Here is a 54019-nt window from a genome sequence, read left to right as displayed (position 1 = left end):
ATCCCGCTTGGGTTCATCAGGGAAGACCGTGTCCTGAACTATTTTTCGATGGTCACCACGGTCGGCACCCCCCAGACCGTCGCCGCCCAGGAGCTTCGCATCGAGTGCCTGTTCCCGGCCGATGAGGCGACCGAGATCCATCATGCCATGATGATGGATGCGGCTCGTGCTCGTGCTTCGCAACGGCCAGGCGAGCACGTCGATTGACGGGCGGGCTCTGAGCGAAGCCCGCATCTGCGGGCCCCATTCGAGATCATACGGCAGGCGACGGGGCGGGGACGGCGACGGCCGTTTCCTTGCGCACGATCGACGCCACCCTGGTGCCGTAGAGTTCAATCGCCTTCATGACCTTGGCATGCGGCATGATGCCGATCGCCATCTGCAGCAGGAAACGGTCGTTGCCGAAGATCTTGTGCTGGGCGACGATCTTTTCGGCCACCTGCTCGGGATTGCCGACGAACAAGGCGCCGCCCGGGCCGCGTGACTGGTCGAAATGCGCCCGCGAGGTCGGACCCCAGCCGCGCTCGCGGCCGATGCGGTTCATCACCTCGGCCTGCGGGCCATAGAAATCGTCGGCCGCCTTCTCGGTCGTGTCGGCGATGAAGCCGTGGACGTTGATGCTGGTGGCAAGACCCTTCGGATCGGCGCCCGCGCGCATGGCGGCCTCGCGGTATAGGTCGAACAGCGGCGCGAACCGCGCTGGCTCGCCGCCGATGATGGCGAGCGCCAGCGGCAGGCCGAGCGCGCCCGCGCGGGCGGCGGACTGCGGCGTGCCGCCGATGGCGATCCAGATCGGCAGTTTTTCCTGCAAGGGGCGTGGGTAGACGCCGCGATCGTTGATCGGCGCGCGCAGATTGCCCGACCAGGTGATCTTCACCTGATCGCGGATGGCGAGCAGCAGGTCGAGCTTTTCGGCGAACAGCTCGTCATAATCCTCAAGATTGTAGCCGAACAGCGGAAAGGACTCGATGAACGAGCCGCGTCCGGCCATGATCTCGGCCCGGCCGCCGGAAAGAAGGTCGAGCGTGGCGAATTGCTGGAAGACGCGGACCGGATCGTCCGAGGACAGGACAGTGACAGCGCTGGTCAGTTTTATGCGCTTGGTGTGCTCGGCCGCCGCGGCCAGCGCCACGACAGGTGCGGACGCGGCATAGTCCGGCCGGTGGTGCTCGCCGAGGCCGAAAACGTCGAGGCCGACCTGATCGGCCAGTTCGATCTCCTCGATCAGGTTGCGCAGCCGCTCGTGCGGGCCGATTGCGCCGGGGCCCGGCTGCGGGCTGACGTCGGCGAAAGTGTAGAGACCGAGTTCCATGTGGTGTCATCCTGGCGTTTGATTTCGCGCTAGAGTTAGCGATCGGCCCGTATCGCCACCAGAGGGTCCGACTGCGAACAGTGCGTGTCCGTTTCGGCCGCGAAGGCGTCTCCCGGCTGCAACAGCACGGAATTTCATGGCTGGCATACCGTTTTGGCGCTTGAACTCCCGGTTTTCGCGCGTATGTAAGCGTCGCGAATTGACTTCAGGGAAGTGGACTTGGCTATCTACAGGGAAAAAGACATTTTCGAGCGGCGCAACGCCGCGAACGAGGCAAAGAAGGCGCTTCTGGAGCGCTTCAAGGCAAAGCCGGCGGCGGACGATCCCGCTGTGCTGGCGCGACAGGCCGAACGCAAGGCTATCCTTGCGGCGCGTGAGATACGCGAGGCCGAGAAGGCGAGGCTGAAGCAGGAAAGGCTGGCACGCGAGGCAATCGAGAAGGCCGAGCGCGAGGCCGCAGCCGAAGCCGCACGGATCGCGGCCGAAGAGGCGGCGCAGGCGGAAGCCAGGATTCGTGAAGCCGAAGAGGCCGAGCGTATCGCGCGTCTTTTGGCCGACGAGGCCGAGCGCAAGGCCAAGCGCGATGCGCGCTATGCGGCGCGCAAGGCGCGCACCGGCAGGACACCGCCAGGCTTTACCGGCCGCTAGCCTCACCGCCGGAGCAATCTGCTTCGAGGATCAGGGTCGCTGCGAAGCGGCCCTGCATGCGTTTGTCCGCGCGCCAATTCATGCGATTGTGGACGCCGGTCGCGATGCGACTTTCGCGGAATTGCTCTGTTTGCTTCGACGCAATTCCGGACGGAAAATCGCTTCGCACTTTCCCAGGATTGCCCTGTTTGCTTCGGCGCAATTCCGGGCGGAAAACCGCTTCGCACTTTTCGTGGAATTGCTTTACGCCGCGAATTTCAGCCCCATAATGCCGCAGACGATGAGCGCGATGCAGGCGAGCCTGATCACGGTCGCCGGCTCGCCGAGCAGCCAGATACCGAGCAGCGCCGTGCCGACCGTGCCGATGCCGGTCCACACCGCATAGGCGGTGCCGACGGGCAGCGCTTTCAGCGCCAGTCCAAGCAGCGTGAGACTCACGATCATCGAGGCGACCGTGAGCACGGTCGGGACGAGCCGGGTGAATCCGTCGGTGTATTTGAGGCCGATTGCCCAGCCGATCTCGAACAGGCCGGCGAAAAACAGAAAAATCCATGACATGGGGAACGCTCCATCCAAGCATCGCAACGACGTCCGTTTCGGGACGATGCAAAGCGCGATCGACCGAGCACCGCGGAAGCCGTCCGGCTGCCGATGCCCTATCAAACAGTGGGCGGGTCGTCCCGACCGGATTTCAGGAGATGTGGGGTCGTCCCCGCACCAGATATAGGGTGTCCTAACGCCCGATCAACAAAGTGCCGGCGGTGTTTCGAACGCCGCCGGCGAACTCCATCCGAGGCACGCGACTATTTTTCCTTGAGCCTCGTTGCCTTGACCGGCGGCGCCTTGAGCGTGGGAGCAGCGGCCGGCTTCTTGGCGTCCTTCTTTGGCTTGCGGGCCTCTTTGCCTGCCTTCATCGCACCTTTTGCCATGATTCGTTCCTCCAGTTGCGGGAAGCGAAGTGAAACAAGAGAAATGCCTCTAGGCAAGGGGCTGTTCGCGGCCCTGGCCCCGAAAACCCGGCAACCTGTTTCGACGGCCTTTATGAATTCCAACCGGCGCACAGCGACTTGAACGGATGGGGTGTTGATGAGTGGTGGATCGCCGCGGAATTTCGGCAGGCCCGCAGCATGATCTCGAGGAAATCGGCTCCCACTTTTCCTGCAATTGCTCTAGACTTCGCGTGTCGGACAGGACGACAGGGAAGCAATGGCGGGGCATGGCGGCTCTCGAACGGTCATCTACGCGGCGCTCGCCGGCAATCTCGCGATCGCGCTGACCAAATTCGCCGCGGCCTTCTTCACCGGCAGTTCGGCGATGCTTTCGGAGGGCGTGCATTCGCTGGTCGATACCGGCAATGGCGGTCTGCTGCTTTATGGCATGCATCGCGCCGCACGCCCGGCCACCCGCGCGCATCCGCTCGGCCATGGCCGCGAGCTCTACTTCTGGAGCTTCATCGTGGCGCTTCTCGTCTTCGCGCTCGGCGCCGGCGTATCCTTCTACGAAGGCGTGACGCACATCATTGCGCCCGAACCGGCCGCCAATGTCAGGGTCAACTACATCGTGCTCGGCCTGTCGTTTCTGTTCGAGGGCAGTTCATGGCTGGTGGCGCTGAGGGAATTCCGCCGGCAGAAGGGCCAGCAGGGCTGGCTGCAGGCCGTGCAATCGAGCAAAGATCCAAGCGTCTACACAGTGCTGTTCGAGGACAGTGCCGCGCTTCTCGGCCTGATCGTCGCCTTTGCCGGCATATCGGCGGCGGAGATTTTCGAGATGCCGGAACTGGACGGCGCCGCCTCGATCGGCATTGCTCTGATCCTGGGTGCGACCGCGGCCTTCCTGGCGCGCGAGAGCAAGGGGCTGCTCATCGGCGAGCCTGCTTCGCCCGCGGTACAGAAAGAAGTGCTGGCGATCGCCCAGCAGGATCCGGCGGTGCAGCGGGCAAACGGCGTGCTCACGGTCCACCTGGGGCCGGAAGAGATCGTTGCCGGCCTGAGCATCGAATTCGAGGACCATCTGTCGGCGCCGGAAATCGAAGCCTGCGTGGAGCGCCTCGAAGCGCGGCTGAGGAAGGAAATGCCCGAGATCACCCGGCTGTTCGTCAAGCCGCAGACGTCAGGCACCTGGGAACAGCGACGCAAGCTGATCGAATCAGCATCCGAGTAGACTTTGAGCATAGGCTCGAAACCCGCGTCCCACGCCTCGGGATCATGCCTCTGGATCAGCGTCGCGTCGTTGCCTTGCGCCGCTGCGCCGCTGCGCCGCTGCCCCGCCAGAGCAGTTCACCGTTTCACGGAGACGGCGAACCGCTCTATGTCTTTGTTTTTGCGCATTCCATAGGAAAGCGCTACGCGCTTTCCTGGGAAAACCGTACACACTTTTCCTGGAATTGCTCTAGGATCAGCCGATCGAATTTTGGAGGACGATTATGAAGATCGACGGCGGCTGCCATTGTGGCGCCATCACCTATGAGGCGGAGGTCGAGCCGGAAAAGACGTCGATCTGCCATTGTACCGATTGCCAACAGCTGACCGGTACGGCCTTTCGTGTCACCGTTCCGGCGCCTGAAGATCACTACCGGATCACAAAGGGTACACCGAAAGTCTACATCAAGACCGTGGCAAGCGGCGCCAGGCGCGTCCAGGCCTTTTGCGCCGACTGCGGCTCGCACCTTTACGCCACGTCGGTCGGAGATGGCCCAAAGGTCTACGGCATTCGCGTGGGAACCGCGCGGCAACGCCAGGATTTGATTCCGACACTGCAAAAATGGCACCGCTCGGCGCTTCATTGGCTACCCGAATTTCACGGCATGACCACAGTGGAGGAGCAGTAGCGCCGGTCCGGTGCGGCGCCTCAGTCGTCGCCTTCGACCACCCTCAGCCTGAGCTGGCCGGTCTTTGAATCGGCAACGCGCGGGGAATCGACAACGCGAGGGCCGGGTTCCGGCTTCGCAGGGGCTGGTGACGCGATGTCCGGGCCGACATCGCCACCGGGCTGCGCGCCGAATTCCAGCGCTTCGATCTTCTGGCCGCGCTTGGTCACCTTCGACGTCGAGACGAGGATGTCGTCTATATCCTTGGCCGACTGGGCAAAATGGCCCTGCAATTTACGCACCCGCTCGTCGACACGCGAAACGTCCTCCATCAGCCGGATCACCTCGCCCTGGATCAGGTGTGCCTGCTCGCGCATGCGGGCATCCTTCAGGATCGCCTGGATGACCTGGATCGACAGCATCAGGAGCGACGGCGAGACGATGACGACGCGGGCGCGGTGCGCCTTCTGCACCACCGCCTCGAAATTTTCGTGGATCTCGGCAAACACCGATTCCGACGGCACGAACATGAAGGCGGTATCCTGCGTCTCGCCCTGGATCAGGTATTTTTCCGCGATATCGCGGATATGCACCTCGATGTCGCGGCGGAAGGCCTGCGCCGCGACCTTCTGCTGTTCGGCGCCTTCGGCGGCGCGGATGGCGTTCCAGGCTTCCAGCGGAAACTTGGCGTCGACGGCAAGCGCCGGCGCGCCGTTGGGCATGCGCACCAGGCAATCGGGCCGGCTGCCGTTGGACAAGGTCGCCTGGAATTCGTAGGCGCCGTGCGGCAGGCCGTCGGCGACGATCGCTTCCATGCGCGACTGGCCGAAGGCGCCGCGCGTCTGCTTGTTGGAGAGGATCGCCTGCAATTGCACGACCTGGCCGGCGAGCGACTGGATATTGCCTTGCGCGGTGTCGATGACGGCCAGCCGTTCCTGCAACTTGGCCAGGCTCTCATGCGTGGATCTGGTCTGCTCGGTCATGGTCTGGCCGAGGCGGCCAGTCATGGCGTCGAGGCGCTGGCCGATCGACTGCGTCAGTTCCGCCTGCCGCGCGCCGAAGACTTCCGCGATGGCGCCCATGCGGCCCTGCATCTCAGCTTGGCTTTGCAATATGCCGGCCATCCGCGCCTCGGCGTCGCGGGCATGGTCGGCGGCTTCGGCAGCGGCAGCGGCGCGCGCCTTGGCCGAGCGCCACAGCGCGACGACAAGCGCCACGAACAGGCCAAGAAACAAAATGGTGCCGAAAGCCAGCGCATGGCCGAGCGTGATCGTGGTCGCGCCAAGCCGGGCGACAGGCTCTGAAAGGATGGACGTCAGGTCGTTCATGCGCACAGCATAGACGATTCGGTCGGCCAGCACAGATCAAAACGTGAACAATCCCCCCGCGCACCGGTTGACGCCCTTTATTCAAGGTCTTAGGTGAGACGCCATGCCGATCAAGCCGCTCATCATCCTTCCCGACCCCATCCTGCGCCAGGTTTCCAAGCCGGTGGAGCGCGTCGATGCGCCCTTGCGCAAACTGGCCGACGACATGCTGGCGACCATGTATGACGCGCCGGGGATCGGGCTGGCGGCGATCCAGATCGGCGAGCCGCTGCGCATGCTGGTGATCGACCTCGCCAAGGAGGACGAGACGCCGGCGCCGCATGTCTTCATCAACCCAGAAATCCTGGAAAGCGCCGACCAGCGCTCCGTCTACGAGGAAGGCTGTCTGTCCATCCCCGACTATTATGCCGAGGTCGAACGCCCGGCTTCCGTGCGGGTCAAGTATCTCGACCGCGACGGCAAGCTGCAGGAGATGGAGGCCGAGGGGCTGATGGCAACCTGCCTGCAGCATGAGATCGACCATCTCAACGGCGTGCTGTTCATCGACCACATTTCGAAGCTGAAGCGCGACATGGTGGTGAAGAAGTTCAAGAAGCTGGCCAAGGACAAGGCTCCGGGCAAGCTGGTGGGATAGGGGACAATGCCCCTTCGCGTCATCTTCATGGGCACGCCGGAGTTTTCGGTGCCGACGTTGCGCGCGGTTGCCAAGGCCGGACATGAGATTGCGGCCGTCTACACGCAGCCGCCGCGGGCCGCCGGACGGCGCGGCCTGGAGCTGACGCCGTCGCCGATACAGCGCGAGGCGGAACGGCTAGGCATCGAGACGCGCACGCCGACGTCGCTCAAGGGCGAGGCCGAACAGGCAGCTTTTCGCGCGCTGCAAGCCGATATTGGGGTGGTCGTGGCTTACGGCCTGCTTTTGCCCAGGGCGGTTCTCGAGGCGGCGCGACTGGGCTGCATCAACGGCCATGCGTCACTGTTGCCGCGGTGGCGCGGTGCGGCGCCCATCCAACGGGCGATCATGGCGGGCGACAGCGAAACCGGCATGATGGTCATGCGCATGGAAGAAGGCCTCGACACCGGCCCAGTGGGGCTGGTTGAAAAATGCGTCATCGAACCCGATATGACCGCCGGCGATCTGCATGATCGATTGATGAGCGTCAGCGCCGCACTGATAGTGGAAGCGCTGGCCCGGCTGGAAAGGAATAGCCTGGCATTCACCGCCCAACCGGTTGAGGGGGTGACCTACGCCAAAAAGATCGATAAATCCGATACGCACGTGGATTGGACGCGGCCCGCGGCCGAAGTCCACAATAACATTCGCGGCCTGTCGCCCTTCCCCGGCGCCTGGTGCGAGGTTGAAATTGGTGGCCGGGCGGAACGGCTGAAACTGCTTCGCTCGACGCTTGCGCAAGGCGTGGGCGAACCGGGAGGAATTCTCGACGACCGCCTGACGGTCGCCTGCGGAGCGGGCGCGATCCGGCTGGTCGAAGTTCAACGGGCGGGCGGAAGGCCCGCCGCCGCGCAAGAATTCCTGCGCGGGACCAAGATCGAAAAAGGAATGAAATTGTCATGAGCATGATGTCGATACGCGCGGCGACGCCGCGGGATCGCGAGGCCATCCGCCTCGTCGAGGAACACGCTTTCGGCCAGCAGGCGGAAGCCGGGCTGGTTGACGCGCTGGTTTCCGGCGGCGACGCCGTTGTCGAACTGGTGGCGGAAGAAGACGGGCAAGCGGTTGGCCACATCCTGTTTTCGCGTCTTTTCGTCCGCGCCGGCGGCAAGGATTTCCCGGCGGTGGCACTGGCGCCGCTGGCGGTGGAGCCGTCGTTTCACGGCACCGGCATTGGCGGCGCGCTGATCCGCGAGGCTCACATCCGCCTGCGCGACGCCGGCGAGACGCTGGCCGTGGTGCTGGGCGACCCCACCTACTACAGCCGTTTCGGCTACAGCCATGCGCGCGCCGAAGGCTTCGAGAGCGACTACCAGGGCGAGGCGCTGCAGGCGCTGGCCTGGGGCGACGCTCCTGAAGCCGGTCGGCTGGTCTACGCCTCGGCCTTCACCGAACTCGCCGCCTAGGCGTATAGCCGCCCGGCATGCCGCGTTTTCGCCTCGACATCGAATATGACGGCAGCCTGTTTGCCGGCTGGCAGCACCAGGCGGACCAGCCTTCGGTGCAGCAGGCGATCGAGCAGGCGATCGAAAAATTCTGCGGCCAACAGGTCCGCTTGCGCGCTGCCGGCCGTACCGATGCGGGCGTGCATGCGACGGCCCAGGTGGCGCATGTCGATCTCGCCAAGGCCTGGCCGGACGACAAAGTGCGCGATGCCGTCAACGCGCATCTGCAGGCCGCCGGCAATCGCATCGCGATCTTGAAAGCCACGACCGTCGTCGACGGCTTCGATGCCCGCTTCTCGGCCATCGGCCGCCACTATCTCTACCGCATCCTCAACCGGCGCGCGCCCTCGGCCCTGGAAAAGGGCAAGGTCTGGTGGGTGCCGAAGCAGCTCGACGCCGCTGCCATGCACGAAGCCGCCAAAGTGCTGCTCGGACGGCACGATTTCACCACCTTCCGTTCCACGCAATGCCAGGCCGAGAGCCCGGTGCGCACGCTCGACCGTCTTGACGTCAGCCGTTCGGGCGACATGATCGAAGTCAGAGCCTCGGCGCGTTCCTTCCTGCACAACCAGGTGCGCTCGATGGTCGGCTCGCTCAAGCGCGTCGGCGAAGGCGCATGGACGGCCGGCGACCTCAAGGCGGCGCTCGAGGCGCACGACCGCGCCGCCTGCGGCCAGGTGGCTCCGCCCGACGGACTTTTTCTGGTCGGCGTCGATTATCCCGGATAGAGTCCCGAAAGGTTCTGAGCTCCGGTGTCCGGAACCGTGATTCCAAGCAGCGCCTGCAGCCCGAACAGCACGATCAGCGAAGCGATGAACATGCCGACGAAGACAGCGGTCCCGATTGCGGCACCTCTGCCGATGGTCGCGTTGGTCATGCGCCAGGTCAGCACCATCGAGAGCGCGAACAACAGCAGCGACACAAGGCTGGAGATCTGGCTCGCCGAGGTCAGGAAAAGCCTGATCAGCGCGGACGGCAGCATCAGCCAGGCGGTGATGGCCGAAGCCCAGTTCGAGGCCACCACATAATGCACGAAGCGCCCGCCGATGCCGGCGCGCGGCGCGACCAGAGCGAGTGCGACCAGTGGCAGCACCCAGGAACCGATATCGACTGTCGCCAGCCGCAACAGCATGCTGAAGCGGCCCGCGAAGGCATCGGGATCGCCGATCTCGTTGGCGATGCCGACCCAGCCGACGATCAATGCCGGCGCCGCGACGACGATGGCGAAAAAGGAATTCCAGAAACCATCGGCAGACAGGTCGAGCAGACGCAGGCCATCGGCCCTGCCGAGCATCAGTCGCCAGGCGCCGGTCAGCGAAACTTGGGTCTCGTCCGCCGAAAGCATGCTGCTCAGTCCTGTCCGAACCAGTCTTCGATGAAGCGCTGATAGATTTGCGTCAGCGTCTCGAGATCGGCAAGGGCGACGCGCTCGTCGACCATGTGCATGGTCTTGCCGACCAGGCCAAATTCGACCACCGGGCAATAGTCCTTGATGAAGCGCGCATCCGACGTGCCGCCGGAGGTGGACAGCGCCGGCGCTCTGCCGACTACCGTCTTGACCGAGCCGCTCAATGTCTCGATCAGCCTGTCGTCGCGGGTCAGGAAGACATGGCTCGGCCTGTCGCGCCAGACGAGTTCGTAGTCGACCGGCATCTCCTTGCCGGGCCGGTATTTCTTGCGGCCCGCCGCCTGGTCGAGACGGTTGTGGATTTCGGCCTGTATGGTCTCGGCGGTCCAGCTGTCATTGAAGCGGATGTTGAAGGTGGCGGTTGCCTTGGCTGGAATGACGTTTGTGGCCGGGTTGCCTACGTCGATGGATGTCACCTCCAGATTGGTCGGCTGGAAATCCTTCGTGCCCTCATCGAAGACGGGATGCAGCAAAGCGTCGACCAAGCTCATCAGCCCGCGTACCGGATTGTCGGCAAGCAAGGGATAGGCGACATGGCCCTGGCGGCCATTGACGGTGACGCCGCCCGACAGCGAGCCGCGCCGGCCGATTTTTATCATGTCGCCGAGCGCAGACGGGTTGGTCGGCTCGCCGACGATCGATGCGTCCCATTTCTCGCCCCTGGAAGCCGCCCATTCGAGCAGCTTCGTGGTGCCGTTGATGGCCGGGCCTTCCTCGTCGCCGGTGATCAGCAGCGAGACCGAGCCCTTCGGACCGCCATTCGTCTCGACATGGCGCGCTATCGCGGCGATGAAACAGGCGATGCCGCCCTTCATGTCGACCGCACCCCGGCCATACATCTCGCCATTGGCGATCTCGGCGCCGAAGGGCGGATGCGTCCAGGCGGCTTCGTCACCGACCGGCACCACGTCGGTGTGTCCGGCGAACATCAGATGAGGGCCATTGCCGGAGCGCCTGGCATAAAGGTTCTCGATATCGGGCGTGCCGTCTTCCGAAAACACCGGGCGATCGACGAGGAAGCCGAGCGGTTCCAGCATCGTCTGCAACGCGGTCAGCGCACCGCCTTCGGCTGGCGTCACGGAGGCGCAACGGATGAGGGCGGCGAGGTTTGCGGCGGGATCGGTCGGCAGCGTCATGGCAAAAGCGATAGTCGAAAGCTGAAGGCCTGTCACGGCCAGACGTAAGGGCCAGTCCTATGACCGGCGATACCGCCGACATTATGGTTTTCATGTCGTATAGTCGCGGGCCCGGTGCGGAGCGACAGGATGGCAAACGGGGACAAGAGAATCGTCATTGCCGGTGCCGGCAACATCGGCTGCTATGCCGGCGGCTGCCTGGCGCTCGCCGGGCGCAAGGTGATTCTGCTGGCCCGGCCGCGCATCGAGGCGGCGCTGCGGCAAGGCGGATTGCGGGTCAGCAACCTTGAGGGCCGCGACCGGGGCCTCGAGCCGCAAGCGCTTGCCGTCACCACCGATCCAGCCGCCGCCTTGCCGCAGGCGGACGTGATCCTGGTCACCGTCAAGAGCGGCGCGACGCGGGACATGGCTGCGCTCGTCGCCGCACATGCCCCGCCTGACGTCGTGGTGGTGAGCCTGCAGAACGGCATCGACAATGCCGACCGGCTGCGCGCCGGTGTCGGCGGGCGACCAGTGCTGGCCGGCATGGTGCCGTTCAATGTCGTGCAATCGGTCGACGGCGAATTGCCGCTGCGTGTCCACCGCGCCAGCAACGGCAAGGTCATGATCGAGGACAGTGATGCCGGTCTGATCAGCCTTCTCGGCGTCGAAGGGTTCCGGGTTGAAGCCCATGCCGACATGAAAGCCGTGCTGTGGGGCAAGCTTTTGATGAATTTGAACAATGCGCTGGTGGCGCTTTCGGGCCTGCCGCTGGCGAGCGAGCTTGCCGACCGGCGCTGGCGGCTGATCCTGGCTGGACAGATCGACGAGGCGCTCCAGGCCATGAAGGCGTCGGGCATCGAGCCGGCGCGGATCGCCGGCTTGCGGCCGGCGCTGTTGCCGATAGTGCTCCGCCTCCCCGATTGGCTGTTCAGGCTGCTGGCGAGGCGGATGCTGGCCATCGACCCGGAGGCGCGTTCCTCCATGTGGGACGATCTGCAGCGCGGCCGGCCGACGGAGATCGGCGATTTGCAAGGCGCCGTTCTTCGCCTGGCGCAAGAAGCGGGCACGCCGGCGCCGACGGTCCGACGGATCATCGCCCTGATGCGTGAGGCGGAAGCGGCCGGCAGCGGATCGCCCGGTTTCAGCGCGGATCAGGTCGCCGCGCCTGAAGCGCGTCGCGTCTGAACGATTCAGGCGACGCGCTTCAGGCCCTCATTTTCATGCATGCCGGCAGTAGCGCATGGCGACGATGGGCGCTCAGGGCTCGGCCGGTGCATTGGTGCGCTTGCCATAGCGGTTGGGTCCGGGCTGGCCCGGAAACAGGCAAAGCACGACGAAGGCGACGATCGAGACGACCGGCACGAACAGGATCAACGCCGCGATGCCGGGCTTGTCGAGGTCGTGCAGCCGCTTAACCGCCAGTGCGATGTTCGACCACAGCGAGGCGATGAAGGCGATGAAGAAGACGAACGACCACATGTTGCTCTCGGGCGAGCCTTCCGGCACCAGCGTGAAACGATAGAGCGGGAAGGCCTGGATGATGGCCACGAGCAGCCCGCCAAGAAAATAGGCCGCGCGGCTGACGCGGCCCGATGTCTTGAAGAAAAGCCAAGTGAGGTTGGATCTGTCAGGCAAGCGGGTCCCGTCCATATTGATTGACACCCCGGGTGCCGTCGAAACTCGTCAGCAGATATTTCCAGTCCATGTCACCCCTCCATGTTGAACCGGCGCGACCGATCGTCGCGCCGGCGGAAGGTGCGCCCGCTTTCCAAAAAGATCAATCGCGCAGCAATTCGTTGATCGACGTCTTGGACCGGGTCCTGGCATCGACCCGCTTGACGATGACCGCGCAATAGAGACTTGGACCCGGCTCATTGTTCGGAAACGGCTTGCCAGGCAGCGAACCGGCTACGACGACGGAATTCGGCGGCACTTCGCCGTAGAAAATCTCGCCGGTGGCGCGGTCGACGATCTTGGTCGACTGGCCAATGAAGACACCCATGCCGAGCACCGAGCCCTCGCGCACGATGCAGCCTTCGACCACTTCCGAGCGCGCGCCGATGAAGCAATTGTCCTCGATGATGGTGGGACCGGCCTGCATCGGCTCCAGCACGCCGCCGATGCCGACGCCACCCGACAGGTGCACATTCTTGCCGATCTGGGCGCAGGAGCCCACCGAAGCCCAGGTATCGACCATGGTGCCCGAATCGACATAAGCGCCGACATTGACGAAGGACGGCATCAGCACGGCGCCCGGCGCGACGTAGGCCGAGCGGCGCACGACCGACGACGGCACGGCGCGGAAACCGGCCTTCTCGAAATCGACGGCGCTCCAGCCGTCGAACTTCGACGGCACCTTGTCCCACCACACGGCCTGGCCGGGGCCTCCCTTGATGATCTCCATCGGGTTCAGCCGGAAGGACAAAAGGACGGCTTTCTTCAGCCATTGGTTGACATGCCACTGGCCATCGGCCTGGCGCTCGGCAACGCGGGCGGTACCGCGATCGAGCAGATCGAGCGCCGACTGGATGGCATCGCGTGTCTCGCCTCTGGTCGCCGTCGAAATCGCGTCACGCTCCTCGAAGGCCTTGTCGATGGTCTTTTCGAGGCTCGCCAGATCCGGCTTCGACATGAATTCGCTCCATTACCAGGCTGTTAAGGGGCTGAGCCTTAACCTGTTTTGAAAATCGCGCGGACCCTATGTGAAGGCAGAGTAGGGGTCAATCGCGACTGCGCCATGGGACGGCGCAAGTGAATGAAATGGACGGACCTGACATCATGACACCCATGGAAAAGGCGGGCTGGACGCCGCTGCCGCATTCGGACGAGGATCTGGAGCGGGCCAGGAGCGTGCCGGACACGCCGCAGACGCGCGCCGAGACCTACCGCCTGGCGTGGAACGATCCCGACTTCATGACGCGGCGCGAACTGCGCGCGGTCAGGCTGCAGCTCGAACTCCTGAAACCGGAGATGATCCTGGCCGAGCGTGGTATCCGCTCGACCGTGGTCCTGTTCGGGGGCGCGCGGCTGCCTGAACCCGGCGGCGAGGCCTGGGCTGCCAAAAACGAGACGCAGAAGAAGAACCTCGAGGAAAACAGCAAATATTACGAGGAAGCGCGCAAATTCGCCCGCCTCTGCTCGCAGCAATCGGCCAGTTCATATTACCGCGAATATGTCGTGGTGACCGGCGGCGGGCCCGGCGTGATGGAAGCGGGCAATCGCGGCGCCGACGATGTCGGCGCGCCCTCCATCGGGCTTAACATCGTTCTGCCGCACGAGCAGGCGCCCAATGCCTATGTGACGCCGGAACTCTGTTTCAACTTCCACTATTTCGCCATCCGCAAGATGCATTTCGTCATGCGCGCCAAGGCCGTCGCGGTGTTTCCCGGCGGCTTCGGCACTATGGACGAATTCTTCGAGACGCTGACGCTGATCCAGACCGGGCGCATGGAGCGCGTGCCGGTGATCCTGTTCGGCAAATCCTTCTGGAAGCGGGCGATCGATCTCGACTTCCTCGCCGAGCAAGGCACGATCAGTCCCGGCGACCAGGACATCATCGATTTCGTCGACACCGCCGACGAGGCCTGGGGCATCGTCAGCCGGTTCTATAAGTTAGGGGAGTAAGGGAATAGGGAAGTAAGGCAGTAGGGAAGTAGATCTCGAATCAGGGGCTGAGAGCGCCTCATTCTCCTACTGCCCTACTGCCCCACTGCCCCACTGCCCTACTGCCCTACTCCCTTATTCCCACGACTATCTCCGTCAGGAATCCGGCGAGGTCGTCGGTGACGAAGTCGACATCATCTTCCTGCGCCGGATCGCGCTCCCAGATTTCGGAGAATGTCGGCTCGAAATTGCGCGGCACCACCAGGACCGTCGTCATGCCCAGCGACTTCGGCACGGCCAGGTTGCGCGCGAGATCCTCGAACATAACCGCATTGTGGCCGGTGACGGCGTGGAGTTCGGCGAATTTCTCGTAGGTCTGGCGCGCCGGCTTGGGGTTGAGCCCGGCAGCGACGATATCGAAGATGTCGTCGAAATGATCAAGGATGCCAAGCTGGCGCGCAGTGCGCTCGGCATGCCTGCGGTCGCCGTTGGTGAAGATGAACTTGCGGCCGGGAAGCTGGCGAATGGCGGTGCCGAGGACGGGGTCAGGCACCAGCCAGGAATAGTCGATGTCGTGGACCTTCTCGAGGAAATCGTCGGGGTCTATGCCATGGCGCGTCATCAGCCCGTTCAGCGTCGTGCCATATTCCCGATAAAGTTCCTTCTGCAGCTTGCGCGCGTCCTCGCGTGGCAGCGACAGCAGTTCCCCGACATAGGCGGTCATCTTGACGTCGATCTGCGAGAACAGATTCGAATGGTGCGGATAGAGCGTGTTGTCCAGGTCGAACACCCAGTCGGTGACATGGGCGAAGCGAGCGGGGTCGGGGTGTGTAGCCATGCGACCCTTATGGCACGAAACGGACGATCTTGAAGGGGCTTTATCCACAACTTCTACGCGCCGAAAGTGGCAGAAACAGTCTCACCATTCAAATTTTAGGCATCCTGGAAAGGTGGCCTTCAGGGCTTGCTGGCACAGAGGCGGTCCAGTGGGAGCCAGCGATGAGCAGTATAATTCTGAAGTCCGCCACCATTGCTTTCGTCTCTGTCGCGGTTTCGCTCCTTCTGACCCTGATCATCGTCCCCGCCATGGGATTCCCGGTCAACCGCATGATCTGGCTGACCTCGACATTGTGTCCGCTGGTCCTTGCATGGGCGGCCTGCGCAAGCACGTTCTGGCACAGCGACAGGCTGAAGTCGGCGCATCGCGACCTTGCCCGCACCCATGCCCAGCTTGCCGCGGCGCATCGCCGGCTGGCGGAAAAGGCCAGCCGCGACGACATGACGGGCATGCTCAACCGGGAAAGCTTCTTTGCCGTGCTCAACGGCTCCCGGCACAAGTCCGATAGCGGCGCCTTGCTGATCATCGATGCCGACCATTTCAAGATGATCAATGACAGCTTCGGCCATCTGACCGGCGACGACGCGCTGCTCCTGATCGCCAACGCCATCAAGCGCGGGGTGCGCGACGGCGACGTCCTCGGCCGCATCGGCGGCGAGGAGTTCGGCGCATTGCTGGTTGGAGCCACGGAACGGGAAGCCAAGCGCGTCGCCGAGCACATCCGCCGCGAGGTCGAGCTGATCCGCTTCCGGCCCGTGGACGAACGGACCATTCCGCTGACCGTCAGCATCGGCGGAACCCTCTGCGACGAGAGCGCCAGCGTGTCGGAGCTGATGCGGGCCGCCGACCGGCGCCTCTACCAGGCCAAACATCGGGGACGCAACCTGGTGATCCTCGACACCGACATCTCCGAGGCGGCCTGAACGGGCTGATCCAGCAAACCGGCTTGTTAAGGAGTCTCTAACCCTGTTTGCACTCGGCTGCGCATTGTTCCGGCTTGCAACCAGTTTTGGCACGCTTCTGGCTTCGATGACGAAGCATGTGCCGTTCAGGAACATGCCTGGATGTTCGGGGAACATGCCTGGATAGAGACCCCGTCGAGAGACCCGTCATGAGTTTCCTTATCAAGAAGATATCGCGCCGAATGATCATGCAGACGCTGATCGCGGTGCCTGCCCTGTCGCTGTTCCGCAAATTGCCTGATGCGGGTTCTTCCGAAGCCGCCCCCGATGAGATGGTCGAGGTCAATGGCTGGATCCTGAAGCGGAGCGACCTGGCATGATCTTCGACAGCTATGAGGCGTTTCGCGCCGCAAATTTCACGCCCAGGGTCTGCGTTCTCGGCTCCGGCCCGGCCGGCACCACGATCGCCAGAAAGCTCGGCGCCGCCGGCATACCGGTCGTGGTGCTGGAGGCCGGCGGCAGGGAGTTCAGCGACACCTCGCAGGATTTCTATCGCGGCACCACGGTCGGCGATTTCTATTTCGATCTCGATATCACCCGGCTTCGGTTCATGGGCGGCAGTTCGAACCACTGGGCCGGCTGGTGCCGCGTGCTCGACAAACAGGATTTCGAGCCGAAGGCGTGGGTGCCGGACACGGGCTGGCCGATCCGGCGCAGTGACATCGAACCCTATCTGGGCGAAGTGCGCGACATCCTGGAGCTGCCGGATTTCCGGCCGGACGCGCCGATCTCGGACGACATCCGCTGGGTGCAGCTGATCAAGAGCGGCGCGGTGCGCTTCGCTGAAAAATACGCCGCCGAGCTCGACAAGAGCAGGAACATCGCTGTCGTGCTCAACACCTGCGCCACCGAGCTTACCGGCGACGGCAGACGCGTGACCGGCGCTAGGCTGTGGTCACAGGGGCAGGATGCCGGCTTCTTCAGCGCCGACTATTTCATCGTGTGTGCCGGCGGACTGGAGAATTCGCGGCTGCTTTTATGGTCGAACCAGCGCTCCAATGGCGGCGTCGTGCCGAACGCGACGGCACTTGGCCGCTACTGGATGGAACACCCGACCTTCCAGGGCGGCAACGCCATCCTGGCCGACTATGGCGCATTCGAGGTCGATGCGGTGAACGAGGCCTTCTTCTCGCCGATGCCGGCCGCGATGGAGCGGCTGCGGATCATGAATTTTGGCATCAGGCTGATCGAGACGCCCTATCCCGGCGTCAAGGACCTGATCGCGGATCTCGCCTGTACGGCGCCCAACATGGCGGAGTGGCTGTCGGGCAGGCTCAACCAGAACCTGCGCTGCGCGGCCCAGCTGTATGTCGCCTGGGAGCAGGCGCCGCTGGCCTCGAACCAGGTCGAGCTGTCGAAGACCGTGGTCGACCACGCCGGCGTGCCGCGCATCGAGCTGCACTGGAAGAAATCGGACCTGGAACGCCGCACGCTGCTCGAAGGGCTGAGGCTTTTCGGGACGACGCTAGCCCAGAAGAACCTGGGCCGGGTGCGTATAGCCGACTGGATTTCGAATGGCGGCGACTACCCGACGGACCAGGAGACGGCCGGCCACCACCACATGGGCGGCACGCGCATGGGCACCGATGTCGCCACAAGCGTCGTGGACGCCAATTGCAAGGTGCACGGCATGGACAATCTCTATGTCGGCGGCTCGTCGGTGTTCTGCACCTCGGGCCAATGCAACCCGACGACGACGATCACGGCGTTGGCCTGCCGGCTCGGCGAGCATCTCGGGAAGGTGGTCGCCGCCTGACGGTTCCGCAACCCCGCGAAATCATCTCATCTCGGCAATGCCGCGCCATATGATGGCGCCGGAGCGGCTCAAAGGCCGTGGAGAGGCGCACCAGCACGGCGGCGACGCAGCTTTCCGGAATTGCCCTACGCCCGCCGCTCCGACCGGCCGAAACGCCGTTCGAGATAGGCCTGACCGAACTCCAGCGTGATTGACAGGATCCAGTAGATCACCGAAGCGGTGATCAGCATCTCGATGTGGCGGAACTCCGTCTGGCCCATGGTGCGGGCGAGATACATGATCTCCCAGACGCCGACGACCGACACCAGGGACGAGTCCTTCAGCATGGCGATGAACTGGTTGCCGGTCGGCGGGATGATGACGCGCATGGCCTGCGGCAGGATGACCAGCGCCATGGTCTGGCCGGGGCTCAGTCCAAGCGCGGTGGCGCCTTCGCTCTGTCCGCGCGGAATGCTTTCGATGCCGGCGCGGAAGATCTCGGTCATGTAGGCGCCATAACACAGCGACAACGCCAGAATGCCGGCCGGCACCGCGCCGATCACGTAACCGACCTGCGGCAGGCCGAGATAGATGATGTAGATCTGCATCAGCAAAGGAAGGCCGCGGAACAACGAGGTGTAGAAAGTGGCCAGCCCGTACACGAGGCCGTTTCCGGTCAGTTTGGCGATCGCGCCGACAAGTGCGATGGCTGTCGCGATCAGGATCGAGATCGCCGAAATGTAGAGCGTGGTGGTGACGCCCTGGGTGATCAGGAAGCCGATCTTCCTGGCGATGAAGGCAAGCGAAAGGTCGAAGGAATAGAGGAACAGCATCAGGAGCACGAACAGTTCGATCCAGACGCCGACGATCTGCTGCCGCCGGGGCAAAAGCAGCAGCAGCTTGCAATTCACCAGCACAATGAGCGCGATCAGCACTGCGGAAAGCGCGCGCGACAGGGCAGGGTTGGCCTGCAGCCAGCCGGATGCAACTGGCATCACCGAGCCGATCCAGCTTGACTTGATGCCCATCGCGTAAAGGCCGGCGGCCAACAGCGCCAACACGAGCCCAGCCGCTGCGCGACGGGTGATCCCCGGATAGAAGAGCATCAGCCTGCCGATCATGCCGTCACCTTGTCTTTCGTGGCGGCATGACGTTCTCGCCACCAGTCCTGCGCCTGCAATTTCCAGTAGGTGAGTTGCGCGGCCGCCAGGCCGGCGGCGCCGCCGGCCCAGCTCAATCCGAATGGCGCGAACTGCCGGTACCGGTCCGAAACGCCCAGAATGCCTTCCGCAACGATTTTCCCGGCGATGGCCGTGGTGTTGAGACCATGGCCGCCGAAAGCCGTGCAATACCAGACGCCCGGCTGCAATTCGCCGATCTGGGGCATCAGGTGACGGGCATAGGACATCAATCCGGACCAGGCCAGTTCGGTCTTGAGGTCCGCAAGCTGCGGATAGGTGCCGATCATCTCGCGGCGCAATTCGCGCGCCAGCGCGTCGGCGGAAGCGGCGCGCGTGGTGATGCGCCCGCCCCACAAAAGGCGATTGCCGCCATCGACCAGCCGATAATAGTCGCCGGCCCGCCTGTTGTCGCCGACCGCGTCCGTGGTCGCAACGGCTTGCGCGATCAGGCGCGGCGCCGGCTCGGAAACCATCACATAGGTCGCGATGGGCAGGAAGGCGCGGTGGAGCTGACTGAATACCGGGCCGGTATAGCCGCCGGTAGCCAGCACGACGCGAGTTGCCCGAAGCGTGCCCTCTCGCGTGCGCAGCATCTTTTGCGACCCCGACAGATCACATTGCACGACTTCGGAGCTCTCATGGATGCTGCCGCCAAGCCGCTCGATCTCATCGGCCACGGAACGCAGATAATTGAGCGGATGGATGTGAAAGGCTTTCGGGTCGCGCAAGCCCTGATAGTAGCGAGCCGATTTAAGCACCAAACGGACGTCTTCTCTACGCAGATATTGAAGCTCGTATCCGTGGTCGCGCGCCGTCTGGTCGGCATAGGCCTTGAGCGCGTCGCCATCGTCGTAGCGCAGGACGCTGACCAGCCCGTCGCGCGGCATGGCGGCCGATATGTCGAGCGCCTCGATGGTGTGACGCACGAATTCGACGCCCTCGATCGACAGCCGGTGCAGTTGCCGCGCGGCTTCCTTGCCGACGCGCGCGGCAATGGTGTCGCCGCCGGTGGCGAAGCCAGGCGTGACGAAGCCGCCATTGCGGCCGGAGGCGCCGAAACCGACGACCTGGGCCTCGAGCACGGCGACGCGCAGCCCGGAACGCGACAGCTGCAGCGCCGTGGTCAGGCCGGCCAGTCCCCCGCCGACGACGGCCACGTCACAGTGCGCCTCGCCGCGGAGCGGGGGCCTGATCTTCCGGTCGGTCATGGTGCGGGCGTAATAGGTGTCCGGATAGGCCATCGGCGACTTTCAACCGCATCCCGCTCAGAGTCAGGAAAAGCGCGTAGCGCTTTTTCCTGGGGAATTGCGCAAGAACAAAGGTTTAGAGAGGGGTGGCGATTGTTTCAACGCTTCACCGCTCCGGCATCTGACGCGTGATGCCCGCCAGCAGCCGAGCGGCGGCCGGCGAGCGATCCAACGTCATTTGGCGCTGTAGTCCTTGCCGTACCATTTCGTGGTCAGTGCGGCGAGCGTGCCGTCCTTCTTCAGCTCGGCGATGATGCCCGAAACCTTTGCGGTCCACTCGGAATCGTTCTTCTCGGCAATGACCACGAGCGGTTCGCGGAAGGCATATTCCCCTTCGAGTATCTTCACGGGATAGCCGTTCTTGATGGCGTTCTGCGCCGTCTGCTCCGGCGCGATCACGGCATTCAGGCGAACACCGTCGCCGAGCCGCAGGTCATCGAAGGGAAGCATGGAATCGGCGAAGGTGCGTATCTCGCCTGGCTCCAGCTTGTATTCGACGGGAGGCAGGCCGGGCGCGTCGATCTCAAGCTTGCGGCGGATGAAATCCTCCGAGGTGGTGGCCGTCTCGACGCCGATCACCTTGCCGTTGAGATCGGCGACCGACTTCGCGGTGCTGTCCTTGTGCACGACGTAGACATAGGGGCTATAGTAATAGATGCCGACAAAATCGATCACCTTGGAACGAGCCTTGGTCGGCGTGACCGAGCCGACGCCGAGGTCGTAGCGCCCTTGCCAGCGGCCGCCGGTCAGCGTCGCCCAGTCGGGGGTTTCGAACGAGACCTCGACCCCCAGCCGTTTGCCGATCTCGCGCGAGACGTCGATGTCGAAGCCGGCGAGCTCGTTGCTGTCATTGAGAAAGCTTTGCGGCGGCCAGGCGGCGTTGGTGGCGACGACCATCGCCTTCTTCGACGTGACGCGATCCAAAGTTTCTCCGGCCATGGCCGCCGTCGTGATCGCGAATGTCGCGGCGGCAAGAATGGCGAAATCGAGCAGTTTTTTCAAGGTTATCCTCCCTTATGGATGCAGCTGAAATGATTTGTGCCTGCGTCGGGCACCAGTGGTTGTCGCGACCGCGACGTCTCCGCGGCGTTCGGCTTGCGGATGCAAGTCCAACGCGGCTCGGTGTCGATTTGCGTCCATCGCAGCCGAAGCTGTTCCCCCTCATGGACTGGCGTTTGTGACAGTTGACACTCATGTCGCGAAAAGCAGGGTTCCACCCGGCGAAATGCCGGATAATGGCAGCCATGCAGTCATTGCGTGCCGTGAGGCGGCAAAATGCCGGATATTTCCGCCTTGCGCAGCCTGCACCGGCGGTTCCTCAGGATTGTCGCGGAGGTGCTTCAGCCGATAGGATCGCGCCGAGGGATTGACGGTTCCGGGGCGGATCGAAGGAGAGGATTGATTGTGGAATTGACCGAAAAAGATCGCCAGCTGCTCGCGCTGATGCAGAAGAACGCGCGTGAGCCGGTCGCATCACTGGCGCGTCAGCTCGGCGTATCCCGGACTGCCTTGCAGGAGCGCATACAAAAGCTCGAGGCGGGCGGCGTCATCGAAGGCTACGCGGTGCGGCTGACCAGGGAGGCGGCTCAGAATTCCGTCCACTGTTTCACCTTCGCCGCCCTGAACAACAAGAGCTACCCGGACGTCTCCAGAAAGATCAAGGCGATGGCTTCGATCCAGGCCGTCTACGCCATAACCGGCGAGTGGGACCTGATCATCCATGTCGCGGCCGAGACGCTCGAGAAGCTGAACCGGGAAGTGAACGCGCTGAATGAAATCGGCGGCATCGTCAAAACCGCTTCGCATGTGGTGATGGAGACGAAGTTCAACCGCAACATCTATGCCGCACTATAGGAAGGGCGAGGTTTCGCTCGCCCCTGCCCATCCAAATCCGGCTAGAGCAATTCAGCGTTCCATGGGACGGTGAATTGCTCTATCTCTTTGTTTTTGCGCAATTCCTAAGGGAAAGCGCTACGCGCTTTTCCTGGGAAAACCGTGCACACTTTTCCTGGATTGCCCTAGACAGTCGCCGGGTCGAGTGCGGGCTCGCCCATGCGGCGAGCGACGATCGCCGCGAAATCGGCGGTCTGGAATGTGTCGCGCAGCGCGTCGAAGGACGGCAGCACGAAATAGACGCGCTGGAACTTGTCGATTTCGTAGCCCGTACGCATCACCGTTTCCAGGTCGAAAGGCGCATGGTGCGCATCCTTGCTTTCGACCGCGAACTGCAACTCCGTGAAGGATGACATCAGACCGGCGCCGAAGGCCTTCAGCGGCTGACCACTCTCCTGCATGAGGCCGTATTCGGCCGTGTACCAGTAGAGCCGGCTGATCATTTCGTCGCCGCCCAGCGCGATGATGTCGCCGGCCTTCTGGCCATACATCTGCATGAAGTCGGCGAAGACCGGCTGCGACAGCACCGGCACATGGCCGAAGAAATCATGGAACATGTCGGGTTCGACGATGTAGTCGAGCTCCTGCTGCGTCCGCAGCCAGTTGGTGACGGGGAAACGACGGCTGGCGAGATGGTCGAAGAAGGGCGCGGCCGGGATGAGCCCTGGCACGGCGACGATCTCCCAACCAGTCAGCTTGCGCAACTTGGCACTGACTTCGTCGAAGTCCGGGATGCGGTCGAGCAGGCCGAGCTTGTCGACGCCGTCGAGATAGGAATGATGGGCGAGCTTGCGCGTTAGTTTCGTCTGGCGGTCGCACAGTGTGCGCCACACCGCCTGTTCCTCGGCGCTGTAGTCATAGGCCTGCGCCACGGTGAAATCGGCACGGCAGACCGAGTAATCGCCGCGCAGCCCTTGAGCCGCGCAGTCGCGGGCATATTCGGCAACGCTCATCGTCCTCATGGTTTTTCTCCTCGCCACTCTTGAATTCCGGATTCTACCCAAAGCTAACCGGATTTGCGGAGGCAAATCGGTTTTGGTGATGGCCGGAATGAGGACTTTTGGATAACATCCACTCGGAATGTGCCATAGCGGAGTGAAAATGCCTCAATTCGACGATTTCGAGATCAAGATGCTCGATATCCTCCAGCGCGACGGACGCAAGCCGGTCTCGGAGCTGGCGCAGGAGATCGGCCTGTCGACGACACCTTGCGCGCGGCGCTTCGAGGCGCTGCAGGAGGCCGGCATCATCAAGGGCTTTGCCGCCGTGCTCAGCCGACGTGCCGTCGGCCTGACGGTCGAGGTGTTCATCCAGGTGCGGCTGGTCAGCCACAGCGACGGTTCGCCCGAGAGCTTCATCGCCGCGGTCCAGCGCATGGACGAGGTATCATCCTGCTGGACGATGACCGGCGACCACGACTTCCTGCTGCACGTGATGGTGCCGTCGGTCGACGAACTTAATGCCTTCGTCATGCACCGGCTGATGCGGCTCGACGGTGTGCGCGACGTGCACACGCAACTCGTGCTGCAGAACATCAAGGGACCCGGCCACGTGCCGCTCGGGCATCTGCGGCGGTGATGGCGCCGGCAGCATGGCGGATCATCCATGAAGAGGTCCGCCATACGCAGATGCGGCGGCGGGTCTGGTTCCACGAGTCTGGGGATTCTGACGCGCCACGGCCGGGTGAAGATGGCCCGACGCTGGCCGATTTCCGGGGCGCCGCAGGACGCGCAAGAGCAATCGATGATGTTCGAACGGACGGCACGGAAACCTGCCGTGCTCGCGGCCATGCATTCGCACCGCGCCTGACTTATTCACGCTGGCCGTTGTCAGGCTGTGCGCTATTTCCTGGAAGCGGAGGGTGTCCGGCAGGAGGGAGCGATGGAGCTTGTCACCCATAAAAAGATGAAAGAGGGCCGGCTGATGCCTTGGGGAAAAGGCACCGTCGTCAGCGGCGCCAGGGGCTATGTCTTTCTCGCCGGCAATACGGGCACGGCCGAAGATTACGACCCGTCGACGGGCAAAGGTGGCGCCGTCGGGGACGCGGCGACGCAATGGCGCTCCATTTTGACGACCATCAAATCGGACCTGGAGGAGCTTGGCAGTTCGCTCGAGCATCTCGTCAAGATCACCCAATATGTCAAAGGACCGTTTCCGGACGGCGGCGTTCTGAGTTCGCCCAATTTCCGGCTGGACGTCATGGACGAATTCTTCGCCGCGCACTGCCCGAAGCACTGCAGCTACAACAATCCGCCGCCCTCGGAGGTAATCGGGGTTGCCGCACTTGCGCATCCCGATCTCGTCATCGAGATCGTGGCGATCGCCGCTCTGCCGGACTAGCGCCCGGCGCGGCAGCCCACAATTATCAGGGCACGATCAGCGTGCCGGCGCCATGCTCGGTGAACAGTTCGAGCAGCACCGAATGCGGCGTCTTGCCGTTGAGGATGACGACGCCTTCGACGCCGCGCTCGATCGCCTCGATGCAGGTCTCGACCTTCGGGATCATGCCGCCCGATACCGTGCCGTCCTTGATCAGCGCCCTGGCCTCGGCGACCGTCAGCTCGTCGATCAGCTTCTTGTTCTTGTCGAGCACGCCCGGCACATCGGTGAGGAACAGAAGACGCGAGGCCTTGCAGGCGCCGGCGATGGCGCCGGCGAAGGTATCGGCATTGATGTTGTAGGTGTGTCCGTCGCGGCCGGGCGCCACCGGCGCCAATACCGGGATCATCTCGGAGCGCGCCAAAAGGTCGAGCAGGGTGCGGTCGACCTCGACCGGCTCGCCGACGAAGCCGAGATCGAGCACGCGCTCGATGTTGGAGTCCGGATCGATCATGGTCTTGCGCGCCTTTTCGGCGAAGACCATGTTGCCGTCCTTGCCGCACAGGCCGATCGCCCATTCGCCCTCGGCGTTGATGAGCGCGACGATCTCCTTGTTGATCGAGCCCGCCAGCACCATCTCGACGATCTCGACCGTCTTCTGGTCGGTGACGCGCAGGCCGCCTTCGAATTTGGATTCAATGCCCATCTTGTTGAGCATGGCGCCGATCTGCGGCCCGCCGCCATGGACGACGATCGGGTTGACGCCGGACTGTTTCAACAGCGCGATGTCGCGCGCGAAGGCTTTGCCGAGTTCGCTGTCGCCCATGGCGTGGCCGCCATATTTCACCACCACCGTCTTGTTCTCGTAGCGCTGCATGTAGGGCAGCGCCCGCGACAGCAGGGCGGCCTGCATTTCGGCGGTGGCGGCAATGTCCGTCATCGGCGTGGTTCCCTGGTTTTTGATTTCATGCCTGCCGTTGTCCCAAAATCGCATTTTTGGGCGACATGCATCAGGTAAAGACGGCGGCGTCTTAGCGGGAATTGCCGCGGGCCGCAAACGGCTTTGCTGTCATATTCGGGCGGCTCACGACCTCGTCATCGCTTAAGGCACCATAAGCGGCGCCCTGCGGCCCAGCCAACCGGATATCTTCTCCATCTGCGCGGCCAGGGACAAAAGCGTCTCCTCGTCACCGGGCCGGCCCGCGGCCTGGATGCCGAGCGGCAGGCCGGCTTCGGTGACGTGGATGGGCATCGCGATGGAGGGCTGGCCGCTGACATTCTGGATCGCCGGCCAGTGGGTGAACCACAGGCTCTTGTCCATCAGCTGGCCGAACAGCGGTTCGATCCTGAGCAGCGCCGTGAGGCGAAGCTTGTCGAGCATGTTCTCGATGAGCTCGTCGGCGCCCTTCGGGTCCATCGCGCCGCAAGCGAGCGGCGGGTGGGCGATAACAGGCATCAGCACGGCGTCGTAACGCGCCGTCTCCGCAATCAGTTGCCGCGAGGCGGCATGCAGCCGCTGCAAGCCTGCATAGGTCTCGCCGGCCGAGACCATTTCGCCCAATCGGCCGAGCACCCGCGTCGCGCGCTCGATGTCGCCGGTGACGGTGCGGCCGATGCGCACCGCCTCGGCCCGCAACATGCCTGCGACAGCCGAGGCAACCGTTCTGCAGAAATCTGCGAAGAAGTCGCGACCGATGGAGGGCAAATCGATTTCCTCGACGCTGTGGCCGCCCTCGCGCGCGAGCGCCACCGCGGTATCGAGCGCTTTCAGTGTCTCGGCCGAAATCGGCAGCCCGAGCGGAGAGTTCCGGTACATTGCGAGCTTGAGCTTGCCGGGATCGCGCGCGGCAGCCGCGGCGAACGCACCCTTCGGCGGCGACGCGGCATAGGGCGCGAGCGGGTCGGGGCCATGGGTGAGGTCAAGCAGCATGGCGCAATCGCGCACCGAGCGGGTGACGGCATGGTCGACCACCATGCCGTACCAGCTTTCGCTCACCAATGGCGACAGCGGGACACGGCCGCGCGAGGTCTTGAGGCCGACCAGCCCGGTGCAGGCAGAAGGCACGCGGATCGAGCCGCCGCCATCGGAGGCATGCGCCACCGGCACGACGCCGGCGGCGACCAGTGCCGCAGCGCCGCCGGACGAGCCGCCGCTGGTGTGGCCGGTGTTCCAGGGATTGCGGGTGATGCCGAAGGCTTTTGATTCGGTCATCAGCCGCAGCCCGTGTTCGGGCGATGTCGAGGTGACGATGGGTATCAGCCCGGCGGCGAGATAGCGTTCGGTCAGCACCGAACTGACCTCGGGCACCCAGGCGGGGATGCGGCTGCCGCCATGCGACGGCACGCCCTTGATGGCGATGCCGAGATCCTTGATGGCGAAGGGCACGCCGGCCAGCGGTAGGGAACGATCGATGCCCTTCGCCCGGCTGCGCGCCGCATCGTAGAGTGTCTCGGCCGTGGCATTGATTTCAGGCCGGCTGGCCTCGGCGCGCACGATCGCCGCGTCGACCAGTTCGACCGGCGAAACCTCGCCCTTGCGCACCAACGTGGCAAGGCCGGTGGCGTCTTCTTCCCACAGCACCCGTTCGACCGACATGCGCGCTCCCCCGATCCAGGCAAGGTAACCAGCGGCCAATCCGTTGGCAATCGAGCGATGGAACGAGTGCGGCGCGGCGCGGAAAGCTTTGGGTGCACGGAAACTTGCGTCGTTGCAAATACATCGCAATCCCCTAATTTGCCGACATGACGCCACAGGAGATCAGCAATCTGATTGTCCGAACTTCGATGAAGGACCGGGCTTCGTTCGATCTGCTGTACCGGCAGACCAGCGCGAAACTTTTCGGTGTCTGCCTTCGTGTATTGAAGGACCGGGGAGACGCCGAAGAGGCGCTTCAGGAGGTCTTCGTCAAGATATGGACGAAGGCGGACCGTTTCGCCGTCTCGGATCTAAGCCCGATTTCCTGGCTGGTGGCCATCGCGCGCAACCATGCGATCGATCGTATCAGGGCGCGGCGGGAACCTGCTGCCTATATCGATGCCGCGCTCGATGTGGCCGATCCGGCGCCGGGACCGGAGGCCATGACCGTGGCAGGTGGCGAGTCCGAGCGCATCTACCATTGTCTCGAGGAATTGGAAAAGGGCCGGGCAGCGGCTGTCCGGGGCGCCTATCTGAACGGCGAGAGCTATGCCGAACTGGCGGAGCGCCATGGCGTGCCGCTGAACACGATGCGAACCTGGCTGCGGCGCAGCCTGCTGAAGCTCAGAGAGTGTCTGGAAAGATGACGCTGGCGGACGATGACGGACCGGAACATGGAGGCGACGACCTGTTCGCCGCCGAATACGTTCTTGGCGTCCTGACAGCGGAAGAACGCCAGATCGCGTCCCGCCGCATCGATGGCGACGCCGCATTCGCTCGGCTTGTCGATGCCTGGGAGGCCCATTTTTCGCCCTTGGCCGTCGACTATCCCGGGACAGAACCTCCGATCAGGGTCAAGGAGGCGATCGATCGCCGGCTGTTCGCCTCGCAGCCTCGCGCCGGCCTATGGTCGAGCCTCGCCTTCTGGCGCGGCCTTGCCGCCGCCGCCATCGCGGCGCTGGCGGTCTACATCGCCTTGCCTTTCATCAACCCGCCGCTCCAACAACCACAGCTTGTCGCCTCGCTGGCCGCCGAAGGCAGCGACGTCAGATACCTCGTCGTCTATGACGCGGCGCATCATGAAGTCGGCCTTTCACACGTTTCGGGTGAGCGGGCCTCCGGCAAGGACTTCGAACTGTGGGTGATCGCGGGCAAGAACGCGCCGGTTTCGATGGGCGTCATCCCGGCCGGGAAGGCTGCGCATGTGACGGTTTCGCCGGCCGTGCAGCAGAAACTTGCGCAAGGCGCCGTGCTGGCGGTCAGCCTCGAGCCTTCAGGCGGTTCGCCGACCGGCCAGCCGACGGGACCGGTGGTCGCGGCGGGCGACCTGAAGGGCATCTGATGGCTCCCCGCCCGGACCGTCAACTTACAAAATAGTGAAGTCTATTTTTGCATGGATAACCGCGGACCAAATTCCCGCGGTTGGATCAGCCTATCTGCCGAAATCACTGGACCTCATTCGGAAGAAAATATTTCTTTCATAGAAAGCGAAACTAAGTTTTTCATGGTCCGTATCTCCTCGCGTTCCCAATGATGGGGAAAAAACAACCCGAGGAGACTTACATCATGCGTAAACTCGCCACCCTTTTGCTCGCCGGTACGATCGGCCTCCCAGCGCTCGGCACCATCGCCTATGCCGCCAATCCGATGGTCGGGGGCGCACCCATGTACGCCAAGAAGAACATCATCGAGAACGCCGTCAATTCGAAGGACCACACGACGCTGGTCGCTGCCGTCAAGGCAGCGGGCCTGGTCGACACGCTGCAGGGTGCCGGGCCCTTCACCGTCTTCGCTCCCACAAACGAGGCCTTTGCAGCACTTCCGGCCGGCACGGTCGAAACGCTGCTCAAGCCCGAGAACAAGGACAAGCTGACCCAGATCCTGACGTGCCATGTGATCGCGGCGAAAGCGATGGCCGCCGACGTCGCCAAGATGGCCAAGGCCGATGGCGGCGCGCATGTGGTCAAGACCGCCGGCGGCTGCGAGCTGACGCTCAAGGCCGACAAGGGCAAGGTCACCGTCACGGACGAGAACGGCAATGTCGCCCATGTGACGATTGCCGACGTCAGGCAATCCAATGGCGTCATCCACGTCATCGACAAGGTTCTTTTGCCGAAGATGTAACATACGGCTCGCTGCCGGCGAACAGGCAGCAAGGCTCTCCTGCCGGTGCGCGGCTTCGTACACGCGTTGCGCCGGCAGGCGTCCGCTTCGCACTGTGGCTCCATCCAGGAGGCTGGTGCGGGTAACGTTCGGCCCTCAACGGCTTTTGATTTTCAGCCGAGCGTTGAATGTGGCAAACAGACAGCAGGAGGATTGGCCATGAACCGTCGCGACTTTCTCTTGAGCGGCGCCGCCGCCATCGGCGTGATCGCCGGCACGGCATCTCTGCTGCGCATGGGCGGATCGCAGGATGCACGTGCGGCGGAGACCTTCGAAGTCACCAAGACCGATGCCGAATGGCGCGCGATCCTGTCTCCCGCGGCCTTTGACGTGCTGCGCAAGGAAGGCACCGAATATCCCGGCACCAGCCCATTGCTCAACGAGCACCGCAAGGGCGTCTTCGCCTGCGCCGGCTGCGACCTGCCGGTTTACTCCTCCGAGACGAAGTTCGATTCCGGCACCGGCTGGCCGAGTTTCTGGCAGGAGATCGCCAATGCCGTCGGCAAGACGCAGGACCGGTCGCTCGGCATGACTCGCACCGAAGTCCATTGCCGCCGCTGCGGCGGCCATCTGGGCCATGTCTTCGACGACGGCCCGCCGCCGACCGGGCTGCGTCACTGCATCAACGGCGTGGCGCTGAGCTTCAAGCCCGCCACAGCCTGAGACCATGCGGCCGCGATATGAAAAAACTCCGGGCTTGCGACCCGGAGTTTTTTAGCGGTCAGTCATTTCGGGCGTGGACTGGAGGAGCTTCCCGAAACGGCTGCCCGTGTTTCCTTGCTTTCAGCGCGATTCCGGACGCAAACCGTTTCTCCCCGGTATTGCCCTGGTGTCAGTGCCCGCCGCCACCACCGCCGGCGGCCACCGGTTTGCGGATCATCATGGTGAATAGGCCAAGCGTCGCGAACAGCACCGTCAGCATGTAGAACACGTCCATGAAGGACAGCAGCGCCGCCTGCTGCTGGACCATGCCCGACAATTTCGAGATCGCCGCGCTGGCCGCATCCAGCCCGGCGGTCTGCTCGAAATTGAGCGTCATGTTCTGAAGCTTCTGCTGCGCGGCCGCACTTCCCCACTGCACGTGCTCGGAGAGCCTTGCATAATGGAAGGCATTACGGTCGATCAGCACCGTGTTGATCAGGGCGAGGCCGACGGCACCGCCGAGATTACGGGTCAGGTTGAACAGGCCCGATGCATTCTTCAGCCGCTCGGGCGGCAGCGTGCCGAGCGCGATGTTGTTGATCGGCACCATGCACAGCATCATCGAACAGCCGCGCAGGATCTGCGGGATGAGCAGCTCGTAGAAATCCCAGTCGGCGGTCAGGTGCGTCATCCACCATGTTCCGGTGGCAAAGCCGAAGAAGCCGATCATCATCATCAGGCGCGGGTCCATCTTGTTCGACAGGATGCCCGAGACCGGCGCGGTGAAGAACATCGCCAGGCCGCTGACGAACAGCGCCTCGCCGATCATCATCGAATCGTAGCCGCGAATGCGTCCGAGGAACACGGGGTAGAGATAGGTGAGACCGTAGAGGCCGATGCCGATGACGAAGGAGAACAGCGAGCCGAAGGCGAAGTTGATATTGCTGAACGCCTTGAGATCGACGATCGGCTCCTCGGCGGTGAATACCCGCCAGAAGAACAGCACCGCACCGAAGGTCATGACGACGGCGCAGATGAACACCGCCTGATCCTGCAGCCAATCATTGTTCGGGCCTTCCTCGAGCACATATTCCATGCAGCCGAGGAACGCCGCCATGCCGGCAAGGCCCCACCAGTCGAACTTCGAGAACAGCTTGAGGTTGGGCTTGTCGAAGTCGATCAGCGACCAAGCCGCCGTCGTCACCAGGATGCCGGGCACGACATTGACGAGGAACAGCCAGTGCCAGGACATTGCGTGGCTGATATAGCCGCCGACGGTTGGGCCGATTGTCGGCGCCAGGGTGGCCACCAGGCCGATCATCGGCGACACGACGGCACGGCGCGACGGCGGGAAGATGGTGAAGGCGGCCGCGAAGACGCTGGGGATCATGCCGCCGCCGATAAAGCCCTGGACGGCGCGATAGACGATCATCTGGTCGATGTTGGTGGCGGTCGCAGCGAGCGCGCTGGCGGCGGTAAAACCGGCCGCCGAAATTGTGAACAGAACGCGCGTCGACAGCATCCGGCTGAGAAAGCCGGACAGGGGGATCATGACCACCTCGGCGATCAGATAGGCCGTCTGCACCCAGGGGATCTCGTCGGAACTGGCGCTCAGGCCAGCCTGGATCTCAGCCAACGAGGCCGAGACGATCTGGATGTCCAGGATGGCCATGAACATGCCGAACACCATCGCCAGGAAGGCTATGACGCGCCGCGTCGAGATGGTGTCAGGCACAGCCGGCCTCGCCGGCGGCGCTCCTGCGGTCAGGGTTGCGGTGGCCATGGCGTTGCTCCCAGGAGCGCGCTCAGTTGGTCGCGGCCGGCGCGGTGCGGCTGTCGACGGCGACAACGACGCTCAAGCCGGCGCGCAGCCTGCCGCTCTTCAGAGCATCGGCCGGCACGTCGATGCGGACCGGGACGCGCTGCACCACCTTGGTGAAGTTGCCGGTGGCGTTTTCCGGCGGCAGCAGCGAGAACACGGCACCCGAGGCCGGCGCCAGCGACGAGACGGTGCCCTCGATGGGCTCGCCGTCGATGGCGTCGACCGAAATCCTGACCTTTTCGCCGGGCACCAGCCGGGCAAGCTGGGTCTCCTTGAAGTTGGCAACGACGTAGAGCTTGTTCATCGGCACGATGACGGCGAGCTTCTGGCCGGGGCTGACGAGGTCGCCCTGCTCGACGGAACGGTTGCCGACGACGCCGTCATAGGGCGCCTTGAGCACCGTGAAGGACAAGTCGCGCGCGGCCTTGTCGCGGCTGAGCTGCAAGGACGCCAGCGTGCTTGCCGATTCAGCACGCTGCGCCTCCAGCACGCCGATATTGGCTTGTGCTGCTGCGATCTGCGCGTCGGCGCCGACGAGAGCGGCGTTGGCCTGGTCGAGCGCCGTTTGGGCGTCGTCGAGTTGCGCCTGCGTACCGACATGGGTCTTGAGCAGTTGCGCGGCGCGCTGCTGGGCGCGCGCGGCATTGGCCGCCGCGGCCTGGTCGGCGGTCTTAGCGGCCTGCGCCTGCTGCAAGGAGGCCTGCGCCGCCTTGGTCTGCGCATCGATGCGATCGAGCGTCCTGGCCAGCGTGGCGATCTGCGCCTCGGCCTGGGCGACCGCTATTTTGTAATCACCGTCATCGACCGTCAGCAGCGGATCGCCGGCCTTGACCTGCTGGTTCTCGCTGACCTTGACCTGATCGACATAGCCGGAGATCTTGGGCGAAATGAAAGCCATGTCGGCCTGGACATAGGCGTCGTCGGTCGAAATCATGAAACGGCCGGTGGTCCAGTAATCGTAGCCGTACCAGGCGCCGGCGCCGAGCAGGGCGACGCCGATGATCGGCAGCAGGAGAGAGCGCACGGAACGCTTCTTCTTCGCCGGAGTTTCCGCCGGAGGTGGCGCGGCGACTGGCTGGACGGGAACTTCCGGTGCTTCCGTCGCCGGAGCAACCTTGGCGTTGGGGAAAGGACGGACTTCGGCGGTGGACGGCGCGTTCGAGGACATGACATCTCTCTAAGTTATAATACTGAACCGTTCGGTTCGATCCGGCCGTTGACATAGCGCCTAAAGAGGACCATATCAAGAGGCAATCGAACCGCTTGGTTCGAATTATTTTCGAGGTGTGACTTTAATGGCCGACACAACGCCCGACGTCGAAAACGACAATTGCGGCGACCTGCTGGACAGCTTGCGTCGCGGCCGCCCGGCAGCCGGACAGGATCCGGTCAAGCGCAGCCAGATCATCGATGGCGCCCGCCGGGTCTTTATCGACAAGGGCTTCGAGGCGGCCTCGATGAACGACATCACGCGGGAAGCCGGCGTGTCGAAAGGCACCATCTATGTCTACTTCGCCAACAAGGAAGAGCTGTTCGAGGCGCTGATCGAGGAAGAGCGCGGCACTATCTTCAAGAACATGTATGACGTGCTCGACCGTGCCGACGACCTGCGCGAGACGTTGGTGAAATTCGGCAAGGTCCTGTCCATGAAGATCACCTCGGCCAAGGTCATCCAGGCGCAGCGCACGGTGATCGGCGCCTCCGACAGGATACCCGACATGGGCGCGCGGTTTTACGAACGCGGTCCCAAACGCGGCCACGACAAGGTCGTGACCTTCCTCAACGCCGCCATCGACCGTGGCCTGCTCAAGATCGACGATGTCGACCTTGCCGCCTATCAATTCACAGAACTGTGCCTGGCCGGTCTTTTCCGGCAGTGCATCTTCGCCTATCGCGCCAAGGCTCCGAACCAGGACGAAATCGACCATATCGTCAGGTCGGGCGTCGACATGTTCCTGAAGGCCTATGGCACCGAAATGCTTGCCGCGGAGGAAAGCCACAAGATGATCGCCCTGGAGGCGAAGGCTTAACCCGGCTTTTTGTGCCGCTAACCGCCATTGGCCGCGAGCACGATCGCGGCGCGCAGCTCCTCCAGGCCCTCGGCCTTTTCCGATGACGTCGCCAGCACGAAAGGAAACGCAGCCGGTCGCTTCTTGATCTTGGCAAGCGTCTCCTCAATCAGCCGCGGCACGCCGGCGGCCTTGATCTTGTCGGTCTTGGTCAGCACGATCTGGTACGAAACCGCCGCCTTGTCGAGCAGCGACAGCACCTCGTCGTCCTTGGCCTTGATGCCGTGGCGGGCGTCGATCAGCACATAAACCCGCTTCAGCGTGACGCGGCCCTTGAGATAGTCGAAGACCAGCTTCGTCCAATCGTCGACCTTTTCCTTGGGCGCGGTGGCATAGCCGTAGCCCGGCATGTCGACCAATGCCATTGGCGGCAGGTCGGCGCCCTCCCCCGAATATCCGTCCGGCACGAAATAATTGAGTTCCTGCGTGCGCCCCGGCGTGTTGGAGGTGCGCGCCAGGCCCTTCTGGTTGACCAGAGCGTTGATCAGCGACGACTTGCCGACGTTGGAACGGCCGGCAAAGGCGATTTCCGGCGGCCCTTCCGGCGGCAGGAATTTCATGGCGGGCACACCGCGAATGAATATCCACCCGCGGGTAAACAGGTCCGCGCCGATCGTGGTGCTGTATTGAGCGTTCAAGCTGCTGTCTCCAGAAGAGAAATATCGGCGCCCCTGATGGCATCGAGGTTGCGGCTGATCTTGTCCACCGGCCAATCCCACCATGCCACCGCCAGCAGCCGCCGGATCGTCCTGTCGTCGAAACGCATCTTGACGACCTTGGCCGCATTGCCGGCGACGATGGCATAGGGCCGCACGTCGTGCGTGACCACGGACTTCGCCGCGACGATGGCGCCATGGCCGATTTGCACCCCCGGCAGGATCACTGCCTCCATGCCGATCCAGACATCGTTGCCGACCACCGTGTCGCCGCGCACCTCCTTCGACCATGTGACGGGGTCGAAACCCTTTTCCCAGCCATGGCCGAAAATGTTGAACGGGTAGGTCGAAAAACCGGACATGGCGTGGTTGGCGCCGTTCATGATGAAGCGGGCACCTTCGGCGATGGCGCAGAACTTGCCGATGATCAGCCTGTCGCCGATGAAGGGATAGTGGTGCAGCACGCATTTCTCGGCGAATTTGTCCGGCCCTTCCGGATCGTCATAATAGGTGAAGTCGCCGATCTCGACGTTGGGCGCGCTCACCAGCGCCTTGAGGAAGCCGACGCGCGTGTGCATCGGGATCGGGTGCTTGATGTCGGGATTGGGTCCGGTCATGTCGAGGTCCGTCAAGGATTGGCCGATGCGGCGACGTTGAGCTTCGCATGCGCCCGGTCAAAATAGCGTGATCCGCCTATAGCACCAAACGGCCGATGCGCGAGCCTTCTCGAGCTGCCGGGCTCAATTGCTGCCGCGGCAGATCACGATCGGATTGGACAGCGCGCTGTCGAAGCCGCTGCCCTGGTAGATAGTGACGTTCGAAGCGCGGGGCGGCAGCGCGAAACTGCCTTCAACGATCTTCCGGTCGCCGGCCGGCGTGTGCAGAGCCCAGCTATAGGTGCAGAACTGGGGCGGCGCCTCGGCCTCGACATGGCTGCAATTGAGCTGCGCTCCGCCCAGCATGGCAGCGCCGCCGCAGCTGACCGCCTCCTTTGCAGTCGCCGCGCCCGGATACCCTAAGAGAGCAGTGACCGCCGCGACCCTGATCCAATTCATCATCGAAATCCTTGCCGGCGAATTCAACATCGCCAGGCGGCCTTTTCATGCCGTGGCCCATGCGATTTTTCCAAGCCGGGGCTTACTCGGTCTTGCGCAAAGCGTCCAGCAGGATTATGTGCATGATGATAATAAGCATGCTCACGAAAAGTTGCTCGCCGACCTGATCCCTCCCATGCCCACGCCGCCTAATATCAGCTTCGTGCTGCACGATGTTGCGCGCCTGCTCAGAAAACGGTTCGAGCAGCGTTCGCGCGTGTCGGGGCTGACCCCGGCCCAGTGGCAGGTCCTGGCTTATCTTTCGCTGCATGAAGGCATTCACCAGAACAAGCTCGCCGACCTCATCGAGATCGTGCCGATCACGCTCGCCCGGCTGCTCGACAAGATGGAAGCGCGCGGCTTCATCGAACGCAGGCCCAACCCCTCCGACCGCAGGGCCTGGCTGCTTTATCTGACCCCGCAGGCCCGCCAGCTGATCGAAGTGATGCGCAGCAACGGCCAGAAAACACGAGACGAAGCCTTCGCCGGCCTTTCGCCTGAAAGACAGCAGCAACTGCTGCAAACCCTCTGCTTGATCAAATCCAATCTGCTCGCGGCTTGCACGCAGCCAGCCGTTGACCGGGAGAAACTACATGGCTGAACCAATCTCGCCCAAGAAACCTGCCGAAGCAGAGCCTTCCGCCGGCCGGACCACAGACCAGATCATCCGGCTGGACAGCGAGCGCGAACAGAGGCGGGCCAATCCCATCATCGACAATGACGAGCTGGAAACGCCGGTCGCTCTGGAGCCGGCGGCGCTCGAGGCTCCGTCCAAGGAGCCGCAGGCGGCCAAGGTCGCCGCGGCGCCGGCCAAGCCCAGGCGCAGCCTGACGCGGCCGGTCCTGTTTGCCTTGCTCCCCGTGGCGCTGGCGGTCGGCGGCTATTATTACGTCGTCGGCGGCCAGACCATGACGACCGACAATGCCTATATCCAAGCCCAGTCGCTCGGCGTTTCCACCGACGTCTCCGGCACTGTGCAGGAGATAGACGTCCACGAGAACGAGATGGTGAAGAAGGGCCAGGTGCTGTTTCGCCTGCGGCCCGCCTCCTTCGAAACCGCTCTCGCCGCCGCCCAGGCCCAGCTCGGGACCGTGCGCAACCAGGTGCTGACGTTGCAGGCGAGCTATCAGCAGTCGCTGGTGCAGATCGAGCAGGCCGAGGCCGACATCCCCTATTACGAGGCCGCTTTCCAGCGCCAGCAGGATCTGCTCAAGACCTCCACCGCCTCCAAGGCGACGTTCGACAGCGCCCAGCACGACCTCATCGCCGCCCGCCAGAAAGTGTCCGTCGCCAAGGCGCAGGCACAGGCCACACTTGCCCAGCTTGGCGGCGACGCCAACCAGCCGGTCGAGAAGAACCCGTTCTACCTGCAGGCCCGGTCGGCGGTGGACGACGCCCAGCGCAATCTCGCCGATTCCATAGTCAAAGCGCCGTTCGACGGCATCGTCACCAATGTCGACGCGCTGCAGATCGGCAAGTACCTGCCCGCTTCGCAGCCGGCGTTCAGCCTGGTCTCGGCGACCGATCTGTGGATCGCGGCCGAGCCCAAGGAAACCGAACTGACCTATGTCAGGCCAGGACAGACGGCGACGATCAGCGTCGACACCTATCCGGGCGCCGTCTGGCACGGGACCATCGCCTCGATCAGCCCCGCATCGTCGTCGAGCTTCTCGCTGCTGCCGGCGCAGAACACCACGGGCAACTGGGTCAAGGTCGTGCAGCGCATCCCGATGCGGGTCACGATCGATGATCCGCAAGGCAAGCCACCGCTCAGGGGCGGGATGAGCGTGGTCGTCGACGTCGACACCGGTCATGCGCGCGGCCTGCCCGACTTCGTCACCAACCTCATCCACCGGGTCGAGCAGAAATCATGACCCTCGCGGCAGGCGCCACGCCGGTGGTCGCCAATCGCGGCGCCATCACCGCCTGCGTGATCCTGGCGGTCATCATGCAGGCGCTGGACACCACCATCGCCAATGTGGCGCTGCCCTATATCCAGGGGAGCGTTTCGGCGAGCGCCGACCAGATCAATTGGGTGCTCACCTCTTATATCGTCGCGGCTGCCGTGATGACGCCGCCTTCGGGCTACCTTGCCAACCGGTTCGGCCGCAAACGCATCCTCTTGATCTCCATCACCGGCTTCGTGGTTGCCTCGGTGCTTTGCGGCTTCGCGCAGTCGCTGCCGCAGATCGTCGGCTTCCGCCTGCTGCAGGGCCTTTTCGGCGCGGCCCTGGTGCCGCTGTCACAGAGCATCCTGCTCGATATCTATAGTGTGGAAGAGCGCGGCTCGGCCATGGCGCTGTTCGGCGTATCGGTGATGGTCGGGCCGGTGCTCGGGCCGGTCATCGGCGGCTGGCTGACCGAGAACGTCAGCTGGCGCTGGGTGTTCTACATCAACGTGCCGATCGGCGCCCTGGCCTTCGCCGGCGTGTCCATGTTCGTCCAGGAGACGAAAACGGATCTCAAGGCGAGGCTGGACTGGCTGGGCTTCGGCATGCTCAGCATCACCATCGCGGCGCTCCAGATGTTCCTCGACCGCGGCGAACAGCTCAACTGGTTCTCCTCCTCCGAGATCATTGTTGAAGCGCTGATCTGCGCCTCGGCCTTCTACATCTTCCTCGTCCACACCTTCACCGCCCGCAGCAGCTTCGTGAACCCCAGGCTCTTCCTGGACAGGAATTTCGCCGTCGGCATGGTCTTCATCTTCATCATCGGCATCACCTACCTGGCCTCGCTGGCCCTGATGACGCCCTATCTGCAGACGCTGATGGGCTATCCCGTGGTGACGGCCGGCATCGTCATGGGGCCGCGCGGGCTCGGCACCATGGCCTGCATGTTCCTGGTCGGCAAGCTGGTCGGCAAGGTCGATACACGCTGGCTGCTGTTGACCGGCCTGCTGGTCACCGCCTGGGCGATGTACGACATGACCGGCTGGACGCCTGACGTCTCGCAATGGACGATCATCAGCACCGGCTTCATCCAGGGTGCGGGACTCGGCTTCCTGTTCGTGCCGCTGACCACCATCACCTTCGCCACGCTGGCGCCGGAGCGGCGCGCGGAAGGCACCGGCCTGTACAACCTGTCGCGAAACATCGGCTCCAGCGTCGGCATATCCGTCGTCACCGCGCTGCTGACGCAGAACGTGCAGATCAACCATGCCAACATCGCCACCTATGTGACGCCCTTCAACCAGGCGTTCAGCGATCCGGCGATCGCGCAAGCGATGAACCCCTATACGGCCGCCGGCCGCGCCGCGCTCGACGGCGTGGTGACGCTGCAGGCGACCATCATCGGCTACATGAATGATTTCAAGCTGATGATGATCCTGTCGCTGGCCGCCATCCCGCTGGTGCTCCTGCTGCGCAAGCCGGCAACGCCGGCCAAGATCGACCACAGCGCCGTCATGGAATGACCGTTCGAGCGCGATCGGGTCTCGATTGAGTGCAAGCCGCAGCGGCTCTCTGGAAAGGGCGGGCCACGGCTGGTCCGCCACCGTTCCATCAGTTGAATGAACCGGTCCAGCAAAGCAGCGCGAATCGCGGTTTGCCGGACGCCTGCCTGACATCGGCCTCGTTGCACTGGAAGCCGTCGCGGCGTTGGGGCGGCTTTTGAGAAAAGCTGCGATCAATGCCCGGCATATCTCTGCCCGAACAAAAAACCCCGGACGAGTTCAACGAGCCGGGGTTTTTTTCGAAATCCGGAGCCGGCGCCTTTTATTCCGCCGGCGAGGGTTTTTTGCGGAACAGCGCCATCAGATTGTCCCACAATTCGATCTTGGCGCCCTGGCGCTTCATGATCACGCCTTGCTGGAGGATCGACAGCGTGTTGTTCCAGGCCCAGTAGATGACCAGGCCTGCCGGGAAACCAGCCATCATGAAGGTGAAGATGACGGGCATCCAGGTGAAGATCGCGGCCTGCGTCGGATCCGGCGGCGTCGGGTTCATGCGCATCTGCAGGAACATGGTGACGCCCATGATCAGCGGCCAGACGCCGATCATCAGCATGTGCGGAAGCGTGATCGGAACGAGGCCGAACAGGTTGAAGATCGACGTCGGATCGGGCGCGGCCAGATCCTGGATCCAGCCGAAGAATGGCGCATGGCGCATCTCGATGGTGATGTAGAGCACCTTGTAGAGCGAGAAGAAGACCGGGATCTGCAATGCCACCGGCCAGCAGCCGGCGAGCGGATTGATCTTCTCGGTCTTATACAGCTCCATCATCGCCTGCTGCTGCTTCATCTTGTCGTCCGCGTATTTCTCGCGGATCTCGAGCATCTTGGGCTGCACCTTCTTCATGTTCGCCATCGACGCGTAGGACTTGTTGGCGAGCGGGAAGAAGATGGCCTTGACGATGACGGTGGTGGCGAGGATCGCCAGACCGAAATTGCCGAGGAATTTGTAGAGCGTGTCGATGAGCCAGAACATCGGCTTGGTGATGAAGTGGAACCAACCCCAGTCGATCAGCAGGTCGAACCGCTTGATGTGGCGGTCTTCGGCATAGGCATTGATCTTGGCGACTTCCTTGGCGCCGGCGAAGACCTCGGTCTCGACGGTCGCCGACTGGCCGGCCTCGACATTGATCGGGTCGGTGAGGAAGTCGGACTGGTAGCGGTGGCGGCCGTCCACGAAATAGCCGAAGCGCGGCTGGAACGGCTGCTTCTCGCTCGGCACCACCGTCACCGCCCAGTATTTGTCGGTAATGCCAAGCCAGCCGTCCGTCGACTTGCCCGGCTTGACTTCCTTGTCCTTCTCGATGGACGCGTATTTGTGTTCCTGCAGGCCTTCCGCACCGGTGAAGCCAATCAGGCCTTCATGCAGCACGTAGGTGCTGGCGACTGCCGGCTTGTCGTAGCGGGTGACGCGGCCGTAATTGAACAGAGAGACGGCGCTTGAGCCGGAATTCTGCACCGTGTCCGAGACCGTGAACATGTAGTCATTGTCGACGGAGAAGGTGCGCTTGAAAGTCAGGCCCTTGTCGTTGGTGTAGGTGAGCGTTACTGGCGTCGACGGGGTCAGCGTCGGATTGCCTTCGACGTTCCACACCGTATCCGCGCCCGGTACCGTGCCCGTCTTGTCGTTGCCGACGAAGCCGATCTCGGCAAAATAGCCTGTGGGCAGCGCCTGCGGGTTGAGCAGTTCGATCTCGGGCGAATTCTTGTCGACGGTTTCGGTGTAGTGCTTGAGCTTGAGGTCGTCGAGGCGCGCGCCGGTCAGGTTGATCGAGCCTTCCAGGCTCGGCGTGTCGATCTTGACGCGCTTCGAAGCCGCAAGCGCCTGGTCGCGGCTGGCCGCGGTGACGGTGTCGCCGCCGGGCGCGTTGGGGATGGCACCGGGAGCGGTGCCGGCCGGCGCTGGCGTTGCCGCGCCCGGATTGGCTGTCTCCGCCGCCTTCTTCTGCTCTTCCACGCGCTGCTGCTCGACGCGCGCCGCCTCGCGCTGCTGCTCGACGCGCGGGTTCATGTAGAAAACCTGCCACAGGGTCAGGATCAGCACCGATAGCGCGATGGTGATGAAGAAGTTCCGGTTGTTTTCCATCGAGAGCCCTTGGCCTATCGTGTTCCGCGAAGTCGGCGGGAGAGTTCGGCTTTCAACTGGCCGAACGGGGCGCGGAGCGCATCATCGCGCCCGACGATGACATAATCATTGCCGGGCATCATGTCATCGGCCGCATGGGTGCGCACGGCCTCTTTCAGCCGCCGCCTGACGCGGTTGCGCACGACCGCGTTGCCCACCTTCTTGGTGACGGTGTAGCCGACGCGCGGCGCGCCGCCATCGCCGCGGTCGAGGACCTCGACGAGGAAAAACCGCCCACGGCGTCTTTCACCACGGCGGACGGCCAGGAATTCCGCGCGTTTCAGAAGCCGCTTGGGATTTTGTCCCACTGGCTTGCCGGTTGCGGGCAACGATCTTGTCTCGCTCAGGCGCTGAGCCGCTTGCGGCCGCGGTTACGGCGAGCTGCGACGACGCCGCGACCACCCTTGGTGGCCATGCGGGCACGGAAACCGTGCCGGCGTTTGCGGACAAGTTTGGACGGTTGGTAGGTACGCTTCATTTGTTTTAATACCGCGGGGTGCGGCCCTTCTTGATTCTGTCACTCTGTAACAGGAGCTTTGCCGGGCCGGCTTTGGCGCGATCGAAACCGCGCCGGGACGAATGGCCCGAGCGTGAGCGGGCTTATAGAAAGAAGGGTTTTGGAAGTCAATCCGGTGCCGGGGCCGGGGCCGCCGGGTCTGGGATGCGCACCTCGGCGGCAATTATATCTCTCCGACCAAGGGGGAAATTGGCAAAAAAGCCGCAATCGCCTAATCTGGGCTGATCAAGCGATTGTGAAGACAGGACCGCATGAGCGAAACCACGCACGCCGAGGAAGGGACAGGACCAGCGCCAGCCGCCGTCCGCACCGTCCCCTTGTCGCGCGGCCTGTCGACGAAACTGCTGCTGTTGACCATCGTTTTCGTGCTTTTGGCCGAGGTGCTCATTTTCCTGCCCTGGATCGCCAGCTACCGGCTGGCCTGGCTCAAGGAGCGGCTGAGCACCGCCGCGGCCGTATCGATCGTGCTGGTGCAGGGCGAACCGACCTCGCTTTCGCGCACGGCGCAGAACGACGTGCTTATGGCGATCGGTGCGAAGGCGATCGCGGTGCGCGACGGCGGCGTGTCGCGGCTGCTTGTGGTGGCCGACATGCCGCCGCAGGTCGACGAGCACATCGACCTCGCCAGCGTCGGCATGGTCAAGGGCATGACCGGCGCGCTCGACACGCTGTTTTTCGGCGGCAACCGGATGCTGCGCGTCTTCGGGCCGGTCGGCGACAGCGACAAGGAGTTCGAGCTGATCATGCCGGACTACAGCCTTCGCAAGGCCATGCTCATCTATTCGCGCAACGTCGCCTTCGTCTCGCTGCTGATCTCGCTGTTCACGGCGATGCTGGTCTATGCCGCGATCGACCTGATCATGATCGGCCCGATCCGCAACATGACGCGCTCCATGCTGTCCTTCTCGCAGGCCCCCGACGACCCCAGCCGGATCATTCATCCCGCCGCACGCGCCGATGAGATCGGGGTGGCCGAGCGCGAGCTGTCGCAGATGCAGGAGCGGCTGCAGAAGATGCTGACCGAGCAGAAGCACCTGGCCGATCTCGGCCTCGCCGTGTCGAAGATCAACCACGACATGCGCAACATCCTGGCCTCGGCGCAGCTCATTTCGGACCGCCTGCGCCAGGTCAAGGACCCGACCGTGCAGGCCTTCGCACCGAAGCTCCTGCGCGCGCTCGACCGTGCGGTCTCCTACTCGGAAGGCGTGCTTCATTACGGCCGCACGCAGGAGCCGCCACCTTCGCGCCGGCGCGTGCGGCTGCGCCAGCTGGTCGAGGACGTGCACGGCCTGCTCGACATCGAGGAAGGCATCGAGTTCATCAACGCGGTCGAGAAGGCGTTCGAGGTGGATGCCGATTCCGACCAGCTGTTCCGCGTGCTCACCAATCTGTGCCGCAACGCCGTGCAGGCGATGGCGGCGGACACGGAAAGCGCCGTGGTGCGCCGGCTGGCGGTTTCGGCCGAGCGCATGGGCAGCGTCAGCCGCATCGTCGTCACCGACACCGGCCCCGGCCTGCCGCCTAAGGCGCGCGAGAACCTGTTCGCGGCGTTCCGCGGCTCTGCGCGCAGCGGCGGCACCGGCCTTGGCCTGGCGATCGCGCATGAACTGATCCGCGCTCATGGCGGCACGGTGGAGCTGGTCGAATCGATCGGCGGGCGCACAACCTTCGCCGTCACCATTCCCGACCAGCCGGTACGGCTCGACCAGGCCCGCAACGGGCTGCGCCGCCCGGCCTGACAGGCCCGGACGCTGTTTCCCCCGCAAACCGGTCCGGCCCCCCTTCGCCCTGAATGCCGCTTCGAACAATCCGGATTTCCGGCCGGATTCACCGGATGGCGCGTCGAAGACAAAACTTTTGCCGGATCGGCTTGCTTTTCGCGAATTCAGTCGCTAGGGAACTGCACACATTCGCGGCCGGTCCTCGAGGATCGGATCGCGGGGTCATGGAAAGCATGACCTGATGCGCGCCCGTAGCTCAGCTGGATAGAGCACCAGACTACGAATCTGGGGGTCAGGAGTTCGAATCTCTTCGGGCGCGCCATTTCGGTACCAAGACGCCGAGTCTTGAGATACCTGACTCTTCGGCTGAGACTGGATTGCTAAAAGGGCGAGCAACTCCGCGGCCCTGCTTCTTGGCAAAGTGTCAATCCCCGCGCGTGCCTGGGAAAAGAACCGTCAGTCTTTGCTCGGCCGCCGCCCAGGCCCGTAGGTGATAGCGGCGCAGCACGAACACACTTGCAGCGAAGGCGAGCATCCCGGCTGCCACGCCGAGAGCCATTCCCGCGCCGGCTGCCGCTGTGGCGGCTATGCCTGTAAAGACACCTGCAATGGCGCTGCTGATCACGCTCACCATGCCGGCCGTCGTCATGAAATACTGCAACGGCGATGGGCTGAGCCCCTTGTCCACGAGCACTGCCGAGCGATCGTCGTGCGTGGAATGAACGAGATAGCCTTGCATGGCGGGCGCGACTTCAACGTAGTAGTGCCGGATCCGTGCCATTCCACGGGCGTGCACCATGTCCTCGACAGCAACCTGCACGGCGCGGACGAAGGTGACCAGGCCGATAAAGAAAACGCAGGGCAGCAAGATCAGGCTGAACAGCACGAACGGCATACCCATTTTCGTGACTTGCGCCACGAATGACAGGGCGATCGCTACGCTTGAGACTGACGTGAGGAACAGATTGGCGCGCTGATTCGCCTCCTGAATCGTGGCTGCGCGGGCGGTCTGCAACACGAAGTGCTCGGTTGTCATGCACTGCAGGACTACCTGCGGGTCGTTGCCTTCTTCCGCCATCCCATCGTCCTCCGGTCGGCTCGACCACAGCGCTGCCGAAATCGCTCAGGATCGGCAAGCCGCCTTCAGTCGCGCATATCCCATGCGGGCCTGGCGGCCTTCCATAGCCGCCCATGGAGCCACGCCGGCCCGAGGGGCTGGGTCATTCCACGCGCTCGAACACATCCAGGCTGGTCCCGAAGGCGCGCCATGCCCCAACTCTGACTATCCTGCCAGGCGCCCCTTCCGCCGATGCGGTAAGGGTCTGCCCTGCAACGGTATGCCAAAGCGTCTCGAGCTTACTTTCCCGCAGAATGCCGGTGTAGCTCACTGCCGCAGGCCCGGCCTTGCCCTGTCCCGCAGCCGTGAAGCCGATTACGTCGCCACAAGCAGCGCCATGGATCGGAAGTTCCTGACCAAAGAAACTGCTGTCTTCCAACGCCGTCCTGAACGTGCCGCGGATGACGCCTTCCGCGTCGTCCTCGATGATGACGGTCGAGCCGTATTGGTTTCGCCAAGTCCCGATCCAGTCCGGCATGGTGCACTCCACGAGCGGTTCGGGGTCAACGTGCAGGGCCCGCACGTGTTCCGAGGCTGGCTGCGCCGTTCGGCGTCGAGGCCAACCTCTGGGCAACCGTCGCCGGGCCAAGTGCGGCGCTGATGTCGCAACAGCGCCAATTCCCGCGTCAGCTGACGTCGATGACCACCATCAGCCCGCCGCCACCCTTTTCCTCGGCATTGTTGTTCGTCGTGTGGTGGGGAATGTGGCAGTGGATGAGCCATTTTCCGGGTCGCCGCGCCGTCCAGACGACATCATAGCGCTGGCCCGGACCGACATTGATCGTGTCGGCGAGTAAGCGGGCCGAAGGGGGAATGGTCTCGCCGTCGCGCGCGACGACCTCGAACGGCCCGCCATGAATGTGCATCGGATGGATGAAGCCGTTGTTGGTGCCGATGAAGCGGACCTTCAGGGTCTCGCCGACCTTCATGCGGATCGTCTCGGTGGAGGGATAGGCCTTGCCGTTGATGGTGAAGAAGTTCGGCATGCCGCCGTCCATCGGCATCGAGGGATAGGTCAGGCCCTCCCGCACCAGCCATTCCTGCAACTCGATGACGTAGTCATGGTCGGCGGCGACCTCATCGGCGGGGTTGGCCGGATCGATGATCAGCGCGCCGTAGAGGCCGAGTGCCTGGGTGCGGTCGGGCTTGGCGTGCGGATGGTAGAAATAGGTGCCGTGCTGGGTGGCCGTGAATTCGTAGGAATAGGTCTGCCCCGGCTTGATCGGCGCCTGCGTGATCTCGGCCGGCCCGTCCATCTGGTTGGGCAGGATCAGGCCATGCCAGTGCACGGTCGTTTCCTCAGGCAGATCGTTTGTCACGTTGACCCTGATGCGGTCACCCTGCCGGATGTGGATGCGCGGACCGGGAATCTGGCCGTTATAGGCATAAGCATCGACCGCGACGCCCGGCAGGATCTGCCAGCGGATCACCGAGGGCCTCAGCTCGAACACCTTCACGCCGTTCTCCATTCGGAACGGCAGATCCTGGTCGCCCTTGGTGGCGAGGTCGTATGAAGCGGTGACCAGGCGCGGATCGGCCGCCGCCATGTCGCGCATGGCGTCGGCCGGGGTGTCGCGGTCCATGATCATGCCCTGTGGCATGATCACCCCGCCGACGTCGCGGGCCGAAAGCCTGAGGTTCAGCCAGTTCGCCGGAGCAGCCACGCCAATACCAAGCGCAATCAGCGACACCACGCCGAGCGCGGCGATCTGCGGCGTGGTCGCGTCCGACCGCGTCTGATGGCCGCCGCTGCCTTTGTGGGAACCCGTGTCGTGGCCATGCTCGCGATGACCATGGCCACCGGCCTGCCGCATTTGCGTCTGCGCATGCTGCCTCCTGGCAGCGGGCTCCTGATTGTCTTTCCCGCCCTCCGGCGGACGCTCGGTCATCAGGCCGTGCTTCAACCCGCGCGCAACCAGCCAGACATTGGCGGGGTAGGCAAGCGCGAAACCGGCGATGACGCCGAGCGACATCACGCCCCAGAACAGCAGCTCGGTCGGCTCCATGGCGCGCATGTCGCGGCCCATCATCAGAAAACTCATGACCGGCGCCATGCCGGCCATCATGAAGTTCATCGAAATGAACTCGGGCAGGAAGCTCTTGCGCACGTTTTCCCAATAGCTGCCGCCCATCATCGATTTCATGAACAGCGACTGGAAGATAAAAAGGCCGAACGCGAAGCCGGCGAGATATTCGACGATGAGATCGAGCCACATCGGCAGGCCGAGCGTGGCGGTGACGACCGCGGCAAGGATGATGCCCGTCGCATCGCCGGCGACGCAGTGGATGGTCGAGCCGGCGCCCTGTTTCCAGAGCGGACTGGTGAAGGTCTCGTGCTCGCCCGGGCGCGGCTCCTTGTCGGCGAGCACGTAAAGCAGCAGCCCGAGCGGGCCCATATAGAGCGTCACCAGGATGAAGCCCCATTTCATCACCACCGGCTCGGGATTGTTGCGGTACTGGTCAATGCCGACATAGAGCGTCGAGGCCAGGGCGAGCACGAACCAGGCGACCAGAAAATAGTCGATCGGTTGGATAAGCATGGATTCGGCCTCTTGCGCCGTCAGATAAAACGGCAGGTTGTGCCCTCCTGCGGATGAACGCGGCCGTGGCCGATACGATCCCGTCTGTTCCTCTCATACGCCGACTGCTCGATCCCGCCACTTCGAGCCGAGTTGTACTGGCCTGGCCGGACCCGATGCGCTGCGGTTCATCTGCTGATCAAGACAACAGGTCGATCGCCGGACCACGATCGGATGCGCAGTAGACCGACAATGTGGATCATGCCTGAACCGATGCCACTTTCCGGCGCCGCGACTGCGAGACGGTCAGCCAAAGGGCTGAGACGAGGAAATAGAAGGCGCCGAAGCCGGCGTAGCCTGCGATGTTGGCGATCGAGGGCGGTGCGGACATCTGCGCTTGCGCGATGAAGAATGCGCCGGCGACAGTCGATTGGCCTCCGCTCAAGATCATGGCCCATTGGCCTCCGGCGGTTTTCCAGCGCCGGATTGCGGTTCCAAGCTGCAGCAGACCGGAGAAGATTGCCCACGCGCCGAAAACGCCGAGAACCCAATTCATGTTCATCGCCGCCAGGATGACTGCAAGGGCGACCACCGAACTGGTTGCAACGTTGAATGCTTGCGTACGATTGGCGGCAAGCCCGCCGTTGCGGGAAGCATCGACATAATTGGCGGCTGCATCCCAGGCAGGATAGGCAACAAGCAAGACAGCCGCGATGGACGCCGACTGCCGGCCGACCGTCAAAGTGGCCACGACCCAGACGACGGAAAAGGCCGCACGGGCGAGGTAATACAGCTTGAGCCACTTGTCCTGGTCATTTGAAGCAACTTCACCGCGATCGCGTCTCATTGGATATCCTTCAGGTATGGTTCAATGTGTGTCTGATGACCTCGGCCACCACAGGTGGCCGAGGGGCTTGTCAAAGAGGGCTGTTTCACCCTCCTTCACTGTCCGCCCGCTTTCCTCCGAGAGCCGGCGCCGGGTGCAGGCCACAGCCGCCGGCAAATGCCCCGCTCCCGGTACATGGGAAATGCTGCCGGCATTTCGGACGAGCGGCCTTCACTGTCGCGTTCGTCCGCGCCGAACCGCTCAGCGTATCTTTCGCCAGCGCCGCCGTGATGGCCGACAGCCTGCGAACCAGCGGCGACCTGGCTCACATGGGCGGGACCACGCCATTTTTGCCAACGACGACCTGATGACCGATCGTTTCGCTTGCGGCCTTCTCGCCTGCTATGAAGACGACGGCACCCGGGACCAGATCATCCTGAGTTGCCGGAGAGAGGGTCACGACGGGGGTGCCATCCGGGATCGCGATCTTCTTTTCCTTGCCTTGGTAGGACACGGTCACGGTGCGCCCGTCGACGTCCTTGACGGCATCGGCGACTGTTGCGTTGGTCATGCTGCTGTCAGGCTTCAGATCCCACCCGTAGCTTCCCTCACCTGCGCCTTTCAGCGCGGGCGGGAAGATCAGGACTTCCAGAGCGCCGTCACCGCCCTTGTCCTTCGGCAGCGAGGCAATTCCGACGAAGTCGCCTGGCTTGATATCGGCCACCTTCGCAGTAGCGACGGCGGAGATCTTCCAGCCATCAGCCAGGGTAACGTCAACAGTCTCGCCTTCCCGCGTGTTGACCTTCAGCGTCGAAGCGCTGAAGCTCACCACGCTGCCCCTGATGTGGATCTGCTCGGCCTTCCGGCTTTGAGCCTGAGCGGGCGCCGTGATGGCGAAGGTCGCCGGGATACCGACGACCAAGAGAGCCGAGAGGAGTTTGTGAAACATAGGGAATTCCTTTACCTACTAGTTGGTAGTTTATCGCGGCGCATTTATCGATGCTCTTGTCGGGGTGACCCGTCGCTTAGCCGCCCGGCACTGATATCATTCGGGCTTCAGCCTCCGCAGGGTCGGGTCGAGAATTGTTGCGAAGACGCCAGGCTTTCCGTATGCCCGAGCCGATAGCATCGCGCCATGAACAGTGGCCATAAGCGCCTCTGCCTCCACCCGCGCCGGACCAGAGATTTTCAGGGAGCCTTGCTGTTCGCCGCGTTCGATGACCGACGTCAGCCACGCCGAGAGAAACTGAAAATACGCCCGTACCTCCGAGGCGACCTCGTTCGGAAGCGCTGGAAGTTCGCTTGCCAGCAGCGCACATACGCAGAACGGGATGCTCGCATCCTCGATGCATCTGGCCCAATAACCCGCGTAGGCCTGAACGAGTTCGAGCGGTTCAGGCACGCTGCGCTCGAGATCGGCCATGCCGGCTTCGGCGTTCTCGCGGTAACGCGACACAAGCGTACGCACCAGATCGACCTTGCTGGGGAAGTGGTGGTGGATGCTGGCCTTGCGTATGCCGACCACGGCCGCGATGTCTGCGTAGCTGAATCCATTATAGCCGCCGGCGATGATCAGCTTTTGTGCCGAGGCCAGAATCTCGTCAGACGTCGTTGAAAAGTTGCTCATATGGATTGTCTACCTTCTAGTAGGCAGACTGTCAAGCGGACCGATAACCCGCGCAATTAATGGGAGAGCGTCGAGCTGCAATCCCGAGCTTTTCTTGCAGGGCAATCAACCAGAGGGCCGCCCGGCCGGCTGAGGGCCAACGGCTAATTTTGCAATTTTTCGATCAAGGTCGAGCATTGTTGTTTTCAGCAACACGGGACACTGCGTAGCCGCCCTCGTACCAGCCTTTGGAGCGGTTCACGATCCGGATCACGGAGAGCATGACCGGCACTTCGATCAGCACGCCGACGACGGTAGCGAGCGCCGCCCCCGACTGGAAGCCGAACAGGCTGATGGCGGCGGCGACCGCCAGCTCGAAGAAGTTCGAGGCGCCGATCAGGGCCGAGGGGCCAGCGACGCAGTGCTGTTCGCCGGAGATGCGGTTGAGCAGGTAAGCGAGCCCCGAATTGAAATAGACCTGGATCAGGATCGGCACGGCCAGCAGCGCGATGATCAGCGGCTGCGCCAGGATCTGCACGCCCTGGAATCCGAACAGCAGCACGAGCGTGGCAAGCAAGGCCATGAGCGAGAGCGGCTGAAGTCGTTCCAGAAATCGCTTCAAGGCGGCTTCGCGGCCTGCGGCGAGCAGCCGCCGACGCAGGAGTTGGGCGCCGATGACCGGCACGACGATGTAGAGTGCGACGGAGAGGACGAGCGTATTCCAGGGTACGGTGATGGCCGACAGGCCGAGCAGCAAGCCGACGATCGGCGCGAAGGCGAAGATCATGATGGTGTCGTTAAGCGCGACCTGGCTCAGCGTGAAATGCGGTTCGCCTTTCGTCAGGTTCGACCACACGAAGACCATCGCTGTGGAGGGCGCGGCCGCCAAGATGATAAGGCCGGCGATATAGCTGTCGATCTGGTCGGCCGGCAGATAAGGCCGGAAGAGATACCCTATGAACAGCCAGCCGAGCGCCACCATCGAGAACGGCTTCACCGCCCAGTTGACGAAAAGCGTCACACCGATTCCGCGCCAATGCTCCTTCACGCGGCCGAGCGCGGCGAAGTCTATCTTGACCAGCATCGGCACGATCATCAGCCAGATCAGTGCCGCGACCGGCAGGTTGACCTTGGCAATCTCGGCCTCGCCGACGGCGTGGAAGACGCCTGGCATGAGATGGCCGAGCGCGATGCCGGCGACGACGCACAGCGCCACCCACACAGTCAGGTATTTCTCGACGAAACCAATGCCGTCGCCCGCGCTCAAAGCATGATCGGTCATGATACTTTCCTTGCTCAGCCGGCTTTCGGAAGGTTGCGGCCCATTTCATTCAGCCGCTTCTGCAGGGCAAGCTTGTCGACCATGTTCATCGGAAGACTGATAAGGCCGAAATGCGGTTGTTCAGCATGCGCTAGGCTTCGGCGAAGGCCAGGTGCTTTTCGGCAACGGTGCCTTCCACGTCAGCCGGATCAGGCACGCCCCAATGCGCGGTCATCGGCTGACCGGGCACGATTCATTGCCCGTGCAGAGGAGAAGAACGTTGCATGGCTCACTCATGGCGGATGCCTCTTCCAACACTTGCAGGTGACCGCCTGGATCACGGGCCGACAGAGTTCCGGCGCGCCATTGCAGCAGTCTTCCATGAGATAGGCGAGCAGATCGCGGAATCCGGTCATGTCGGCAACATAGCGGATTGTGCGGCCGTCGCGCTCGGCGCGGACGAGGCCGGCATGGTCAAGAACCTTGAGGTGCGCCGACATCGTGTTCTGCACGATGTCGAGGCGGGAAGCGATCTCGCCGGCGGGGGTCCCCTCGGCGCCCGCCTGGACAAGCAGGCGACAGACCTCGAGCCTTGTATCCTGGCCGAGTGCCGCCAAAGCGAGGAGGGCTGATTTTTTATCCATGCATCCATAAATCCAGAACTAAGGCTTTGTAGTGCCGAACATATGACAGCCGGATGACCATAGGCAGCGCGCTCATCGCGTTTGAAGCTGGGGCAGGATCACTCCTGAGACCGGCGACAAAAAGATGCGTGACCTCCAGGACAGGCATTCGGTTCGCTCAACCCACTCGTTGCGGCGTCCACCGCCAGCCGTTAAACAGAGACGGACACACGAACGTGAGAAGCAACCGTGAGCGAGCAGACACGGCGAATGATCGAGACCAACGGCATCCGCCTCAACGTCGCGGAGCAGGGCGATGGCCCTTTGGTGCTCTTGTGCCACGGCTTTCCCGAATCCTGGTATTCCTGGCGCCATCAGTTGGACGCGCTCGCGGCGGCGGGCTTTCACGCCGTCGCCCCCGACATGCGGGGCTATGGCAGGAGCGATCGGCCGGAGGCGGTCGAAGAGTATACGCTCTTCCATCTGGTCGGCGACATGGTGGGCCTCCTCGACGCCCTCGAAGCGCCCACCGCCATCATCGCCGGCCACGACTGGGGCGCCGTCGTCGCCTGGCACGCGGCGCTGCTTCGCCCCGACCGGTTCCAAGCCGTCATCGGCCTCAGCGTGCCGTTCCGGCCGCGCGCCAAGGTGCGCCCAACCAGCCTGATGCCGCGAACGACGGACTCACAATTCTACCAGCTCTATTTCCAGCAACCCGGCATTGCCGAGGCCGAGTTGGAGCGGGACCCCCGGACCACGGTGCGGGCCATGCTTTACGCAGCATCGGGGGATGCCCCGAACACGAGCGCGGGTGGAATCGGCATGGTTCCACATGGCGGAGGCTTCCTGCAAGCCGTCGAGGCGCCACCGGGCCTGCCGCCCTGGCTCAGCCAACGCGACCTCGATTTCTACGCCGGCGAGTTCCAGCGCACCGGTTTTTCCGGAGGCCTCAACTGGTACCGCAACATCGACCGGAACTGGGAACTGATGGCGCCCTTTGCCGGCGCGCGGGTCAAGGTTCCCGCCCTCTATATAGCGGGCGACCGCGATCTGGTGGTCGCCTTCCCCGGAATGGATCAGCTGCTGGCCAATCTCGGAAATTTCGTCCCGCAACTCCGCGATATGTTGATGCTGCCCGGCTGCGGGCACTGGACCCAGCAGGAACGCCCGGACGAGGTCAACGCCGCGATGATCCATTTCCTCCGGAGCTTGCTGGAACAGGGCTGATCCGGGGGACATGACCGGCTGCGAGACCGCCGGCGCAAGCTCATTGTCGGACGGGCCTGGAATGCCATAGGGAACGGAAATCAGCCGGCACGCGATCCCGGCGCTTCTGGCCGGAGATAGACCGTCAGGCAGCAGCAACAGATCGCCAATCCGGCGATTGGGTATTTCAGGGCGACGACCGCCGCCAAGCCGAAGAGGCAGAGCGTCACGATCGAGCGGATGCGCATGACCTTGCGCGCCTTGAGCGGAACGGCGACGGCCGGCATAGGGTCGATGAGTTCCCGGATCAGGAGAATGTAGGTCAGGTTCACCAGGAAGAAGACGACCGCGTAGAACGCCACCGGCTGCGGGGCCAGTTCGCTGACCGCCATCCACGCGGTTGCCAACGGCAGCAGCGACACCGAGAACAGGTGCGCGAAATTGTACCACATCAGGCTGGTCGTCGCCGCCGTAGCGTGGCGCAGGAGATGATGGTGATTCGCCCAGACGATGGCGATGAAGAGATAGCTCACGCCGTAGCTCAGCCATGTCGGCCACAAGGCCAGCAACGCGGTGAAGGTCGGCACCTCCGGTGGGCGCAGGTCAAGCACGAGCACGGTGATAAGGACGGCGAACACGCCATCCGAAAATGCGCTCAATCGCTCAAGCCCTGTCGAGGGAAGCACCTGGAGTGTCCTTGTCGAGGTTCGTCCGGCCTATGGTAGCATCGCCACCCGCAATATCCATGGCTGCCCAGTCGAGATCGCTAACGCGTTGCTTCGCGCCAAGTCCAACCGCTCACGACGCCTTGGCTAGAAAGCTCTGATAGTCCGATTTGGCCTGCAGCAGGCGCAGCACGTTCTCGCGCGAGCCGCGCACATGCGCGCGCGCCAGAGCGCCGGCGCGCTTGGCGTCGCCGGCGCAGATCGCCTCGACGATCTCGGCATGCTCGTCGCGGGCGATCTTCCATTCGTCGAGCCAGAGCAGTTCCGTCCAGACATAGTGCTGGCACTTGTCGAGGATGCCGCACAGCATGCCGTGCAGCATGGCGTTGCCGCTGATTTCGGCGATGACGCGGTGCAGGTCGATGCCGACTTCAAGCTCCTGGAACTTTTCCCTTGTGGTGCGGTCCGTAATGGCGGCCAGCCTCTCGCATTCGGCAAGCATGGCGCGCAGCCGCGCCTTGTCTTTCTCGGTGGCCGCCGCCGCCGCCAATTCGGTGGCGTGGCCGTCGAGCAGTTCGCGGATGTCGAAGGCCTCGCGGAACATGTTGATGTCAAACTCGGTGACGGCGTAGCCCTGCCGCGGCCGGCCGGTGACCAACCCGTCGCGCTCGAGGCGGTTGAAGGCCTCGCGCACGGGCGTGCGGCTGACATTCAGCTTTGCCGCAATGTCGCTCTCGGTGACGCGCGCGCCCGGCGGGATCTGGCCGGTCACGATCATGGCCTTGAGC

At 63.5% G+C, this 54019-nt stretch carries 59 protein-coding genes, 1 tRNA gene and 1 pseudogene (2 of these 61 only partly in view); 27 read left to right on the top strand and 34 right to left on the bottom strand.

Going from position 1 to position 54019, the window contains the following annotated elements; translation table 11 throughout:
* On the top strand, positions 1-207 hold the end of the coding sequence (locus LB533_RS04150) for a helix-turn-helix domain-containing protein (RefSeq protein ID WP_224676722.1). It extends 654 nt beyond the left edge of the window; the window shows 207 of its 861 coding nt (coding positions 655-861); the start codon falls outside the window, past its left edge; its stop codon occupies positions 205-207.
* Positions 208-253: 46 nt separating this feature from the next.
* Here LB533_RS04150 and LB533_RS04145 read toward each other — a convergent pair whose 3' ends face one another.
* Positions 254-1312 (bottom strand): LLM class flavin-dependent oxidoreductase, encoded by a 1059-nt coding sequence (locus LB533_RS04145; protein ID WP_140639299.1) that lies wholly within the window; start codon positions 1310-1312, stop codon positions 254-256.
* 219 nt (positions 1313-1531) lie between these two features.
* Between LB533_RS04145 and LB533_RS04140 the strand changes: the two genes are divergently transcribed.
* Entirely contained in the window at positions 1532-1960 is a 429-nt protein-coding gene (locus LB533_RS04140) for a DUF6481 family protein (protein ID WP_140639300.1), read from the top strand.
* A gap of 243 nt (positions 1961-2203) precedes the next feature.
* On the opposite strand, the gene sugE is transcribed toward LB533_RS04140, so the two are convergent.
* Together sugE and LB533_RS29820 are read right to left on the bottom strand one after the other, a co-directional pair.
* On the bottom strand, positions 2204-2518 hold the full coding sequence (gene sugE, locus LB533_RS04135; RefSeq protein WP_140491423.1) for a quaternary ammonium compound efflux SMR transporter SugE: 315 nt from the start codon (positions 2516-2518) through the stop codon (positions 2204-2206).
* A 245-nt stretch (positions 2519-2763) separates the two neighbouring features.
* Positions 2764-2889, bottom strand: a complete 126-nt coding sequence (locus tag LB533_RS29820; protein ID WP_140491427.1) for a hypothetical protein — start codon at positions 2887-2889, stop codon at positions 2764-2766.
* Positions 2890-3166: 277 nt separating this feature from the next.
* Here LB533_RS29820 and LB533_RS04130 point away from each other — a divergent pair, with 277 nt between their 5' ends.
* Both LB533_RS04130 and LB533_RS04125 read left to right on the top strand, forming a co-directional pair.
* A complete protein-coding gene (locus LB533_RS04130) occupies positions 3167-4120 on the top strand; it encodes a cation diffusion facilitator family transporter (RefSeq protein ID WP_140639301.1) in 954 nt (317 codons plus the stop codon).
* Between the two features lie 262 nt (positions 4121-4382).
* The gene (locus LB533_RS04125) at positions 4383-4787 is read left to right on the top strand and encodes a GFA family protein (RefSeq protein ID WP_140639302.1); all 405 of its coding nucleotides are present in this window, start codon (positions 4383-4385) and stop codon (positions 4785-4787) included.
* A 20-nt stretch (positions 4788-4807) separates the two neighbouring features.
* Here the strand turns inward: LB533_RS04125 and LB533_RS04120 are convergent, their stop codons facing one another.
* On the bottom strand, positions 4808-6094 hold the full coding sequence (locus tag LB533_RS04120; RefSeq protein ID WP_140639303.1) for a DNA recombination protein RmuC: 1287 nt from the start codon (positions 6092-6094) through the stop codon (positions 4808-4810).
* Between the two features lie 103 nt (positions 6095-6197).
* Here LB533_RS04120 and def point away from each other — a divergent pair, with 103 nt between their 5' ends.
* From def to truA, 4 genes are read left to right on the top strand one after another with little or no spacing between them, the layout of a single operon-like run.
* On the top strand, positions 6198-6728 hold the full coding sequence (gene def, locus LB533_RS04115; protein ID WP_056573548.1) for a peptide deformylase: 531 nt from the start codon (positions 6198-6200) through the stop codon (positions 6726-6728).
* A gap of 6 nt (positions 6729-6734) precedes the next feature.
* Positions 6735-7670, top strand: a complete 936-nt coding sequence (fmt, locus tag LB533_RS04110) for a methionyl-tRNA formyltransferase (protein ID WP_224676721.1) — start codon at positions 6735-6737, stop codon at positions 7668-7670.
* Positions 7667-8173, top strand: coding sequence for a GNAT family N-acetyltransferase (locus tag LB533_RS04105; protein WP_224676720.1), 507 nt, complete (start codon positions 7667-7669; stop codon positions 8171-8173). The genes fmt and LB533_RS04105 overlap by 4 nt, the downstream gene beginning before the upstream one ends.
* Positions 8174-8190: 17 nt before the next feature.
* Positions 8191-8940: a tRNA pseudouridine(38-40) synthase TruA gene (gene truA, locus LB533_RS04100; protein ID WP_140673674.1), complete on the top strand. Its 750-nt coding sequence runs from the start codon at positions 8191-8193 to the stop codon at positions 8938-8940.
* On the opposite strand, the gene LB533_RS04095 is transcribed toward truA, so the two are convergent.
* Positions 8928-9557: a transporter gene (locus tag LB533_RS04095; protein ID WP_224676719.1), complete on the bottom strand. Its 630-nt coding sequence runs from the start codon at positions 9555-9557 to the stop codon at positions 8928-8930. The genes truA and LB533_RS04095 overlap by 13 nt on opposite strands.
* A gap of 5 nt (positions 9558-9562) precedes the next feature.
* Positions 9563-10756: a succinyl-diaminopimelate desuccinylase gene (dapE, locus tag LB533_RS04090; protein ID WP_224676718.1), complete on the bottom strand. Its 1194-nt coding sequence runs from the start codon at positions 10754-10756 to the stop codon at positions 9563-9565.
* A gap of 129 nt (positions 10757-10885) precedes the next feature.
* On the opposite strand from dapE, the gene LB533_RS04085 reads away from it, so the two are divergent.
* Positions 10886-11923, top strand: a complete 1038-nt coding sequence (locus LB533_RS04085; protein WP_224676717.1) for a 2-dehydropantoate 2-reductase — start codon at positions 10886-10888, stop codon at positions 11921-11923.
* Positions 11924-11995: 72 nt separating this feature from the next.
* On the opposite strand, the gene LB533_RS04080 is transcribed toward LB533_RS04085, so the two are convergent.
* Positions 11996-12373, bottom strand: a complete 378-nt coding sequence (locus LB533_RS04080) for a DUF805 domain-containing protein (protein WP_224556389.1) — start codon at positions 12371-12373, stop codon at positions 11996-11998.
* A 142-nt stretch (positions 12374-12515) separates the two neighbouring features.
* Positions 12516-13370, bottom strand: a complete 855-nt coding sequence (gene dapD, locus LB533_RS04075; protein ID WP_224676716.1) for a 2,3,4,5-tetrahydropyridine-2,6-dicarboxylate N-succinyltransferase — start codon at positions 13368-13370, stop codon at positions 12516-12518.
* A 146-nt stretch (positions 13371-13516) separates the two neighbouring features.
* Here dapD and LB533_RS04070 point away from each other — a divergent pair, with 146 nt between their 5' ends.
* Positions 13517-14362, top strand: coding sequence for an LOG family protein (locus LB533_RS04070; RefSeq protein WP_140491453.1), 846 nt, complete (start codon positions 13517-13519; stop codon positions 14360-14362).
* A gap of 106 nt (positions 14363-14468) precedes the next feature.
* Here the strand turns inward: LB533_RS04070 and LB533_RS04065 are convergent, their stop codons facing one another.
* The gene (locus tag LB533_RS04065; RefSeq protein WP_224676715.1) at positions 14469-15179 is read right to left on the bottom strand and encodes a pyrimidine 5'-nucleotidase; all 711 of its coding nucleotides are present in this window, start codon (positions 15177-15179) and stop codon (positions 14469-14471) included.
* A gap of 161 nt (positions 15180-15340) precedes the next feature.
* Here LB533_RS04065 and LB533_RS04060 point away from each other — a divergent pair, with 161 nt between their 5' ends.
* From LB533_RS04060 to LB533_RS04050, 3 genes are all read left to right on the top strand, one after another.
* A complete protein-coding gene (locus LB533_RS04060; RefSeq protein WP_224676714.1) occupies positions 15341-16102 on the top strand; it encodes a GGDEF domain-containing protein in 762 nt (253 codons plus the stop codon).
* Positions 16103-16290: 188 nt separating this feature from the next.
* The gene (locus tag LB533_RS04055; RefSeq protein ID WP_224676713.1) at positions 16291-16461 is read left to right on the top strand and encodes a hypothetical protein; all 171 of its coding nucleotides are present in this window, start codon (positions 16291-16293) and stop codon (positions 16459-16461) included.
* Positions 16458-17897 (top strand): GMC oxidoreductase, encoded by a 1440-nt coding sequence (locus tag LB533_RS04050; protein ID WP_224676712.1) that lies wholly within the window; start codon positions 16458-16460, stop codon positions 17895-17897. The genes LB533_RS04055 and LB533_RS04050 overlap by 4 nt, the downstream gene beginning before the upstream one ends.
* Before the next feature lie 125 nt (positions 17898-18022).
* Here LB533_RS04050 and LB533_RS04045 read toward each other — a convergent pair whose 3' ends face one another.
* The 3 genes from LB533_RS04045 to LB533_RS04035 form a co-directional block, all read right to left on the bottom strand.
* Positions 18023-18997 carry an amino acid ABC transporter permease gene (locus LB533_RS04045; RefSeq protein WP_224676711.1) on the bottom strand — a complete coding sequence of 325 codons (975 nt, stop codon included), beginning with the start codon at positions 18995-18997 and terminating at the stop codon, positions 18023-18025.
* Positions 18994-20298: an NAD(P)/FAD-dependent oxidoreductase gene (locus tag LB533_RS04040; RefSeq protein WP_224676710.1), complete on the bottom strand. Its 1305-nt coding sequence runs from the start codon at positions 20296-20298 to the stop codon at positions 18994-18996. The genes LB533_RS04045 and LB533_RS04040 overlap by 4 nt, the downstream gene beginning before the upstream one ends.
* 180 nt (positions 20299-20478) lie before the next feature.
* Complete coding sequence (locus LB533_RS04035) at positions 20479-21243, bottom strand: transporter substrate-binding domain-containing protein (protein ID WP_224676761.1); 765 nt, start codon at positions 21241-21243, stop codon at positions 20479-20481.
* A 465-nt stretch (positions 21244-21708) separates the two neighbouring features.
* Between LB533_RS04035 and LB533_RS04030 the strand changes: the two genes are divergently transcribed.
* On the top strand, positions 21709-22158 hold the full coding sequence (locus LB533_RS04030; RefSeq protein ID WP_224676709.1) for an Lrp/AsnC family transcriptional regulator: 450 nt from the start codon (positions 21709-21711) through the stop codon (positions 22156-22158).
* 164 nt (positions 22159-22322) lie between these two features.
* On the opposite strand, the gene phhA is transcribed toward LB533_RS04030, so the two are convergent.
* Positions 22323-23159 (bottom strand): phenylalanine 4-monooxygenase, encoded by an 837-nt coding sequence (gene phhA, locus LB533_RS04025; RefSeq protein WP_224676708.1) that lies wholly within the window; start codon positions 23157-23159, stop codon positions 22323-22325.
* A gap of 139 nt (positions 23160-23298) precedes the next feature.
* On the opposite strand from phhA, the gene LB533_RS04020 reads away from it, so the two are divergent.
* Together LB533_RS04020 and LB533_RS04015 are read left to right on the top strand one after the other, a co-directional pair.
* Complete coding sequence (locus tag LB533_RS04020) at positions 23299-23775, top strand: Lrp/AsnC family transcriptional regulator (RefSeq protein ID WP_140491470.1); 477 nt, start codon at positions 23299-23301, stop codon at positions 23773-23775.
* A 303-nt stretch (positions 23776-24078) separates the two neighbouring features.
* Positions 24079-24537: a RidA family protein gene (locus LB533_RS04015; protein ID WP_140559074.1), complete on the top strand. Its 459-nt coding sequence runs from the start codon at positions 24079-24081 to the stop codon at positions 24535-24537.
* 25 nt (positions 24538-24562) lie between these two features.
* Here LB533_RS04015 and argB read toward each other — a convergent pair whose 3' ends face one another.
* Positions 24563-25456 carry an acetylglutamate kinase gene (argB, locus tag LB533_RS04010; protein WP_140551636.1) on the bottom strand — a complete coding sequence of 298 codons (894 nt, stop codon included), beginning with the start codon at positions 25454-25456 and terminating at the stop codon, positions 24563-24565.
* Between the two features lie 162 nt (positions 25457-25618).
* A complete protein-coding gene (locus LB533_RS04005; RefSeq protein WP_140639317.1) occupies positions 25619-27112 on the bottom strand; it encodes an amidase in 1494 nt (497 codons plus the stop codon).
* 146 nt (positions 27113-27258) lie between these two features.
* Here LB533_RS04005 and LB533_RS04000 point away from each other — a divergent pair, with 146 nt between their 5' ends.
* From LB533_RS04000 to msrB, 4 genes are all read left to right on the top strand, one after another.
* A complete protein-coding gene (locus LB533_RS04000; protein WP_140491478.1) occupies positions 27259-27798 on the top strand; it encodes a sigma-70 family RNA polymerase sigma factor in 540 nt (179 codons plus the stop codon).
* Positions 27795-28493 (top strand): anti-sigma factor domain-containing protein, encoded by a 699-nt coding sequence (locus LB533_RS03995; protein WP_140639571.1) that lies wholly within the window; start codon positions 27795-27797, stop codon positions 28491-28493. Before LB533_RS04000 ends, LB533_RS03995 begins: the two co-directional genes overlap by 4 nt.
* A 224-nt stretch (positions 28494-28717) precedes the next feature.
* On the top strand, positions 28718-29275 hold the full coding sequence (locus LB533_RS03990) for a fasciclin domain-containing protein (RefSeq protein WP_140639318.1): 558 nt from the start codon (positions 28718-28720) through the stop codon (positions 29273-29275).
* 198 nt (positions 29276-29473) lie between these two features.
* Positions 29474-29977, top strand: coding sequence for a peptide-methionine (R)-S-oxide reductase MsrB (msrB, locus tag LB533_RS03985; RefSeq protein ID WP_140639319.1), 504 nt, complete (start codon positions 29474-29476; stop codon positions 29975-29977).
* Between the two features lie 169 nt (positions 29978-30146).
* Here the strand turns inward: msrB and LB533_RS03980 are convergent, their stop codons facing one another.
* Positions 30147-31739 carry a DHA2 family efflux MFS transporter permease subunit gene (locus LB533_RS03980; protein WP_140639320.1) on the bottom strand — a complete coding sequence of 531 codons (1593 nt, stop codon included), beginning with the start codon at positions 31737-31739 and terminating at the stop codon, positions 30147-30149.
* A 22-nt stretch (positions 31740-31761) separates the two neighbouring features.
* Positions 31762-32946 (bottom strand): HlyD family secretion protein, encoded by a 1185-nt coding sequence (locus tag LB533_RS03975; protein ID WP_140639321.1) that lies wholly within the window; start codon positions 32944-32946, stop codon positions 31762-31764.
* A gap of 127 nt (positions 32947-33073) precedes the next feature.
* On the opposite strand from LB533_RS03975, the gene LB533_RS03970 reads away from it, so the two are divergent.
* On the top strand, positions 33074-33808 hold the full coding sequence (locus LB533_RS03970; RefSeq protein ID WP_140639322.1) for a TetR/AcrR family transcriptional regulator: 735 nt from the start codon (positions 33074-33076) through the stop codon (positions 33806-33808).
* 17 nt (positions 33809-33825) lie between these two features.
* Here the strand turns inward: LB533_RS03970 and yihA are convergent, their stop codons facing one another.
* From yihA to LB533_RS03955, 3 genes are all read right to left on the bottom strand, one after another.
* A complete protein-coding gene (gene yihA / locus LB533_RS03965; RefSeq protein ID WP_140639323.1) occupies positions 33826-34485 on the bottom strand; it encodes a ribosome biogenesis GTP-binding protein YihA/YsxC in 660 nt (219 codons plus the stop codon).
* Positions 34482-35120 (bottom strand): CatB-related O-acetyltransferase, encoded by a 639-nt coding sequence (locus tag LB533_RS03960; RefSeq protein WP_140639324.1) that lies wholly within the window; start codon positions 35118-35120, stop codon positions 34482-34484. The genes yihA and LB533_RS03960 overlap by 4 nt, the downstream gene beginning before the upstream one ends.
* A 123-nt stretch (positions 35121-35243) precedes the next feature.
* On the bottom strand, positions 35244-35465 hold the full coding sequence (locus LB533_RS03955; RefSeq protein ID WP_224556387.1) for a hypothetical protein: 222 nt from the start codon (positions 35463-35465) through the stop codon (positions 35244-35246).
* A 268-nt stretch (positions 35466-35733) separates the two neighbouring features.
* Between LB533_RS03955 and LB533_RS03950 the strand changes: the two genes are divergently transcribed.
* The 3 genes from LB533_RS03950 to LB533_RS03940 are packed head-to-tail and all read left to right on the top strand — an operon-like array spanning position 35734 to position 39009.
* Positions 35734-36198: a MarR family winged helix-turn-helix transcriptional regulator gene (locus LB533_RS03950; RefSeq protein WP_140639572.1), complete on the top strand. Its 465-nt coding sequence runs from the start codon at positions 35734-35736 to the stop codon at positions 36196-36198.
* Complete coding sequence (locus LB533_RS03945) at positions 36191-37471, top strand: HlyD family secretion protein (RefSeq protein WP_140639326.1); 1281 nt, start codon at positions 36191-36193, stop codon at positions 37469-37471. Before LB533_RS03950 ends, LB533_RS03945 begins: the two co-directional genes overlap by 8 nt.
* Positions 37468-39009, top strand: coding sequence for a DHA2 family efflux MFS transporter permease subunit (locus LB533_RS03940; protein ID WP_140639327.1), 1542 nt, complete (start codon positions 37468-37470; stop codon positions 39007-39009). The genes LB533_RS03945 and LB533_RS03940 overlap by 4 nt, the downstream gene beginning before the upstream one ends.
* Positions 39010-39310: 301 nt before the next feature.
* Here LB533_RS03940 and yidC read toward each other — a convergent pair whose 3' ends face one another.
* Genes yidC through rpmH form a run of 3 tightly spaced genes read right to left on the bottom strand, consistent with a single transcriptional unit; the run spans position 39311 to position 41648 of the window.
* Entirely contained in the window at positions 39311-41131 is a 1821-nt protein-coding gene (gene yidC / locus LB533_RS03935; RefSeq protein ID WP_140639328.1) for a membrane protein insertase YidC, read from the bottom strand.
* A 14-nt stretch (positions 41132-41145) separates the two neighbouring features.
* The gene (gene rnpA, locus LB533_RS03930) at positions 41146-41499 is read right to left on the bottom strand and encodes a ribonuclease P protein component (protein ID WP_140639329.1); all 354 of its coding nucleotides are present in this window, start codon (positions 41497-41499) and stop codon (positions 41146-41148) included.
* A 14-nt stretch (positions 41500-41513) separates the two neighbouring features.
* Entirely contained in the window at positions 41514-41648 is a 135-nt protein-coding gene (gene rpmH, locus LB533_RS03925; protein WP_008833937.1) for a 50S ribosomal protein L34, read from the bottom strand.
* Positions 41649-41938: 290 nt separating this feature from the next.
* Here rpmH and LB533_RS03920 point away from each other — a divergent pair, with 290 nt between their 5' ends.
* Together LB533_RS03920 and LB533_RS03915 are read left to right on the top strand one after the other, a co-directional pair.
* Complete coding sequence (locus tag LB533_RS03920) at positions 41939-43426, top strand: ATP-binding protein (RefSeq protein ID WP_140639330.1); 1488 nt, start codon at positions 41939-41941, stop codon at positions 43424-43426.
* A 227-nt stretch (positions 43427-43653) separates the two neighbouring features.
* Positions 43654-43730: transfer RNA gene (locus LB533_RS03915), tRNA-Arg, on the top strand.
* Positions 43731-43832: 102 nt separating this feature from the next.
* Here the strand turns inward: LB533_RS03915 and LB533_RS03910 are convergent.
* The 9 genes and pseudogenes from LB533_RS03910 to LB533_RS03870 all read right to left on the bottom strand — a co-directional run bounded on the left by LB533_RS03910 (position 43833) and on the right by LB533_RS03870 (position 51381).
* Complete coding sequence (locus LB533_RS03910) at positions 43833-44486, bottom strand: hypothetical protein (RefSeq protein ID WP_140639331.1); 654 nt, start codon at positions 44484-44486, stop codon at positions 43833-43835.
* A 142-nt stretch (positions 44487-44628) separates the two neighbouring features.
* Positions 44629-45003 carry an avidin/streptavidin family protein gene (locus tag LB533_RS03905; protein WP_140639332.1) on the bottom strand — a complete coding sequence of 125 codons (375 nt, stop codon included), beginning with the start codon at positions 45001-45003 and terminating at the stop codon, positions 44629-44631.
* 148 nt (positions 45004-45151) lie between these two features.
* Positions 45152-47065: a DUF4396 domain-containing protein gene (locus LB533_RS03900; RefSeq protein WP_224556386.1), complete on the bottom strand. Its 1914-nt coding sequence runs from the start codon at positions 47063-47065 to the stop codon at positions 45152-45154.
* 238 nt (positions 47066-47303) lie between these two features.
* Complete coding sequence (locus LB533_RS03895) at positions 47304-47891, bottom strand: DUF308 domain-containing protein (RefSeq protein WP_140639333.1); 588 nt, start codon at positions 47889-47891, stop codon at positions 47304-47306.
* A gap of 304 nt (positions 47892-48195) precedes the next feature.
* Positions 48196-48819 carry a hypothetical protein gene (locus LB533_RS03890; protein WP_140639334.1) on the bottom strand — a complete coding sequence of 208 codons (624 nt, stop codon included), beginning with the start codon at positions 48817-48819 and terminating at the stop codon, positions 48196-48198.
* Positions 48820-48915: 96 nt separating this feature from the next.
* A complete protein-coding gene (locus tag LB533_RS03885; protein WP_140639335.1) occupies positions 48916-49497 on the bottom strand; it encodes a TetR/AcrR family transcriptional regulator in 582 nt (193 codons plus the stop codon).
* A 163-nt stretch (positions 49498-49660) separates the two neighbouring features.
* Positions 49661-50758 carry an ACR3 family arsenite efflux transporter gene (gene arsB, locus LB533_RS03880; protein WP_140639336.1) on the bottom strand — a complete coding sequence of 366 codons (1098 nt, stop codon included), beginning with the start codon at positions 50756-50758 and terminating at the stop codon, positions 49661-49663.
* A gap of 14 nt (positions 50759-50772) precedes the next feature.
* A pseudogene (locus LB533_RS03875) lies at positions 50773-50984 on the bottom strand (arsenate reductase ArsC); the annotation flags it as partial.
* 46 nt (positions 50985-51030) lie between these two features.
* Positions 51031-51381 (bottom strand): ArsR/SmtB family transcription factor, encoded by a 351-nt coding sequence (locus LB533_RS03870; protein WP_140639337.1) that lies wholly within the window; start codon positions 51379-51381, stop codon positions 51031-51033.
* 249 nt (positions 51382-51630) lie between these two features.
* Here LB533_RS03870 and LB533_RS03865 point away from each other — a divergent pair, with 249 nt between their 5' ends.
* Positions 51631-52587 carry an alpha/beta fold hydrolase gene (locus LB533_RS03865; protein ID WP_263487256.1) on the top strand — a complete coding sequence of 319 codons (957 nt, stop codon included), beginning with the start codon at positions 51631-51633 and terminating at the stop codon, positions 52585-52587.
* Positions 52588-52667: 80 nt separating this feature from the next.
* Here LB533_RS03865 and LB533_RS03860 read toward each other — a convergent pair whose 3' ends face one another.
* Both LB533_RS03860 and LB533_RS03855 read right to left on the bottom strand, forming a co-directional pair.
* On the bottom strand, positions 52668-53225 hold the full coding sequence (locus LB533_RS03860) for a TMEM175 family protein (RefSeq protein ID WP_246674431.1): 558 nt from the start codon (positions 53223-53225) through the stop codon (positions 52668-52670).
* Between the two features lie 139 nt (positions 53226-53364).
* Positions 53365-54019, bottom strand: partial view of a GntR family transcriptional regulator gene (locus LB533_RS03855; protein ID WP_181169338.1) — the 3' portion only. The gene runs 47 nt beyond the window's last position; the window shows 655 of its 702 coding nt (coding positions 48-702); its start codon lies off the right edge, out of view; its stop codon occupies positions 53365-53367.

The organism is Mesorhizobium sp. BR1-1-13, from assembly GCF_020165515.1.
Classification (GTDB): domain Bacteria; phylum Pseudomonadota; class Alphaproteobacteria; order Rhizobiales; family Rhizobiaceae; genus Mesorhizobium.
Note: the sequence above shows the minus strand (reverse complement) of the source record. Positions and strands in the feature narration are given on the sequence as shown.

What these genes read in the sequence shown, in the direction of transcription:
- LB533_RS04145 (WP_140639299.1), bottom strand. Translation starts at nt 1,312, where the DNA reads ATGGAACTCGGTCTCTACACTTTCGCCGACGTCAGCCCGCAGCCGGGC.
- sugE (WP_140491423.1), bottom strand. Translation starts at nt 2,518, where the DNA reads ATGTCATGGATTTTTCTGTTTTTCGCCGGCCTGTTCGAGATCGGCTGG.
- LB533_RS29820 (WP_140491427.1), bottom strand. Translation starts at nt 2,889, where the DNA reads ATGGCAAAAGGTGCGATGAAGGCAGGCAAAGAGGCCCGCAAGCCAAAG.
- LB533_RS04130 (WP_140639301.1), top strand. Translation starts at nt 3,167, where the DNA reads ATGGCGGGGCATGGCGGCTCTCGAACGGTCATCTACGCGGCGCTCGCC.
- LB533_RS04125 (WP_140639302.1), top strand. Translation starts at nt 4,383, where the DNA reads ATGAAGATCGACGGCGGCTGCCATTGTGGCGCCATCACCTATGAGGCG.
- LB533_RS04120 (WP_140639303.1), bottom strand. Translation starts at nt 6,094, where the DNA reads ATGAACGACCTGACGTCCATCCTTTCAGAGCCTGTCGCCCGGCTTGGC.
- def (WP_056573548.1), top strand. Translation starts at nt 6,198, where the DNA reads ATGCCGATCAAGCCGCTCATCATCCTTCCCGACCCCATCCTGCGCCAG.
- fmt (WP_224676721.1), top strand. Translation starts at nt 6,735, where the DNA reads ATGCCCCTTCGCGTCATCTTCATGGGCACGCCGGAGTTTTCGGTGCCG.
- LB533_RS04105 (WP_224676720.1), top strand. Translation starts at nt 7,667, where the DNA reads ATGAGCATGATGTCGATACGCGCGGCGACGCCGCGGGATCGCGAGGCC.
- truA (WP_140673674.1), top strand. Translation starts at nt 8,191, where the DNA reads ATGCCGCGTTTTCGCCTCGACATCGAATATGACGGCAGCCTGTTTGCC.
- LB533_RS04095 (WP_224676719.1), bottom strand. Translation starts at nt 9,557, where the DNA reads ATGCTTTCGGCGGACGAGACCCAAGTTTCGCTGACCGGCGCCTGGCGA.
- dapE (WP_224676718.1), bottom strand. Translation starts at nt 10,756, where the DNA reads ATGACGCTGCCGACCGATCCCGCCGCAAACCTCGCCGCCCTCATCCGT.
- LB533_RS04085 (WP_224676717.1), top strand. Translation starts at nt 10,886, where the DNA reads ATGGCAAACGGGGACAAGAGAATCGTCATTGCCGGTGCCGGCAACATC.
- dapD (WP_224676716.1), bottom strand. Translation starts at nt 13,370, where the DNA reads ATGTCGAAGCCGGATCTGGCGAGCCTCGAAAAGACCATCGACAAGGCC.
- LB533_RS04070 (WP_140491453.1), top strand. Translation starts at nt 13,517, where the DNA reads ATGACACCCATGGAAAAGGCGGGCTGGACGCCGCTGCCGCATTCGGAC.
- LB533_RS04065 (WP_224676715.1), bottom strand. Translation starts at nt 15,179, where the DNA reads ATGGCTACACACCCCGACCCCGCTCGCTTCGCCCATGTCACCGACTGG.
- LB533_RS04060 (WP_224676714.1), top strand. Translation starts at nt 15,341, where the DNA reads ATGAGCAGTATAATTCTGAAGTCCGCCACCATTGCTTTCGTCTCTGTC.
- LB533_RS04055 (WP_224676713.1), top strand. Translation starts at nt 16,291, where the DNA reads ATGAGTTTCCTTATCAAGAAGATATCGCGCCGAATGATCATGCAGACG.
- LB533_RS04050 (WP_224676712.1), top strand. Translation starts at nt 16,458, where the DNA reads ATGATCTTCGACAGCTATGAGGCGTTTCGCGCCGCAAATTTCACGCCC.
- LB533_RS04045 (WP_224676711.1), bottom strand. Translation starts at nt 18,997, where the DNA reads ATGATCGGCAGGCTGATGCTCTTCTATCCGGGGATCACCCGTCGCGCA.
- LB533_RS04040 (WP_224676710.1), bottom strand. Translation starts at nt 20,298, where the DNA reads ATGGCCTATCCGGACACCTATTACGCCCGCACCATGACCGACCGGAAG.
- LB533_RS04035 (WP_224676761.1), bottom strand. Translation starts at nt 21,243, where the DNA reads ATGGCCGGAGAAACTTTGGATCGCGTCACGTCGAAGAAGGCGATGGTC.
- phhA (WP_224676708.1), bottom strand. Translation starts at nt 23,159, where the DNA reads ATGAGGACGATGAGCGTTGCCGAATATGCCCGCGACTGCGCGGCTCAA.
- LB533_RS04020 (WP_140491470.1), top strand. Translation starts at nt 23,299, where the DNA reads ATGCCTCAATTCGACGATTTCGAGATCAAGATGCTCGATATCCTCCAG.
- LB533_RS04015 (WP_140559074.1), top strand. Translation starts at nt 24,079, where the DNA reads ATGGAGCTTGTCACCCATAAAAAGATGAAAGAGGGCCGGCTGATGCCT.
- argB (WP_140551636.1), bottom strand. Translation starts at nt 25,456, where the DNA reads ATGACGGACATTGCCGCCACCGCCGAAATGCAGGCCGCCCTGCTGTCG.
- LB533_RS04005 (WP_140639317.1), bottom strand. Translation starts at nt 27,112, where the DNA reads ATGTCGGTCGAACGGGTGCTGTGGGAAGAAGACGCCACCGGCCTTGCC.
- LB533_RS04000 (WP_140491478.1), top strand. Translation starts at nt 27,259, where the DNA reads ATGACGCCACAGGAGATCAGCAATCTGATTGTCCGAACTTCGATGAAG.
- LB533_RS03995 (WP_140639571.1), top strand. Translation starts at nt 27,795, where the DNA reads ATGACGCTGGCGGACGATGACGGACCGGAACATGGAGGCGACGACCTG.
- LB533_RS03990 (WP_140639318.1), top strand. Translation starts at nt 28,718, where the DNA reads ATGCGTAAACTCGCCACCCTTTTGCTCGCCGGTACGATCGGCCTCCCA.
- msrB (WP_140639319.1), top strand. Translation starts at nt 29,474, where the DNA reads ATGAACCGTCGCGACTTTCTCTTGAGCGGCGCCGCCGCCATCGGCGTG.
- LB533_RS03980 (WP_140639320.1), bottom strand. Translation starts at nt 31,739, where the DNA reads ATGGCCACCGCAACCCTGACCGCAGGAGCGCCGCCGGCGAGGCCGGCT.
- LB533_RS03975 (WP_140639321.1), bottom strand. Translation starts at nt 32,946, where the DNA reads ATGTCCTCGAACGCGCCGTCCACCGCCGAAGTCCGTCCTTTCCCCAAC.
- LB533_RS03970 (WP_140639322.1), top strand. Translation starts at nt 33,074, where the DNA reads ATGGCCGACACAACGCCCGACGTCGAAAACGACAATTGCGGCGACCTG.
- LB533_RS03960 (WP_140639324.1), bottom strand. Translation starts at nt 35,120, where the DNA reads ATGACCGGACCCAATCCCGACATCAAGCACCCGATCCCGATGCACACG.
- LB533_RS03955 (WP_224556387.1), bottom strand. Translation starts at nt 35,465, where the DNA reads ATGCTGGGCGGAGCGCAGCTCAATTGCAGCCATGTCGAGGCCGAGGCG.
- LB533_RS03950 (WP_140639572.1), top strand. Translation starts at nt 35,734, where the DNA reads ATGCCCACGCCGCCTAATATCAGCTTCGTGCTGCACGATGTTGCGCGC.
- LB533_RS03945 (WP_140639326.1), top strand. Translation starts at nt 36,191, where the DNA reads ATGGCTGAACCAATCTCGCCCAAGAAACCTGCCGAAGCAGAGCCTTCC.
- LB533_RS03940 (WP_140639327.1), top strand. Translation starts at nt 37,468, where the DNA reads ATGACCCTCGCGGCAGGCGCCACGCCGGTGGTCGCCAATCGCGGCGCC.
- yidC (WP_140639328.1), bottom strand. Translation starts at nt 41,131, where the DNA reads ATGGAAAACAACCGGAACTTCTTCATCACCATCGCGCTATCGGTGCTG.
- rpmH (WP_008833937.1), bottom strand. Translation starts at nt 41,648, where the DNA reads ATGAAGCGTACCTACCAACCGTCCAAACTTGTCCGCAAACGCCGGCAC.
- LB533_RS03920 (WP_140639330.1), top strand. Translation starts at nt 41,939, where the DNA reads ATGAGCGAAACCACGCACGCCGAGGAAGGGACAGGACCAGCGCCAGCC.
- LB533_RS03910 (WP_140639331.1), bottom strand. Translation starts at nt 44,486, where the DNA reads ATGGCGGAAGAAGGCAACGACCCGCAGGTAGTCCTGCAGTGCATGACA.
- LB533_RS03905 (WP_140639332.1), bottom strand. Translation starts at nt 45,003, where the DNA reads ATGCCGGACTGGATCGGGACTTGGCGAAACCAATACGGCTCGACCGTC.
- LB533_RS03900 (WP_224556386.1), bottom strand. Translation starts at nt 47,065, where the DNA reads ATGCTTATCCAACCGATCGACTATTTTCTGGTCGCCTGGTTCGTGCTC.
- LB533_RS03895 (WP_140639333.1), bottom strand. Translation starts at nt 47,891, where the DNA reads ATGAGACGCGATCGCGGTGAAGTTGCTTCAAATGACCAGGACAAGTGG.
- LB533_RS03890 (WP_140639334.1), bottom strand. Translation starts at nt 48,819, where the DNA reads ATGTTTCACAAACTCCTCTCGGCTCTCTTGGTCGTCGGTATCCCGGCG.
- LB533_RS03885 (WP_140639335.1), bottom strand. Translation starts at nt 49,497, where the DNA reads ATGAGCAACTTTTCAACGACGTCTGACGAGATTCTGGCCTCGGCACAA.
- arsB (WP_140639336.1), bottom strand. Translation starts at nt 50,758, where the DNA reads ATGACCGATCATGCTTTGAGCGCGGGCGACGGCATTGGTTTCGTCGAG.
- LB533_RS03870 (WP_140639337.1), bottom strand. Translation starts at nt 51,381, where the DNA reads ATGGATAAAAAATCAGCCCTCCTCGCTTTGGCGGCACTCGGCCAGGAT.
- LB533_RS03865 (WP_263487256.1), top strand. Translation starts at nt 51,631, where the DNA reads ATGATCGAGACCAACGGCATCCGCCTCAACGTCGCGGAGCAGGGCGAT.